The organism is Dyadobacter soli (assembly GCF_900101885.1).
GTDB classification, from domain to species: Bacteria; Bacteroidota; Bacteroidia; order Cytophagales; family Spirosomataceae; genus Dyadobacter; species Dyadobacter soli.
In genome coordinates this window covers 230,687-288,357 of sequence record NZ_FNAN01000012.1, presented here as the reverse complement: position 1 = coordinate 288,357, position 57,671 = coordinate 230,687, and the positions used below count along the sequence as shown (strand labels likewise).

General features: G+C 50.5%; 50 protein-coding genes (2 of these 50 running past the window's edge). 24 read left to right on the top strand and 26 right to left on the bottom strand.

What is annotated here, in order from left to right:
- A protein-coding gene (locus tag BLQ88_RS21330; protein ID WP_090154239.1) for a DUF6797 domain-containing protein crosses the window boundary here: on the top strand, positions 1 to 1,777 show its 3' portion. The gene continues 986 nt to the left of window position 1, outside the view; the window shows 1,777 of its 2,763 coding nt (coding positions 987-2,763); its start codon lies off the left edge, out of view; the stop codon is at positions 1,775 to 1,777.
- Between the two features lie 9 nt (positions 1,778 to 1,786).
- Here the strand turns inward: BLQ88_RS21330 and BLQ88_RS21325 are convergent, their stop codons facing one another.
- On the bottom strand, positions 1,787 to 3,955 hold the full coding sequence (locus BLQ88_RS21325; RefSeq protein WP_090154237.1) for a xanthine dehydrogenase family protein molybdopterin-binding subunit: 2,169 nt from the start codon (positions 3,953 to 3,955) through the stop codon (positions 1,787 to 1,789).
- Positions 3,956 to 3,963: 8 nt separating this feature from the next.
- Entirely contained in the window at positions 3,964 to 4,425 is a 462-nt protein-coding gene (locus BLQ88_RS21320; protein WP_090154235.1) for a (2Fe-2S)-binding protein, read from the bottom strand.
- A 333-nt stretch (positions 4,426 to 4,758) separates the two neighbouring features.
- On the opposite strand from BLQ88_RS21320, the gene BLQ88_RS21315 reads away from it, so the two are divergent.
- The 7 genes from BLQ88_RS21315 to BLQ88_RS21285 all read left to right on the top strand — a co-directional run bounded on the left by BLQ88_RS21315 (position 4,759) and on the right by BLQ88_RS21285 (position 7,485).
- Entirely contained in the window at positions 4,759 to 5,199 is a 441-nt protein-coding gene (locus BLQ88_RS21315) for a DUF6934 family protein (protein WP_090154233.1), read from the top strand.
- A 23-nt stretch (positions 5,200 to 5,222) separates the two neighbouring features.
- Positions 5,223 to 5,435, top strand: a complete 213-nt coding sequence (locus BLQ88_RS21310; protein ID WP_090154232.1) for a hypothetical protein — start codon at positions 5,223 to 5,225, stop codon at positions 5,433 to 5,435.
- An 86-nt stretch (positions 5,436 to 5,521) separates the two neighbouring features.
- A complete protein-coding gene (locus tag BLQ88_RS21305) occupies positions 5,522 to 5,974 on the top strand; it encodes a DUF6934 family protein (RefSeq protein WP_090154230.1) in 453 nt (150 codons plus the stop codon).
- Positions 5,975 to 5,997: 23 nt separating this feature from the next.
- The gene (locus tag BLQ88_RS21300) at positions 5,998 to 6,189 is read left to right on the top strand and encodes a hypothetical protein (RefSeq protein WP_090154228.1); all 192 of its coding nucleotides are present in this window, start codon (positions 5,998 to 6,000) and stop codon (positions 6,187 to 6,189) included.
- Positions 6,190 to 6,275: 86 nt separating this feature from the next.
- Positions 6,276 to 6,728, top strand: a complete 453-nt coding sequence (locus BLQ88_RS21295) for a DUF6934 family protein (protein ID WP_090154226.1) — start codon at positions 6,276 to 6,278, stop codon at positions 6,726 to 6,728.
- 18 nt (positions 6,729 to 6,746) lie between these two features.
- A complete protein-coding gene (locus BLQ88_RS21290) occupies positions 6,747 to 6,938 on the top strand; it encodes a hypothetical protein (protein ID WP_090154224.1) in 192 nt (63 codons plus the stop codon).
- An 85-nt stretch (positions 6,939 to 7,023) separates the two neighbouring features.
- Entirely contained in the window at positions 7,024 to 7,485 is a 462-nt protein-coding gene (locus tag BLQ88_RS21285) for a DUF6934 family protein (RefSeq protein WP_090154221.1), read from the top strand.
- A 217-nt stretch (positions 7,486 to 7,702) separates the two neighbouring features.
- Here BLQ88_RS21285 and BLQ88_RS21280 read toward each other — a convergent pair whose 3' ends face one another.
- On the bottom strand, positions 7,703 to 8,143 hold the full coding sequence (locus BLQ88_RS21280; protein ID WP_090154219.1) for a methyltransferase family protein: 441 nt from the start codon (positions 8,141 to 8,143) through the stop codon (positions 7,703 to 7,705).
- A gap of 263 nt (positions 8,144 to 8,406) precedes the next feature.
- On the opposite strand from BLQ88_RS21280, the gene BLQ88_RS21275 reads away from it, so the two are divergent.
- The 3 genes from BLQ88_RS21275 (at position 8,407) to BLQ88_RS21265 (ending at position 12,718) form a co-directional block, all read left to right on the top strand.
- Complete coding sequence (locus BLQ88_RS21275) at positions 8,407 to 8,916, top strand: RNA polymerase sigma-70 factor (protein ID WP_090154217.1); 510 nt, start codon at positions 8,407 to 8,409, stop codon at positions 8,914 to 8,916.
- Between the two features lie 91 nt (positions 8,917 to 9,007).
- Complete coding sequence (locus tag BLQ88_RS21270; protein ID WP_090154215.1) at positions 9,008 to 9,970, top strand: FecR family protein; 963 nt, start codon at positions 9,008 to 9,010, stop codon at positions 9,968 to 9,970.
- A 159-nt stretch (positions 9,971 to 10,129) separates the two neighbouring features.
- Entirely contained in the window at positions 10,130 to 12,718 is a 2,589-nt protein-coding gene (locus BLQ88_RS21265) for a TonB-dependent siderophore receptor (RefSeq protein ID WP_090154214.1), read from the top strand.
- An 89-nt stretch (positions 12,719 to 12,807) separates the two neighbouring features.
- On the opposite strand, the gene BLQ88_RS21260 is transcribed toward BLQ88_RS21265, so the two are convergent.
- Entirely contained in the window at positions 12,808 to 16,017 is a 3,210-nt protein-coding gene (locus tag BLQ88_RS21260) for a TonB-dependent receptor (protein WP_510185990.1), read from the bottom strand.
- A gap of 399 nt (positions 16,018 to 16,416) precedes the next feature.
- On the opposite strand from BLQ88_RS21260, the gene BLQ88_RS21255 reads away from it, so the two are divergent.
- Complete coding sequence (locus BLQ88_RS21255; RefSeq protein ID WP_090154210.1) at positions 16,417 to 16,884, top strand: carboxymuconolactone decarboxylase family protein; 468 nt, start codon at positions 16,417 to 16,419, stop codon at positions 16,882 to 16,884.
- A gap of 76 nt (positions 16,885 to 16,960) precedes the next feature.
- On the opposite strand, the gene BLQ88_RS21250 is transcribed toward BLQ88_RS21255, so the two are convergent.
- A complete protein-coding gene (locus BLQ88_RS21250) occupies positions 16,961 to 17,995 on the bottom strand; it encodes a GntR family transcriptional regulator (protein ID WP_090154208.1) in 1,035 nt (344 codons plus the stop codon).
- Between the two features lie 77 nt (positions 17,996 to 18,072).
- On the bottom strand, positions 18,073 to 18,213 hold the full coding sequence (locus tag BLQ88_RS37045) for a hypothetical protein (protein ID WP_218132939.1): 141 nt from the start codon (positions 18,211 to 18,213) through the stop codon (positions 18,073 to 18,075).
- 62 nt (positions 18,214 to 18,275) lie between these two features.
- Here BLQ88_RS37045 and BLQ88_RS21245 point away from each other — a divergent pair, with 62 nt between their 5' ends.
- Positions 18,276 to 19,358, top strand: coding sequence for a sensor histidine kinase (locus tag BLQ88_RS21245; RefSeq protein WP_090154207.1), 1,083 nt, complete (start codon positions 18,276 to 18,278; stop codon positions 19,356 to 19,358).
- Complete coding sequence (locus tag BLQ88_RS21240) at positions 19,355 to 20,080, top strand: LytR/AlgR family response regulator transcription factor (protein ID WP_090154205.1); 726 nt, start codon at positions 19,355 to 19,357, stop codon at positions 20,078 to 20,080. Before BLQ88_RS21245 ends, BLQ88_RS21240 begins: the two co-directional genes overlap by 4 nt.
- 36 nt (positions 20,081 to 20,116) lie before the next feature.
- Here BLQ88_RS21240 and BLQ88_RS21235 read toward each other — a convergent pair whose 3' ends face one another.
- A complete protein-coding gene (locus BLQ88_RS21235) occupies positions 20,117 to 20,980 on the bottom strand; it encodes an NAD(P)-dependent oxidoreductase (RefSeq protein ID WP_090154203.1) in 864 nt (287 codons plus the stop codon).
- Positions 20,981 to 21,130: 150 nt separating this feature from the next.
- Here BLQ88_RS21235 and BLQ88_RS21230 point away from each other — a divergent pair, with 150 nt between their 5' ends.
- On the top strand, positions 21,131 to 21,490 hold the full coding sequence (locus tag BLQ88_RS21230; protein ID WP_090154202.1) for a winged helix-turn-helix transcriptional regulator: 360 nt from the start codon (positions 21,131 to 21,133) through the stop codon (positions 21,488 to 21,490).
- Here BLQ88_RS21230 and BLQ88_RS21225 read toward each other — a convergent pair.
- The 3 genes from BLQ88_RS21225 to BLQ88_RS21215 form a co-directional block, all read right to left on the bottom strand.
- On the bottom strand, positions 21,472 to 22,110 hold the full coding sequence (locus BLQ88_RS21225) for a response regulator transcription factor (protein ID WP_090154200.1): 639 nt from the start codon (positions 22,108 to 22,110) through the stop codon (positions 21,472 to 21,474). The genes BLQ88_RS21230 and BLQ88_RS21225 overlap by 19 nt on opposite strands.
- Positions 22,111 to 22,449: 339 nt before the next feature.
- Positions 22,450 to 23,673, bottom strand: a complete 1,224-nt coding sequence (locus tag BLQ88_RS21220) for a sensor histidine kinase (RefSeq protein WP_090154198.1) — start codon at positions 23,671 to 23,673, stop codon at positions 22,450 to 22,452.
- 6 nt (positions 23,674 to 23,679) lie between these two features.
- The gene (locus tag BLQ88_RS21215; protein ID WP_090154196.1) at positions 23,680 to 24,474 is read right to left on the bottom strand and encodes a LytR/AlgR family response regulator transcription factor; all 795 of its coding nucleotides are present in this window, start codon (positions 24,472 to 24,474) and stop codon (positions 23,680 to 23,682) included.
- Positions 24,475 to 25,475: 1,001 nt separating this feature from the next.
- On the opposite strand from BLQ88_RS21215, the gene BLQ88_RS21210 reads away from it, so the two are divergent.
- On the top strand, positions 25,476 to 31,547 hold the full coding sequence (locus tag BLQ88_RS21210) for an Ig-like domain-containing protein (protein WP_090154194.1): 6,072 nt from the start codon (positions 25,476 to 25,478) through the stop codon (positions 31,545 to 31,547).
- A 198-nt stretch (positions 31,548 to 31,745) separates the two neighbouring features.
- A complete protein-coding gene (locus tag BLQ88_RS21205; RefSeq protein WP_218132938.1) occupies positions 31,746 to 32,936 on the top strand; it encodes a YdcF family protein in 1,191 nt (396 codons plus the stop codon).
- A gap of 2 nt (positions 32,937 to 32,938) precedes the next feature.
- Here the strand turns inward: BLQ88_RS21205 and BLQ88_RS21200 are convergent, their stop codons facing one another.
- Both BLQ88_RS21200 and BLQ88_RS21195 read right to left on the bottom strand, forming a co-directional pair.
- Positions 32,939 to 35,353, bottom strand: coding sequence for a TonB-dependent receptor (locus BLQ88_RS21200; protein ID WP_229212790.1), 2,415 nt, complete (start codon positions 35,351 to 35,353; stop codon positions 32,939 to 32,941).
- Positions 35,354 to 35,453: 100 nt separating this feature from the next.
- Complete coding sequence (locus BLQ88_RS21195; RefSeq protein ID WP_229212789.1) at positions 35,454 to 36,605, bottom strand: PepSY-associated TM helix domain-containing protein; 1,152 nt, start codon at positions 36,603 to 36,605, stop codon at positions 35,454 to 35,456.
- A 204-nt stretch (positions 36,606 to 36,809) separates the two neighbouring features.
- Here BLQ88_RS21195 and BLQ88_RS21190 point away from each other — a divergent pair, with 204 nt between their 5' ends.
- A complete protein-coding gene (locus BLQ88_RS21190; protein WP_090154327.1) occupies positions 36,810 to 37,691 on the top strand; it encodes an Rpn family recombination-promoting nuclease/putative transposase in 882 nt (293 codons plus the stop codon).
- 5 nt (positions 37,692 to 37,696) lie between these two features.
- On the opposite strand, the gene BLQ88_RS21185 is transcribed toward BLQ88_RS21190, so the two are convergent.
- The 3 genes from BLQ88_RS21185 to BLQ88_RS21175 all read right to left on the bottom strand — a co-directional run bounded on the left by BLQ88_RS21185 (position 37,697) and on the right by BLQ88_RS21175 (position 40,271).
- Positions 37,697 to 38,926 carry a DUF4374 domain-containing protein gene (locus tag BLQ88_RS21185; RefSeq protein WP_090154189.1) on the bottom strand — a complete coding sequence of 410 codons (1,230 nt, stop codon included), beginning with the start codon at positions 38,924 to 38,926 and terminating at the stop codon, positions 37,697 to 37,699.
- Positions 38,927 to 38,934: 8 nt separating this feature from the next.
- Positions 38,935 to 39,612, bottom strand: coding sequence for a hypothetical protein (locus BLQ88_RS21180; RefSeq protein ID WP_090154187.1), 678 nt, complete (start codon positions 39,610 to 39,612; stop codon positions 38,935 to 38,937).
- Between the two features lie 86 nt (positions 39,613 to 39,698).
- A complete protein-coding gene (locus tag BLQ88_RS21175; protein ID WP_229212788.1) occupies positions 39,699 to 40,271 on the bottom strand; it encodes an RNA polymerase sigma-70 factor in 573 nt (190 codons plus the stop codon).
- Between the two features lie 183 nt (positions 40,272 to 40,454).
- Between BLQ88_RS21175 and BLQ88_RS21170 the strand changes: the two genes are divergently transcribed.
- The 6 genes from BLQ88_RS21170 (at position 40,455) to BLQ88_RS21145 (ending at position 49,380) form a co-directional block, all read left to right on the top strand.
- Positions 40,455 to 42,830, top strand: coding sequence for a TonB-dependent receptor (locus BLQ88_RS21170; protein WP_090154182.1), 2,376 nt, complete (start codon positions 40,455 to 40,457; stop codon positions 42,828 to 42,830).
- 50 nt (positions 42,831 to 42,880) lie between these two features.
- Positions 42,881 to 43,909, top strand: coding sequence for a sensor histidine kinase (locus tag BLQ88_RS21165; RefSeq protein ID WP_090154180.1), 1,029 nt, complete (start codon positions 42,881 to 42,883; stop codon positions 43,907 to 43,909).
- Positions 43,910 to 43,942: 33 nt separating this feature from the next.
- The gene (locus BLQ88_RS21160) at positions 43,943 to 44,710 is read left to right on the top strand and encodes a LytR/AlgR family response regulator transcription factor (RefSeq protein WP_090154178.1); all 768 of its coding nucleotides are present in this window, start codon (positions 43,943 to 43,945) and stop codon (positions 44,708 to 44,710) included.
- A 130-nt stretch (positions 44,711 to 44,840) separates the two neighbouring features.
- Positions 44,841 to 46,967 (top strand): hybrid sensor histidine kinase/response regulator, encoded by a 2,127-nt coding sequence (locus BLQ88_RS21155; RefSeq protein WP_090154176.1) that lies wholly within the window; start codon positions 44,841 to 44,843, stop codon positions 46,965 to 46,967.
- 111 nt (positions 46,968 to 47,078) lie between these two features.
- Positions 47,079 to 47,474, top strand: a complete 396-nt coding sequence (locus BLQ88_RS21150; RefSeq protein WP_090154174.1) for an iron chaperone — start codon at positions 47,079 to 47,081, stop codon at positions 47,472 to 47,474.
- A 106-nt stretch (positions 47,475 to 47,580) separates the two neighbouring features.
- Positions 47,581 to 49,380, top strand: coding sequence for a hypothetical protein (locus tag BLQ88_RS21145; RefSeq protein ID WP_229212787.1), 1,800 nt, complete (start codon positions 47,581 to 47,583; stop codon positions 49,378 to 49,380).
- An 11-nt stretch (positions 49,381 to 49,391) separates the two neighbouring features.
- Here BLQ88_RS21145 and BLQ88_RS21140 read toward each other — a convergent pair whose 3' ends face one another.
- The 11 genes from BLQ88_RS21140 to BLQ88_RS21090 all read right to left on the bottom strand — a co-directional run.
- Positions 49,392 to 49,913: a DUF6169 family protein gene (locus BLQ88_RS21140; RefSeq protein WP_143016897.1), complete on the bottom strand. Its 522-nt coding sequence runs from the start codon at positions 49,911 to 49,913 to the stop codon at positions 49,392 to 49,394.
- Positions 49,894 to 50,115: a hypothetical protein gene (locus BLQ88_RS21135; RefSeq protein WP_090154168.1), complete on the bottom strand. Its 222-nt coding sequence runs from the start codon at positions 50,113 to 50,115 to the stop codon at positions 49,894 to 49,896. Before BLQ88_RS21135 ends, BLQ88_RS21140 begins: the two co-directional genes overlap by 20 nt.
- A gap of 21 nt (positions 50,116 to 50,136) precedes the next feature.
- Positions 50,137 to 50,658: a DUF6169 family protein gene (locus BLQ88_RS21130; RefSeq protein WP_090154166.1), complete on the bottom strand. Its 522-nt coding sequence runs from the start codon at positions 50,656 to 50,658 to the stop codon at positions 50,137 to 50,139.
- On the bottom strand, positions 50,639 to 50,824 hold the full coding sequence (locus BLQ88_RS21125) for a hypothetical protein (RefSeq protein WP_090154164.1): 186 nt from the start codon (positions 50,822 to 50,824) through the stop codon (positions 50,639 to 50,641). Before BLQ88_RS21125 ends, BLQ88_RS21130 begins: the two co-directional genes overlap by 20 nt.
- A gap of 124 nt (positions 50,825 to 50,948) precedes the next feature.
- Positions 50,949 to 52,013, bottom strand: coding sequence for a response regulator (locus BLQ88_RS21120; protein ID WP_090154162.1), 1,065 nt, complete (start codon positions 52,011 to 52,013; stop codon positions 50,949 to 50,951).
- A gap of 17 nt (positions 52,014 to 52,030) precedes the next feature.
- Positions 52,031 to 53,266: a PAS domain-containing sensor histidine kinase gene (locus BLQ88_RS21115; protein WP_229212786.1), complete on the bottom strand. Its 1,236-nt coding sequence runs from the start codon at positions 53,264 to 53,266 to the stop codon at positions 52,031 to 52,033.
- Positions 53,267 to 53,344: 78 nt separating this feature from the next.
- Positions 53,345 to 54,709 carry an oxygen-independent coproporphyrinogen III oxidase gene (gene hemN, locus BLQ88_RS21110; protein WP_090154158.1) on the bottom strand — a complete coding sequence of 455 codons (1,365 nt, stop codon included), beginning with the start codon at positions 54,707 to 54,709 and terminating at the stop codon, positions 53,345 to 53,347.
- 109 nt (positions 54,710 to 54,818) lie between these two features.
- Positions 54,819 to 55,517: a sulfite exporter TauE/SafE family protein gene (locus tag BLQ88_RS21105; protein ID WP_229212785.1), complete on the bottom strand. Its 699-nt coding sequence runs from the start codon at positions 55,515 to 55,517 to the stop codon at positions 54,819 to 54,821.
- Positions 55,518 to 55,520: 3 nt separating this feature from the next.
- The gene (locus tag BLQ88_RS21100; protein WP_090154156.1) at positions 55,521 to 55,973 is read right to left on the bottom strand and encodes a FixH family protein; all 453 of its coding nucleotides are present in this window, start codon (positions 55,971 to 55,973) and stop codon (positions 55,521 to 55,523) included.
- Positions 55,974 to 56,001: 28 nt separating this feature from the next.
- Positions 56,002 to 57,351 carry a cytochrome c oxidase accessory protein CcoG gene (gene ccoG, locus BLQ88_RS21095; protein ID WP_090154154.1) on the bottom strand — a complete coding sequence of 450 codons (1,350 nt, stop codon included), beginning with the start codon at positions 57,349 to 57,351 and terminating at the stop codon, positions 56,002 to 56,004.
- Positions 57,352 to 57,358: 7 nt separating this feature from the next.
- Positions 57,359 to 57,671 carry the 3' end of a cbb3-type cytochrome c oxidase N-terminal domain-containing protein gene (locus BLQ88_RS21090; RefSeq protein ID WP_090154152.1) on the bottom strand. It continues 710 nt past the right edge of the window, so the window shows 313 of its 1,023 coding nt (coding positions 711-1,023); its start codon lies beyond the right edge, outside the window; it ends in the stop codon at positions 57,359 to 57,361.

The following is a 57,671-nucleotide window of genomic DNA, read 5'->3' as shown; positions in this document are numbered from 1 at the left end:
AGGGAAACTGGCGCCCGACACCGCCGCATTCGTGACCGACCAGCTTACATTGCCTTTGAATAATCCCTGGAAAAGAAATGTGCGTGTGGCTGATGTGGCTTTTTTTAAGGATGGGAGAGCGGCTGTGGTTACCTTTGAAGGCGATGTGTGGACGGTTGAGGGCATTGATAAAAACCTGCAAAACCTGAAATGGCGGCGCTTTGCCTCGGGACTTCACGAGCCGATGAGCATCGAGATATTGAAGGAGAATATTTATGTTTTTGACAGAAACGGCATTGTCCATTTTCACGACCTGAACAACGACGGCGTGGCCGATTACTACGAAAATTTTTCGAATGTAATGGGGCAATCCGCCGAGTCGCGCGAGTGGGCGGCTGACCTCGTTACCGCGCCGGACGGCAGTTTTTACGTGGCGAAAGGCGGTAGTTTGAGCAATGGGCCGGGTATGACCAAGGTTACCGGTAAAGGCTTCCGTGCAGGCTCCGACCAAAATGGCGCTATCCTCAAAATTTCCCTGGACGGCCGCAATGCAGAGGTAGTGGCGACCGGTTTACGCGGGCCTTATTTAGGCATACACCCCACCAAAGGCATTCTCACCGCCTCCGATCAGCAGGGCAACTTCGTGCCTTCCACCCCGATTTTTGTCATTCAAAAAGGCGATTATTTCGGTGTGGAACCCACCTTGCACCGGAAAGATAACCCGGTCGTGACACCGCCATTGACCTGGATACCTCACAGCGTCGACCGTTCGGCCATCAGCCAGGTTTGGGCCACGAGTTCCAAAATGGGGCCATTAAATGGTAACCTGATCCACTTTTCTTTCGGTCGGCCCGGATTATTCCGCGTGCTGATCGACAGTACCACGAGCATTGTGCAAGGCGGCGTTTCGGTGATTAACGCCAACTATCCCGCACCTACTTCGAAAGGAGCGATGAACCCGGTAGACGAGCAGTTGTACGTGGCCGGTTTTAACCTCTGGGGTTCCAGTTCGAACGGCATCAGCGCATTGCTGAGGCTCCGCTACACCGGCAAGCCCAGCTATTTGCCCAACCATTTCCGCGCAGGAAAGCAGGGCATCGTGCTGCGGTTCGACTCGCCGTTGGATAAAGCCGCGGCCAGCGATCCGAAGAACTTCGATGTGAGAAGATGGAATTACAAACGTACCGAAGAATATGGCTCCGGGCATTTTAAACTCGATGGCTCTACCGGGCAGGAGATTATGCACGTAGCGGCGTCCTACTTGTCGGCAGACCGTAAAAGTGTGTTGCTGCTCGTACCCGAAATGACCGAAGTGATGCAAATGGAGGTAAGCTATCATTTGCAAGCAGCCGACGGTAAAAAGGTGAACGACCAGTTCTGGTTCACCGTGAACCAGTCGACAGACGTGGATTTGAAAGGTTTTGAGGGTGTCGATCTCGCATTATTGACTGCCAAACGCCCCGAGACAACGGCAGTAGCCGTGGTGGAAACGGCAGCTTCGGCGGAAAAAGGCCGTGAGATATTCCAGAAAATGGCCTGTGCCGGCTGCCATTCCGAGGGTACCCGTACGAAAGGCATGTACGGCCCGCCGTTCCAGAACCTGTACAAATCGGAGCGGACATTTGACGACGGCACAAAGGTAATTGCCGACGAGGCTTACCTGCGCGAATCGATCCTGACGCCTTCGAAGCATATCGTGAAGGGTTACAATGAAGAAATGCCGTCGTTTGTGGGCGTGCTTTCGGATAACGATATCGAATCGGTGATTTTGTTTATCAAAACCCTTTCAGGGAAATAGCTGCCGTTACTAAACTTCATCCAGACTGAACGGAAGCCGGCGGATACGCCGGCCCGTGAGGTCGAAAATGGCATTGGCGAGGGCCGGGGCGAACGGAGGCAGCCCCGGCTCCCCCACGCCGCCGGGTTTCTCGTCGTTTTCCATAATGTGTATCTCAATGGGCGGAATGTCGGAAATGCGCGGCATAGGGTAGGTATCAAAATTTTGCTGAACGGCCTTTCCTTCTTCAAATGTTGTGGCGTGCGTGGTAGCAGCGCCTAATGCCATCACAATGCTCCCTTCGACCTGCGCCCGGATAATGTCCGGGTTTACGTACCATCCGCAGTCGATCAGCCCGATCACTTTTTCAATCATCACTTTCCCTTTGGCATTGCGCATCAATTTTACGGCGTGCCCGCAAATGCCCGTAAAGCATTCCGTGAATGCAACGCCCCAGCCGCTATTTTGGCCGCGGGAATGCCAGCTGGTCAGTTCTGCCATCCGGTCGATCAATGCCTGATACCGTCGGTCGGGTAAATGCGCGCGCCGGAATGCGAGCGGATCTTTACCGGCCAGGTGCGCCAGCTCGTCGATGAAGCTCTCGCACGCGAACCCGTTCGTGGACGCGGACACGGAGCGCCACCACATCACGGGTATGGGCGAGTGTATCCCCGCACCCCCGAAGCTGTAATGTGGGATGCCTTGCCGGTAAGGTGGCAGTAATCCCTCGAAATCGCCGTTGTTGTAGCCGGCGGCTTCCGGTGGTCCCGGCGGGATAGGAGACCATTCCTGCCCGATCCATTGCGTTGCGTTTTTGGCCTGGAATGCGTGGATGCGCCCTTCGGCATTCAGCCCGCCTTTCAATGTGAAAAATGCGCCGGGCCGGAATGGGCCGGCGGTCATATCGTCCTCTCGCGTCCATACTACCTGCACGGGAGCTTGTATTCCTTTGGAAATCAATGCGGCTTCATAAGGGTAATCGGGAAACGCTTTCCGGCCGAAACCGCCTCCAAGAAAGGTCATATGCACCACCACACGTTCGATAGGGATGTTGAACCGCTGGCTCAGGTCGGCCTGTATCCAGTTAGCCTCCTGAATCGGTCCCCATATTTCAATGCTGTCGCCACGGAAGTCGGCAATGCAATTGAGCGGCTCCATGCAGCTGTGGGATTGGTATGGTGTCTCGTAAACCGCTTCCAGCTTTTGCGCGCAATGTTCGTATTCGTTCTCGAATTTGGGTTGATTTCCAATTATTTGAAGATGTTCCCGCATCTGCTTTTCGAGCGATGCAGTGCTCGGCGCTTCAAAATCCGGATCATTCCAAAACACTTTCAGCACCTTACGGCCTTGCATAGCCGCCCAAAGCGAATCGGCGACGACAGCCACGCCTTCGCAGTATTGGGAAAATACAAGCCTTTTTACCTTCAGAACATGCGAAACGCCCGGTACTTTTCGTGTTTCGGAATCGTCGAAGCTTTTGACCGTGTCGCGGAAACGCTTACTCCGCTCGATAACCGCATATTTCATTCCGGGCAGCTTTTTATCCAGTCCGAAAATAGCGGAGCCGTTGGTTTTCAGCGGGATATCTTTGCGCGGCGCGGCTTTACCGATGATTTTGTATTCGACGCGCTTTTTCAGGGTGATTTCGGTGGGCGGTTGAAGTTTGGCAGCCTTTTGCACCAATGCGCCATAGGTCAGTTTCTTTTGGCTAACCTTATTGATCACCGCACCATTCTCGGCATAGCATTCACTTCGCTGAACGTTCCATTCTGTGGCCGCTGCGGCGATCAGCATCTCGCGGGCGCACGCGCCTGTACGCAGGAGTCGCGGTGCCCATCCGCGTACGGAAAAGCTGCCTTCCTGCGGTTGAGGGCCATATTTTTCAGGATTAGCTGGTGCAAATGCGATATGGACGTCTTCCAGCGCCACTTCCAGCTCCTCGGCTAGCATTTGCGGAAGCGCCTGAAAAGTACCCTGGCCCATTTCGGATCGGCTGCACAGCAGCGTCACCTGGCCTGCATTGTCTATCGAAATCCATGACAAGAGCTCAGTACCCGGCGCGATTCCGTTCGTCACCGGATTTACAATCTCCGGCAGCGCCCGCCCACTCGCAGGCAGGTAAGCAGCCAACGTCAGTACCGCACCCGACAAGGTAGCCTGACGGAGAAAATGGCGACGGGAAATGTCTTGTGGCTTCATAGCGATGATTAATGCGAATAACCGACGGCTGTTTTGATGGCCTTGCGAATGCGGGGATACGTCCCGCAACGGCAGATGTTGCCGTTCATCGCGGCATTAATGGCCTCATTGTCAGGATTCGCATTCCCGGCCAGCAATGCCACCGCCGACATGATCTGTCCGCTCTGGCAATAACCGCATTGCGGCACCTGCTCGGCAATCCACGCGCGTTGCACCGGATGCGAATTATCCTCCGAAATCCCTTCGATCGTGATTACCGGTTGCTCACCCACTGCTGACACCGGAAAAGAGCAAGACCGCACCGGCGCCCCGCTCAGATGCACCGTACAAGCGCCGCACTGGGCGATTCCGCACCCGTATTTGGTACCTGTCAGGCCAATCAGGTCACGGATCACCCAAAGCAACGGCATTTGTTCGTCGGCTTCGACAGTATAGGATTTACCGTTAACGGAAAGCTGGTAAGCAGGCATAGTCGGTGAGGTTGGAAGTTTTGGAATATCTCGAAATTAACCCGCCTGTCGACCAGGCACAAATTGGATTGACGAGGTGCTGGTAATGCGGGATGAAATGCGGGTTTTGCGCTTGATAATCCGTTTCTGCCGATGGGGTATTAGATGAGGGAAGGGGAATTTGTTGTCATAAATTGGGGACACTTACTAAGCTTCCGTTAAAATTTGGGCGAATGGATTAACGGGAGAACATAAGAAAGTCGCTTGATAATTAGTATTGGCCGCATGGACATTAGATTAGGGGATCGTCTTTCGGTTATTACAAATTGAGAGGAAATCAAAGAATCTTCTCAGATGAATACACCCTGGTACGATTACCTTCCGGATAGTTCGGGCAGAATGTTCTACTTTTCCAGTTCCGGGGATAAGAAGATCGATAAAGTGCTATTTTTTAATTATTTGCATGACCCGGAAGTGTTTGAAATCGTGCTGGGGAATTTGCGGACTGACGGCAGTGTCGATGTAGACGGGACCGGAGATCAGCGTGATGCCGCCGCGGTGCTATCCACAGTGGCGAAATGCATTGCTTTCTTTCTATCGGATCATCCTGACGCCGAGATTTTTATTGAAGGAAGCACACCTGCGCGGACGCGTTTGTATCAAATGGCGATTGTCCGGGAATTGAAAGATTTGGGTCAGTACTTTGATATCTACGGGTTTACAGGTAACTGTCAAGAGATCTTTCAATCCGGCAGGAACTATCGGTCTTTCATTATCTCGTTGAAAAACAATTAATTGAAAATATCAACCGGTTGCATATGGAACTAAATATTAACACGACTACCAATTCCGGAAGAATAGAACTCACAGCTGATCAGAGAGAAAAGCTGTTTTCCGCCATGCAAAAGCTAGCTGAGGAAAAGAGGGCTCTCATTCTCGCGAATCATTCACCCGAATACTGGGAAAACTACCGGAATGCTTTTCAGCGACGTCGCCTGGGCGTGGTGTCGCCAACCGAAAATCGCTCTTGATAATCATCCGCTACCGGTTGGACATCGGATTGTGTTGTAATAATTACAAGGATACAAATTGAGAAGAAACCTAAATTCTTCTCACAATGAATGCAGCATTTTACGGAACAGATTGGTACGGCGAGCGTCTGACGTTTTGGTTTAAGAGTATGGGTAGAGCATCTATTGTGAAAGCGATAATGTTCAGGCCAACTAGTGAACCTGATATCTATGAAATAGCACTGGGAGATTTGACTTCGGATGGCTTGATTGATCTGGAAGTGAGAAGCGATAATGGTGATATGGAGGAAGTGTTGTCCACTGTTGCCAAGGCGTTGTTATTCTTCCTAAGTGATCATTTGGGGGCACAAGTGGTAATTGAGGCGAGCAGCGATTCCCGGTCACGTCTTTATCAGATGGCGATAAAAAGAGAACTGGAAAATCTTGGCGATTGCCTTGCGGTGCATGGATTTGAGGGTGAAAATCCGGAAGTTTTGCAGCGCGGCAAAAACTATAAGAGGTTTGTCGTTTCATTGAGAAAAGATGGGTTAGAATTTTAATCAACACGCTTAATTGAAATCTAATGGAAACAAAAATTAAAAACGAAAAGAGGAGTGTGTCGGACTGGTTTACCTCAGAAAAGTTGGAAGAATTTCGTCCGACTATTGAAGCAGCTGCGCAAGAGAAGGTAGATCGGTTGGTCGCTGCCTGGACGCCGGAATTCAGGGCAGCATTGCGAAAACTAAGGGAGGGAAGGATCGAAAATCGCTCTTGATAATCATCCGCTACCGCTTGGACATTGGATTGTGTTGTAATAATTACAAGGATACAAATTGAGAGGAAATTAAAATTCTTCTCGATATGAATGAAGCTTTTTACGAAAGTATCCTGAGCGGTAAACACATGATGTTTTGGTTTGAGAGCATTGGGAGAGAATCCATCATCAAAGCAATATTGTTCAGACCAACCAGTGAACCTGATACCTATAAGATGTTGCTAGGCGACCTTGATCCGGACGGGTCGATCAATGTAGAAAGTAGAAGTAACAATGGTGATACTGAAAAGGTGTTATCTATTGCAGCCAGGTCAATAGTCTTTTTTCTTAGCGACCATCCAGAGGCAAAGGTTGTGATTGAAGCGAGCACAGAATCGCGGGCGCGCCTCTATCAGATTGCCATCGGAAGGGAAATGGAGGATTTGGGCAATTATCTAAACATTCTTGGATTTCATGGAGAAAAGCCGGAAGCTTTTCAAAGTGGCAAAAACTACAAGAAGATAATTGTCTCATTAAAAACTGATCAACTGAATTTTTAATCTAACCTATTAAATCAAATGAAAGCAAGAGTTGCAGACCAACACGATACTGCGGCAAGTTGGTTGACCGCAGAGAAGTTAGAAGAGCTTCGTCCAATAATTGAAGCGAATGCTCAGGCAATCGTTGATAAAGAAGTCGCTGCCTGGACGCCGGAATTCAGGGCAGCATTGCGAAAACTAAGGGAGGGAGGGATCGAAAATCGCTCTTGATAATTAGCCGCTGCCGTTCGGACATTGGATTGAAGGCTGTCTATCGGTTTTTACAAATTGGGAATAAATGACGTAACTATTCCCAATGGATTCATCCTTGTATGAGTATTTGTTTGACAATTCAGGTCAGATATTTAGCTTTTCCAGCAATCGGAATAAATTGATGGATAAGGTTGTGCTTTTTTTGCCGACGGCTATCCCAAACTCCTATGCGGTTGTACTTGGTGATTTGCAAAACGATGGGAGCATCGACGTGGATTGTACGAGTAATAGCGGCAATACAAAGTTTATTTTAACTACCATAGCGAAAGCAATAGCGTTTTTTCTTAGCGACCGTCCACTGGCAGAAGTGATGATTGAAGGCACTACGCAAGCCCGGACCCGTTTGTATCAGATAGCAATTGTGCGAGAACTGAAAGACATCGGGAATTATTTTGATATCTACGGGTTGACAGCCGATGGTTATGAAATTTTTCAGCTAGGAAGATCCTACCGGAGCTTTACCGTATCGATTAAGAATGGATTACCTAACCAAAACAAAAAGTGATGACAGAACTAAACGTGGATGGCAAAACAAATGCCGCAGAGAACTGGATAACAGAGGATGAATTGAAGCAACGTTATCCGAAACTATGGATGGCTGCAAAAGAAAAGATAAACCGTCTCGAATCTATCCACACTCCCGAATTACGGGAACAACTTCGTAGGCTTAGAGGTCGATAAGGGAGCGGCAAACCGCTCCCCGTGATGAAGTATAACTAATGTCACGCCACCATCGTGAACAGCCGGTTCAGATCCAATCGCTTTTGGAAGTCCGGGCCGGTGACGGCTTGTTTCAGGTTGTTGGCCAGCGATGATTTTTCGTCATTCACAATTTCCAGCACGTTACCCAGGTAGTCGGGTTTGCGGCGGTTGAGGAAGGTGTCGGCTTCGGGGGAGTTGCAGTAAATGGCGGTGAAACCCTTGCCGTGGCGCTCGATGATGCCCCAGGTTACGAGGGTATCGAGGAAGTCCAGGGAGCTGTGGCTCTGGAGTCCGAGTTTTTGGCGGATTTCCGAAACAAAAAGCGGGCCGTCGGCCAGTTCGGTGAAAAGGCCAAGCCTGATGGCCGCCAGCAACGGTTTTGCAGACCAGAACCCTGTTCCGATCCGGATGATGTTCATGGGAGTAATTTCCTGCTCTTGTTCAATTTCAATTGTACTCATGGCTAAATGAAGTTAATGTTCCGGAAGACGCGCTTCCACTGATTGAAACATGCTCTAAAATTAGTGTTGAAGAACCAACATACAGAACGCCAATGTGATGAACTGCCCAAACGAGGGGTTAAACCGTATCAAAACTGGTGTAGTCTGTTCCCTCGTTAACGTCCATTTCGCAGAAATCTGTCAATTAGTTGCAGGAAATTTGATTTTAAACGGTTTAAGAATCATTTTTGCATTTAGAATAGGTCTAAATAAGATTACTATCGATGCGTCTGAATGATGAAAGCGTTTTTGAACGGATTTTCCTGGGTTACTGGGAGAGGATGTACAATATATGCTTCCGTTTTGTAGGCGACAGCGCTGTGGCAGAGGAACTTGTGCAGGATATTTTTCGCTCGTTATGGGAGCGGCGCGACTCCCTGCTGATCGATACAGGGATTGAAAATTACCTCGTAAGGGCTGCGCGGCTCAAATCGTTCGAATATTTGCGGAATACCGCCGTCGAAACCCGAAATCTCCGGGAAATGGCTTTCACCACATCCTCATATGAAAATCACACGGAGAATCTGGTCCACTACAACGCGCTTTCGGAACAGGTCGGCCGGATCGTGAACGCATTACCCGAGCAATGCCAGCGGGTTTTCCGGATGAGCAGAGAAAACGGCATGAACAACAAGCAGATCGCCCATTCACTGGCGATTTCTGAAAAGACGGTCGAAAACCAGATTACCAAGGCGCTGCGTACTTTAAGATTGCACCTAGGAGTCGATCGTTAAATATTTTCCAAAATTTTTATGATAGCCGTAGGGGATTTCCCGGCACTCGGCAACTGGTAACAGGGAGCATTCCTCTCCCTGAACGAATCCTATGCAGGTTACCCCTGAACTAATCCGGAAATACCACCTCGGGCAATGTACACCCGAAGAAGAATATGCCGTGCAGCAATGGCTCGCCGGCGAAGGCGACGACGATGCACCATCCTATTTGCAGGGCAGCGAGCGGCAAGCCAAGCAGTCGCGGATATGGAATGGGCTGAGGGGCTCGTACGAGCATCAGAGAGGTTCCGGACATGCGGGACGGAGCTTGTCGTTCTGGAAATGGTCGCGTATAGCGGCAAGTGTTACGATTCTCCTGGGCATGTCGTGGCTGGGTTATCGTTGGTTTGGAGGAAGAAACGATGCATTGCATATCACATCTGTTCATTTTCAGGAAGTAAGGACCGCATTCGGGGAAAAGAAGAAGTTCTATTTACCCGACAGCTCGCTGGTATACCTTAATGCAGGCAGCCATTTGCGTTTCCCCGATCATTTTACCGACACTTGCAGAAGCATTTACCTCACCGGAGAGGCGTTTTTTGAAATCAGTAAAGATCCTTCGCGGCCATTTACCATTCATACAAAAAACACTGAAACCCGGGTGCTGGGGACGGTTTTTAACCTGAAAGCTTATCCCGGCGAAGCAACGGAACTGGTTGTGACGGAGGGCAAGGTACGGTTTGGACAAGAAGAGAAGCAGGTCGTGCTGACGGCTAATCAACTGGCCTCGTTCGATTCGGCTTCGGGGGCGTTGTCCCATCACAATGTGTACGCAGGGGCGTATGCGGGATGGAAGCAGAACAGGCTGACTTTCCGCGATACTCGCTTATCGGAAATCGCCGTGATGCTCGAACGGTGGTATGGCATTAAGGTAGAAATCCGCAAGCAGGCATTGAAAACGGTGATTTTTACAGGTACCTATGAAAATCCCTCATTGCAAACGATCGTGAACGACATGGCGTCGGCTATGAAATTTACCTATACCCAGCAAGGCAAGCAGCTTATTATTCAATAAATCAACCATTGCTCGACCCGCTTATGAAAATTAATCCTCCCTGATCACTCCGAGGGCAGCCTGTAAAAAGGCCCGGGTGTTCCGTCTCGCAAACTTGCACCCGGGCTGGTGTCCAACAACTCTCATTGAAAGAATTAATCAAACATTGAAACAAAATTAATGAAAACCCTATTCAAACTGGCTGTGCTGATGCTGGCCATACCGCTTATGCTGCATGCACAGGTAAAATCTGTGCTCGACAAGCGGATCACGATTTCACTCGATCAAATCGCGCTGAGCGATGCCCTGGCTGCCGTGGGAGAACAGGCGCAATGCACGTTTTCTTACAGCGGGACTTACCTGGATGTACACCGGAAAGTTTCGCTGAATGTGAAAGATGTTACTGTAAAAGAAGCGCTTACGCAGCTGATCGGTGAGGCTGCCGACCGCGTGAAAGTGCAGGGAAACAAGATTCTGATCCTTGCCAAAACCGAAGGAAGAGGAAATGTAAAAGGTGCGGTCCGGACGTCGGACGGGCAGGCGGCGGAGTTTGTGAATATTTTGGTAAAAAGAACCGGAAAAGGGGCACAAACGGATGCCCGCGGGGAATATGTGGTGAAAAATGTTCCCGCCGGAAAGCAGATCGTGGTGATCCAGCTGCTGGGTTATGAGGCCATCGAGCAGGAGGTAGAAGTGCTGGCGGATCAGACTGTGACAATGCAGGACGTGTCACTGAATGAAGATAGCAAAACGCTGCAAGAGCTCGTAGTGACGGGCAGCGCCAATAAATTCGGTAACAAGGAAAGCGATTATGTAGCAAGAATGCCGCTGAAAAACCTCGAAAACCCGCAGGTTTACAGCGTGGTAGGCAAGGCGTTGATGAATGAGCAGATGATCACGCGGCTGGAAGAATCGTTCCGGAATGTGCCGGGAGCAACTTCCACACGTACGGGCGCGGGTATGCCTGCATTCATATCGCGCGGGTTTCAGTCGGGCGATAACCTGCGGAACGGGATGGCTACCTTCCTGAAAACCGGTATCGATCCGGCGATCGTGGAGCGTGTGGAGGTGATTCGCGGGCCTTCGAGCACATTGTTCGGGTCGGCGATGGTGTCATTCAATGGATTGGTCAATTATGTTACCAAAAAGCCGTTCGAAAAGCTGGGCGGCGAAGTTTCTTATTCTACGGGCAGCAACGACCTGAGCCGGTTTACGGTGGATGTGAATACGCCGGTTAACCGTGACAAGACCTTGCTTTTCCGTTTCAATGCGGCTGCGCAGAAGGAAAACTCGTTCCAGGACCAGGGCTTTTCGCATACAACCGCCATTGCGCCCAGTTTTACCTACAAAGCATCCGACCGCCTGACACTGAACCTCAATGCCGATATCCAGACCGCCAAAGCTACCTCGGCCACGCTGCTAACCATTGGTGCCGGCGTAAAAGCCAAAGCATTCGACGAACTGAAATTGGGCTACAAGCGCTCGCTGATCGACAATTCGGCGAGTTCGATACAGGCTTCCAATAACGTGTATTTTCAGGCTGAATATAAACTGTCGCCCAACTGGACGTCGCAGACCAATTACGCCTGGTCGCTCGGGACTTACGATCATTTCAACCAGTTCAATTATACATGGATGACCGATTCGACCATTCGCCGGCAGGTAAGCGTATGGTTTCCTGACAAATGGGGCCGGAAACAGATTCAGCAGAATTTCATCGGCGATTTCCAGGTGGGCCCGATTCGCAACCGGCTTTTGCTCGGGGTAGATTACCTGACGCAATACCGCCACATGCATTATGGCGTCGTGACGCTCGACACGGTAAATATCAACAAGGCAAGCCGCTCGCTGGATAACGATCAGATTCAGACTTTGTTTACCAAACTCAATGCGCCGGAATCGATCAACAAACAATATTCTTACAGCGCCTATGCCTCGGATATGATCAATTTTACCCGGCAACTGATGGTATTGCTCAGTCTGCGCGTCGACCGTTTTGTAAACGATGGCACATTGAACAACCTGACCGGCATTACCACGGGTGATTTCAAGCAAACGGCGCTTTCGCCCAAACTCGGCATTGTGTATCAGCCATTACCGGATCGCATTTCGCTTTTTGCAAACTATATGAACGGCTTCAAAAACATTCCCGCAGCAAGCCAGCCCGACGGGACGGTTTCTAATTTCAAGCCGCAGCAGGCCAACCAGTGGGAGATTGGCGCGAAGGTCAATCTTTTGGCTAATAAACTGAGCGCGACGATCAGCTACTATGACATTGCCGTCAAAAACTCGACCTATTTGAAAACGATCAATAATCAGAACTTCATGGTTCAGGATGGTACGCAGGAGAGTAAAGGGATCGAAGCGGAGTTGATCGCAAGCCCGGTACGCGGACTGAACATTGTCATGGGCTATGGTTATAACGACAACGAATTTAGCCGTGCCGCAGAGGCCGTGCTTGGAAAACGCGCTGTCTCCACACCTAAAAACACCGCCAACCTTTGGGTGAGTTACCAGGTCAATGCCGGTAGTTTGCGCGGTTTTGGCCTGGGCGCGGGTGGCTACTATGTTTCCGAATCGTATTTCAATGCGGCCAATACATTCACTTTGCCGTCGTACACGCTGGTGAATGCGACATTGTTTTACGACCAGCCGCGCTTTCGTATTAGCCTTAAAGGAGATAACCTCCTGAACGAAAAATACTGGCTCAGCGACGGAAGCCCGCAGAAGCCGGCGAATGTAATGGCCGGAGTCGCATTGAAGTTTTGACAGAAATCATTCTTGAATAACAATTCAGGCATAAAAAATCCCTTCTTCTGTTTCCGGAAGAAGGGATTTTTGTATTAAAAACAACAACCTTAGAAGCTGTAACGCAAACCGATCTGCACCTGGTAAGGGTTACCCGAAGGCGTCACTACACCGGCAGTGTTTACGCGGTATACATATTGGTTTTTGGCTCTGTCGAATGCAGCAACGGCAGGTTTGCCATTGGCAGCCGGGATCCCCAATGCATAAAGCGCCTGAGTACCCAGCGACTTGTTGCGTCCCCAATCCTTGTTCAGGAAGTTGGCGAAGTTGAAGATGTCGGCAGAAACTTCAATGGCATGTGTGCCAGTGATTTTGATCTTTTTCGATGCCCGAACGTCGAATACGCCGTAGAAACCGTTGATACCACCGTTTCTTTCAGCGATTTTGCCGGAGTTTTTAACGATGTAATCCTTAATGCTCTGGCTGGCGTCTTTGTTGTCAAGAATGGCTTGCAGGCCTGTACGCACGTTTTCAGGCACGCTTGGGTCGTTTCTGTCGAAAACATATGCAAGGTCGTTGGTACCTACGAAGTCGCCGTTGGTATTACCACCCGAGAGCAGGGTGTAGCGGGTACCGCCAATTCCCGAGTAACGCACACCCACACTTACGCCCCAGAAGCTCGGCGCCGTTCCGTAGAACACGATTTTGTTGCGGAACTGGTTGTCGGAATACGACATCAGGCTCAGGTTACGCGGATCGTCGCGTACCGGCAATGAAAGCGTCGCGCTGTTCGCCACGTTACCGTTGAACGACGTATTGTCTTTCACATCATTATAGGTGTAGCTCAATGTAATCTCGCCGTCGCGGAAATACTGGTATTTCACATCAGCTACCACTGAGAATGCATTCACTTTTCCTTCGCTGTTCAGTTCCAGTACGCGGCCGAATTGGGTTGCTTTACGTCCTTTCAGCCAGTCGCCGGCGCCGTTGGTAGGCATTTCTTCGCCACCCGGTACGAACACACCGCGGTTACCCTCGTTAGCCAGGCGGAAGAACGGTTCGTCCACCATGTTGCGGTCCACATACATATAGTTATTACGGCCAAGACTCATGTATCCCGCGATACCAACTTTCAGTTTGTCGGTCAGGTATTTGGCGTAAGAAATGTTAGCCTTGTAGATAATAGGCACGCGTGCGTCTTTGGCATTGGTATTGATAGTTGGAAGCTGGAATTGTGCCAGCGTGGGAATGCTGTTGTAATTGGCGCGGTAAGCTGCGAAATCCGGGGTAGGGATGTTCGGGCTGCGCACATCGACGGTCGCGAGGTGCTTTCCGTCAAATGTAAGGTTGTTGATCACCACGTAGTTGTTGATATCCGAAGCGAACACACCGGCTCCGAAGCGGAAAATGTCGGTATGCTTGTCGTTCACATCCCACGTGAACTGCACGCGCGGCTGCACTACGAAAGATTTGATTTTGTTGTCGGTGCGGATTTTCAACGCGTCATACAAAGTCTGGTTCAAAGGCGAGCTGGGGTAATGCGCGTAGTCGAGGCGCAAACCTGCCACCACGTCCAGGCCCGTTGCGAGGCTTGTTTTCAATTGACCATAAATACCTGCATTCCAGATCGTTCCTTTTACCGACCAGTCGTCCATCAACGGCACTTCGCGGTAGTAACGGTAAGGTTTCAGGTCGTTGAACTGGTCGAGGGCAGTTTTACCCGCCGCAGCATCCACGTTGTAGTGGAAACGGCCGTTCACCTCCGAGCCGTAGGTAGAATTCGAGTGCGTCATCATGATGTCCGCACCAAAAGTATATTCCACTTTATCGGTGTTATAGTACAGGTTATCAACCAGTTGAACGACATGGTTGGTAAAGCGCTCCTGCGCAAAACGGTGACCACCCATCTGGATGTTCGTCGCACGTGAGTTGCCGTCGCTCAAAACCGAGTTGACGTTCTCTACGATCGCTCTTGGGATGTTGGCGTCCGGAAGCTGGTCGCCGGGGGCACTTTTTTGCTTCACAAACAAATGCTGCACTTTCAGCTCGTTGGTCACTTTGGAGTTCAGTGTCGAGCGAAGCGATGCGAGCAAGCTGTTGTCCTGGTTGAAGTCGTTTCCGTAAGATTCGTATGCATTGATCGTCGTGTTGTCCGCGAGGCCGAGCTTGTTACGGTCGTTGGTGTAGTTGTTGCGGATCGTCAAGAGGTTCCGGTTGTTCAACTGCCAGTCCAGACGCAGGAATGCCGCGTCGGAGCCGCGTTTTTTGTCGAATGTACCAAACTGGGGCGTATTGGACATGCCGTATTTGGTGCGGGCAATGTTCACGAACTGGTCGAGGGTAGCGCGGGTCACATTGAAACGGTTTTCGTCAACCGGGCTGAGAATGTCCGCGATGATCAATGGACGGCTGTCCTGCTGGTGGTCCCAGGCTACGAAGAAATGCAGCTTGTCTTTCAGGATCGGTCCGCCCAGTGAGAAGCCAAACTGGTTGGTAGAGAACTTGTTATTGATTTTGTTGCCGCGAATATCGTAAGGGCTCGACAACCAGTCGGCGCGCGTGTAATTGAATGCGCTACCGCTCAATTGGTTGGTACCCGATTTCGTCACCGCGCTGATAGTACCGCCGCCGCTGCGTCCGTAAGTAACGTCATATTGGTTGGTAACGACCTGAAATTCACGCACCGCTTCAATCGAGATAGAGTAGGGGGCACCGCTTCGGCTGGTGGTCGCACCGGCGGAGGTAGGGTTTTTGGAACTCATACCATCGATGGTGAAACCCGTAGACGAACCCAGCTGGCCTGAAATGTTACCGCCGCGGCTCAATGGCGAAAGATCCATCAGCGTCGTAAAGTTCCGGCCGTTCACAGGCAGGCGGGTAATGTCGCGCGCCGAAATAGCCGTGGAAGCGCCCAGGTTTTCGATTTTATTTTTGATACCCGAAGCTACAACGCTCACTACTTCAAGCGTTTGACCTGCCTCTTTCATATTCATTCTGACCTTCACCGCATCGCCCTGGTGGAGCAGGTAACCGGTCAGTTTTTGTTCGCCAAATCCGATGTAAGTAGCTGTAACCGTGTAAGGACCGCCCAATGGAAGCTCCTTAAAAGCATATTCGCCTTTTGCATTGGTAACGGTTCCTGTCGTAAAGCCTGTTGATTCGTTTTTTACCTGGACGGTCGCGCCGGCCAGCGATACATTCTGGTCGTCGGTAACCGTACCGGAGATCGACGCCTGCGTAGTTTGAGCCCTCAGTACCACGATGTTGCCGAGGCAGCAAAGCAATGTGAGGATAGTAGGAAGTAAAAATCTCTTATGCATGAGCATGTTGTTGGTTAAACAAAATTTGCCGCAAAAGAAGAGGATCTACTTATCTAAGCTGTTACTGAAATGTTATGTAATTGTAAAGCCGCGGTAACATCGGATTCTACCTTCTCCGCGGCGCGCTAAAAAATCCGTTTTTTTTTCTCCACGCCTGTCCAGTCTCGCAGAGGCCGTTCGTCATTGGTGTGAATGGGTCAATGAGTGAATGAGTCAATGAGTGAATGAGTGAATTGTTCTTTCACAATTTGTTCGCTGATTACATCACCCAACATTCACTCTTTCAAAATTTAATCATTCACTCATTCACTCATTCGCTCATTCAAAATTCAATCATTCAATCATTCAATCATTCAATCATTCAATCATTCAATCATTCAAAATTTAATCAACATTCTCATGCAAGCAAGAATCAATCTTCAGGAAACAGGACACAGCGCGTTGAAAACAATGTATGGCGTAGGCGCATACCTGGCGAAGGCACGGGTAGAGCAGAACCTGTTGAACCTCATTTACCTCCGCGTATCGCAAATCAACGGCTGCGCATTTTGTATCGACATGCATTCCAAAGACCTGCGGGCCGAAGGGGAGGCCGAGCAGCGGCTATATCTGCTGAACGCCTGGCGGGAAGCACCTTTTTACTCCGACCGCGAGCGCGCCGCACTGGCCTACGCCGAAGCAGTGACCGTTTTGAAGGATCGTGAAGTGACCGACGAAATATTCGATGCTGTGAATGCGCATTTTAATGATGAAGAGATCGTCGACCTCACATTGGCTATCACGACCATCAACTCCTACAACCGTTTCAACATCGCATTCCGTACGGTAGCGGGTGGCTACCAGCCGGGACAATTTGCGGTGCATTAATTGAACACTTCATCGACACAGCTCGCGGCGTGCATCGGTCCTTCATTTTAGAGGGCCGATCCGCCGCGACATTTCTTTATAACGAACGGCGCAAAACCACCGAAAACGGGTTTGCAATGTGCCTGCTCACGCCGGTCAAAATCATGTCCGCTGCCGATTTTCCCATTGTCTTTAAGTCAGAAGAAATAGTGGTAATACCGTTCAGCATGGCTTTTTTAGCATCATTATCCTGGTAGGAAACAATGCCTACATGCCGTCCGGCCACGAGGTCGGTGCTGTTGATGATTTCGCGGACGAGGAACATCAGGTGCTCGTCGGAAAGTACGATGAATGCCTCTCCGTCGCGGATCATGGCTTTGGTGAGGTCGGGGGAGACGCGGCAGACGAGGTTGCGCGTCACGCAGGCACGCGCAAATGCGTCGGCGAGCGTGTCCGGGTAATGTGTGTGTGCGGGAAAAATGAGGTTAATGCACTGGTATTTGCGCAGACTCGGAGCGAGTTCCCGGATAGCCTGGTCGATGTCCTGGCCGAAATGCTCGGACACCGTACCGAAGCAGTCGGACAGTCCCGGAACCTCCTTATCGAGGATGATCAGCTTATCCTTCGGAAGGCGTTCCATGGCCTGGTAACCGCTTTCCGGGTCGTCGAGGAAATGCGGGATGACGATGATATGCGAGTAGGACGACTGCTTCCGCTTCACGAGCGCTTTGAAATGCGCGGCGCTGTTGTAATACACATGGAAATCGATTTCAGCTTTTTGCCCGATGCGCTCGGTCAATGCGTCGAAGATCGTCTTGGTATATTCGTTGAGCTGGTTGAAAAGAACGAGTATTTTGAGGCCAGGTAATGGGTCTAGGCGATTGATGTAAAAACTCTTCCCATGCTGTGAGGCAAGGATACCCATATCGCGCAGGTCGCTGTAACTTTTCTCGATCGTGCTCCGCGAAACACTGTACTGGCGGCTCAGCTCATTAATGGAAGGTAAACGGTCGCCACGGTCCATGAGGCCGGTTTTAGTCGCGTAAAGTACAGCCTCCACAAGTTGCTGGTACACCGGCTCGGACGAATCACGGTCTACGGTAAAGTGGTTTTCGAAGTTGATCTTTCTCATGAATGTCGGGTGTGGGCAACGGCAATGCATTATCCGTAAGGTTAATTTAATCAGAATGGGGACGCGGGAAAGCGAGTCTAGACAGACAGGCAGAAGTTGTCCGCGAATGCCGCCATTTCGCCCCTCAAATGATTCGCCGTGCAGCCACTGCGACGGCACATTCCAGACGTATTGGAAGGCAAATAGGCCGGGTTGAGCTGCCAAAAAAGGCTTTCCATCGATTTTGCTTGCGGTTTCTGCCAATTGGACTGATCTTGTAATACACAAAGCACCAGTACCCATGGCATCCAGAAGCAGCCTTACCATCCTCACGCACGTGACCGTTTGGTCGCTGTTTGGGTTCGTCCTTCTTTTTTACCCGCCATTAACCTGGAATATCACCGTGCCGCCCAATTTCTGGGTCAAGCAGGCGCTCAACCTGGTGATCATGATCGGGGTGTTTTATGCCAATGCGTTTTTCGTAGCCCCGAAACTGCTTTTCGAACGGAATGGAAAGGTGCTGTTTGTAATGTGGTTGGTGGGCGTGGTAGCCTGTTTTCTCATCGTCGCACGCACGATCGAGCTGAAACTGCATGTGCTGGATCAAATGTCGAGGATTATGAACAAAGCGCCCAAAGATCCTTTCCGGCTTGATTTTCATTTGTTTATGATCATGCTCCTGGTGATGGTAACCAGCACGAGCCTCGCCATGGCGCAACGCTGGCAAGCCGACGCCCAGACGCGGGAACGGGTCGAAAAACAGCATATTGCCTCCGAGCTTTCTTTTCTGAAAGCGCAAATCAACCCGCATTTCTTTTTTAATACACTTAACAACATTTACTCGCTCACGTACTCGGACATTCCCGTCTCCCGCGAGGCGATCCTGAAACTTTCGCGCATGATGCGCTACGTGCTTTACGACACGCTCAGCGACTCCGTGCCCCTGCGGCAGGAGCTTTCGTTTTTAAAAGATTACATTTCGCTGATGGCGCTTCGCCTGCACGAATGCACGACGCTGGAATTTGAAGAGCCGGCGCCCGATAAGGACTACTGGATTGCGCCGATGCTCCTGCTGCCGTTTGTCGAGAATGCATTCAAGCATGGGTCGAGCACGATGCAACATTCGCGGATAGAAGTAAGCTTGAAAGTAAATGAGGGTGCGCTTTCATTGCGCGTATTTAACCATATTGCGCATGAAAAAGACGGCTATCAGCTCGATCAGGGCGGGATTGGCCTCACCAACACGCGCAAGCGGCTGGATCTTTTGTATGAAAACAAATACCAGTTGATAACCCGCGAGAATGCGGAAGATAAAACCTATGAAGTCGTCCTGACCTTGCAGCTCGACCGCGAGAAGGCGGGGCAGATCGCAGAAGCCGTATGAAATTGAATTGCATTACCGTCGACGACGAGCCTTTGGCGCTGAACCTTATCAGTGCATTCGTGGAGCAAACGCCGTTTCTGGATTTGAAAGGCCGGTTTGGGAATGCCGTTCAGGCATTGCAGGCGCTGCATGAACAAACCATCCACCTGATTTTCCTCGACATTCAAATGCCCGATCTCAATGGGATGGAGCTCGCTCGGGTGATCAGCCAATCAGGCGCTTCGCTGCAAACGCGCATTGTGTTTACAACGGCCTATAATCAGTTTGCCGTGGAAGGGTATAAGGTCGACGCACTGGATTACCTGTTGAAACCATTCGGCTATGACGAATTCCTGCGGGCGGCTTCGAAGGCAAAGAAGTATTTCGAAGTTTTGCAGGAAAACGGGGTGGGGGAAGTGGCGGAAAACTATATGTTCGTGAAAGCGGATTACAAGCACATCAGGGTGGATTTCGACGCAATCACGCATGTGGAGTCGGTGAAAGATTATGTCAAAATCCATCTAATGCCGCCGTTCAGCCCGGTGGTAACACTCAGCAGCCTGAAATCCATTGAAGAAAAACTTCCACAGACCCGCTTCCTGCGCATTCACCGTTCGTTCATCGTTGCGGTGAGCAAGGTGGATTCGGTCAGCAAGAATTCCGTGCAGCTGGGCCCCGTCGAAATTCCGGTGGGGGAGCTTTATAAGGATGCGTTCAAAACATTGCTTGCCCGCTGGATCTGAATCATGCGCCAGCGGACAAGCATTGGGAGATAAACGCTATTCGACCACCGTCACAAGCGCCGCCACCTCCTGGTCGGTCAGCCCTTTGGCTTCCGCTTTTTGCAGCAGATCACTAATGGATTTGATAAAAGCCGGCTGCGTGCCCACCTTCCGGAATGCGTCGTAAATGCGTTGCGTTGCGGCGATACTGATAGCCATCGGGCTCTGGCTGACCGTAAAATCGCCTTGCTCCACCACACCAACCTGATGTTTGAAAAACGCTGTGAAGCCGGGCGTGATTTCTCCCAATATTTCGCTGAACGCGCTGAGCGACAGGCCGGTTTTTTGTGAAAGTACGATCCCGTGGATCAGGCCTGCGTAAGAACCGTACAGCCAGGTGAGTGTCGCGAGGTCCATCGCCGACGCCAGTGCGGCGCGTTCGCCGAGATATTTGATATTCCCTCCAAAAACGGTCAATGCGTCGCGGCTGCGTTCGAAATGCGCTTGATTCCCTGAGACGATAATGGTCGTCTCGGGCAGGCCCATCTGGTCGGGTGCGACCTGGATGGCGCCATTGATATAACCGGCATTGGAAACGGCCAGCGTAGTTTCGAGCGTCTCGGCCTCCTGCGGATCGGCGGTTGTAAAATTGATAACCGTTTTATCTTCAAGGATCGACTTGTCGCCGATATTGTTGAAGATACCGTTTACTGCTTTGTAGTCCAGCACGCATATGACAACCACCGGACTTTGCCGGATGGCTTCTTCCAGATTGTCAGCTACTTGTACGCCTGCGATACTGTCGGCCCTGGCACGCGTGCGGTTCCAGACAGTGACGGTGTAACCTTTTGCAACCAGCAGCTCGGCCAGCCGTGTGCCCATTTGTCCTAAACCTATGACGGTGATTCGTTTTGTGTTCATTTTCTGTTCGTTTTGATTGGATGAACACAAAATTCGGCAGCGGGCAGGCGGCTATCAATTACCGAAAAAAGATTCGGTGACCGAAAATTTATTCGGTATTGACTAAATTGTATTCTTAAAACGACATCCTAAGAACTATTCACCATCGATATGTACCAACGGAAAACACCGGAAGATCTCGAATGCGGCATTACCATTGCCATGAAAGTTTTCGGGGCGAAATGGAAGCCGTGCCTGCTCGACGCCATCCACCGCGGTTTTCGCAGGCCGAGCGAAATGCACCGGGAAATCAAAGGCGCCACTCCGCGCGTGCTCGACATGCAGCTCCGCGAGCTGGAAGCAAGCGGGGTCGTGGAAAAATGCCAGTCCGCCGGTTTCCCGCTCTACACCGAATACAACCTCACCGACTCCGGACGGAGCATTATGCCCATTATCGACCGGATGAATGCATGGGGCTTGCAGCATAAGGAGCTCGTGGCCGATGAAAACCTTCAATCCATATCCTTGTAAAACGTCACTTTCTGAAACATTTCAATGAGCGTGCCCACCTGAAGTTTTTCAAAAAGCCGCGCTTTGTAGGTGCTGACGGAGCTTTCGGTGAGATCCAGTTTCGAGGCTATTTCCTTGATCCAGAAGCCCTCGATCAGCATATCCATGATGGTGATCTCGCGCGCTGACAGGTCCAGCAGCGGGTTGTCGGCGCGATAATTATGCTTATCGAGCTGGTTGAGCAGTTCCACTTTGATCCTCGGGCTGACGTACCTGCCCGTATCCACGACGGATATAATCGCTGCCCGCAGTTCATCGGTGCCCGTATTTTTGGATACAAAGCCGTTCGCGCCCGCACGCAGGTAATGGATGCCGTAAATCCGCTCTTCAACGGCGGAGAATACCAGGATACTGACATTCTTCTGCACCGCACGCAAGCTCCCGATCATTTCAAACCCCTGTCCCTCAGGAATCTGAACATCCAGAATGACCAGGTCCTGGGGCTGCATGGAAAGCTCGGATAATGCTGTATTAAAAGACGTTGCTTCGTGAATTACAGCGGCCTTATACAAATCCTGAACGAGTATTTTTGTGGCAAGTCTGATAATCTGATAATCTTCGACAATTAAAATGTTTTTCATCCGGACATTTTCAAATTCAAAAAATTTAATTTGTTGTGGAAGGTCCAGAGAATGAAATGAATATGTTTGAACATATAGATGTCCATTTCAAAAAATCTTTGGATAGCTGAGGGTAGTTTTATGCCTTTTTTAACAGGCGTTTCAATATCAACAGGAAATTCTAAAAATAAAAGTAAAATAACTTCTAATAAAATATTTTGACAAAAGTTGTAGTTTCTCTTCTCGATTTATGAGTGAGCTGATAACTGTGTCAGGTAATTGAGATGAAAGGTTAATTCCTTAATCTAAGCGATTTATAAGTCTGACGCTGGCGGATATACGGCGCGGTTAATGGTCGGTTCAGGAGTTGAAATAGTGGACCACATTCGCGGGGTCAAGCTCAATTTCGAGATCGACGCTGAACTCCGATTCGGTTTGCTGGACGGATAATTTGTGCCTGTCCGGATACAGCAATTGAAGCCGCTTAGAAGTGTTGCTCAAACCGAAACCACCCACTCGCTCATCGTTCGCCCGTGGCCGGCTTTGCCGTGTGTGCGATGGGATATTGTTCTTTATTTTGAAGTATAATGTGTTATTATCCAGTACGATAGATAGTTTTACGTAAGATGTGTATTTACTTTTGGCGGTGCCGTGTTTGAATGCATTTTCGACGAATGAGACCAACAGCAGCGGGGCGATCAGGTACTCCCCGGCGTTGCCCTTCAATTGGTATTCGATCGTCACCTTATCAGAGAAGCGCGCGCGTTCCAGGTCCAGGTAATTTTCGATGTAACTGATCTCGCGGGAGAGTACTACATTTTCCTTGCTTGATTCGTAAAGACTGTACCGCATCAGGTCGGATAATTTAAGAACAAGGTCCGCGGCCTGCTCATCGACATCCACCGTTTTGGTATAAATAGCATTAAGGGTATTGAACAAAAAATGCGGATTGATCTGTGATTTTAGAAAACTGAGTTCGAGATTGAGGTTATTTTTTTGTAATTGCAAGCTTTGGGTTTGCAAGTTCAGATTTGCTTTTTCGAGTTGGAGCCGTTCCATTTCCAGTTGCATATTTTTGGTTCTGGAATTAATAATGTCACGCATCACTTTGATTGCCAGCAGCGGAGTGATATAGTATAAGCTCCATGCGTAGTCGGTATATGCAATGTCGAAATCCGTGAAGCAACTCGTCCACGCGCTGCGTGCCTGAAAGAAATTCCAGAGCTTGGTAATATACATCGGATATTGCTCCGAACCATTTGTAATGGAAGCCAGGTGCCTGAACACGTGGTAGTTGGTGATATGCACCAGCAGGAATATGATAACCAGGCTTATAATCAGCGGGAATATCTTTCGGGTATACAAAAACCGCGGGAACACTACATACCCCAGCAGGTAAAACACGGAAATGGATTGCAGAAATACCGCTGTTGCACCGAGCAATATGACATGATGGTTATCCTTCGTAAGGGCCGGAATGCTATAATAACGTGCTACGCACCAGAGCGCTATCCATGCCAGCAAATGATAAACAATCCTCGTTATTTTTGCCCTTTTTTCAGATGAAATAGGATTGAAACCCATAGCCCGTCAGATTCTGTTCTTCTGTAATGCCGCAAGTACGTTGGCACGGTAAGTTACGCCAATCGGTATTTTACGACCGCTATTAGTGGTGATTTCATTTCCTTCAATTTCCCGAATCACTTTTTTGTTGACGATATAGGAGCGGTTTACTCTCAAAAACTGCTCCGAAGGCAACGCTTCTTCTATTTTAGACATTGTCATATGGATAACCGCAACGCCTTCCGACCAATATAATTTCAGGTAATCCCGCATACCTTCAATGAAATGTATTTCGCCCGGCGCTACTTTAATGAGTTTCTTATTCTCTTTCAATAAAAGAAAGTCATTTCTTGCACCGGAAAACGTTGCATCCGTCACCTGATCCTCCGCTTCTTTCGTCGATGAAACCAATTCCCTGGCCGTGTCGGAATTGCCGGGCTGGTGCTTCTGGAAACGCACGCCATCCACTTTGTTGACGGCCTTCAGAAATCTTTCGAAAGATACGGGTTTGAGTAGGTAGTCGGTCAGTTCGTGCTCGTAACCTTCCAGTGCATAGGAAGGGTCGGCGGTAATCATGATCATGGCCGGACGGGTAGAGGGCAGGAGCTTTAATAGCTCAAATCCGGTCATTTCGGGCATTTCAATGTCCAGGAAGACAATGTCGGGCTTCAAATCCCTGATCAGGAACAGGGCGTCCGTCGCGGTCTCGGCAACACCGGCCAATTCGAGAAATGGAACTTTCTGCACATATTTTTCTATCAATCGGCGTGCATCAGCCTCATCGTCCACTATTATACACCGCAGTCTTCCGGGAGACAACATACTCTGACCTTAACTACTGTACTAAATTTCATTCGTCTGCAATAATATAGGTATTGGTCGAAATAAATGCATAATTCGGCGAAATTATTTTAGTTCAACAGCTATTTAAGATTACTTTAAACTCGCTAAGGAAAGAATGCTTTGTGCAAGGATAAAAGAAGCTATTGGCCATGATAAAAAAACATACCGGAATTGGATTTGAAGCAGGGTTAAATGAGGAACCGGCTCCACTACATATAAATCAGGATTATACTTCATTTGCAAATATAGCCGGCCATCCGGCCCCGCACGGTTTGATTTTAACAAAATTAAACAGGTGATTTCTTGCTCCCAGGTACTCCCGACCGTTGATTGTGTTGTTTGATTTGGATTTAAGCTGGAAAAACGCAATTTTTATCTAGGAAAACAACAATCCGGGCTTGTACTGGAAAACGATAACTTTTATAAGTAAAATGGGTGCTTAAAAATTGAAAAGCTCCTGGCATTTTGCCAGGGGCTTTTTTGTTTGCAATTGTCCCAATTATCGTTGCGTAATTTATTTCTATTAGATGAATGAGTAGCTTCTTTTGTAGCTGAATATTGACAAACTAATTCATCGGCATCGTAACTATTCTGCATTCTGTAAGCCAGGTCAAATGCAGAAAACTCCATTACTGGCAGGGCTGATTACCAAATCCGCCGCACGATAACGATGCCTATTTACAAAAATCCGGAAGTTTGACTCTCTCTCGCGTATATACACGTGCGTGCAAGAGCGCGTTGCGCATATACGTAGAAATCAACGGTTTTCAATACAATTAATTTGTCGAGATATTTCTAGGTTAGCCATCCGCGACCTCTATAAGTCCTTCTTTCGAGTAGTTCTAACTTTCAGCCGAAATACATTATAAACGCTATCGACGTAGTTTTTGAACCTGTCCGGCTATTTCCCCGCACCACTACAAGCGCCATTTCTGCGGGCATAATCCTCCTGTACTTTGTTTCACTTAAACCTATATTCAATGCTTAAACCAGTACAATTTGCTCAATCGTTGGCCAGGTCGGTGCGTGCCCGCATCGCGGCCGATGATGGCTCCCCGCGAGTGTCGTGGGGACGGCACATTTGCAAGATCCTGGCCATGGGGCTCCTCCTGCTCAATGCAGTGAGCGTCCAGGCGCAGGACGTCGGCCTTCAATGGGCGAAGGGAATTATTGAAACCACCGCGGCAGGCCATGCGCGGGTGTACGCCATCGAATCCGATGCGAACAAGAACGTTTTCGTGACCGGACTTTTTGAAGGCACGATTGATTTGAATCCCGGTACTGCCACAGCCAACGTCACATCGGCTGGTCTTTATGATTCTTTTGTCGTCAAGCTCGATCAGTACGGTAATTTTATTTGGGGTAAACGCTACGGCAGCACAGGAGGTGACACTGGCTTTGGACTTCACATAGACCCATCGAATAACCTCTTTATTACCGGATACATTTCAGGGACGGTGGATATGAACCCCAATGCCGGTGTGAATAACCTCGTGACGAGCGGCGGAAGCGCAGATGGGTACATTCTGAAACTGGATAATAACGGAAATTACGTATGGGCGCAGCGAATGGGTAATACGGGTTCCGGCGAGTATTCTTTCAATGTGAAAACGGACCCAACAGGTAATGTGTTCGTGACCGGATATATCAGTAACCTCAGTGCGTCGACTTTCGGGCCGTATTCCGTTACGTCGGCCGGGTTACAAGATGGATTTATCGCTAAGTTGAATGCGTCAGGGGTATACCAGTGGGTAAAACGGATCGGCGGCCCTGGTACGGACGCCGTATTCGGAATTGACATTGATGCTGCCGGAAACATCTATATAGGTGGGCCTTCCGATGGCGGTACTACGGGTATGGCCGCATTAGGTAAGGGCGGTTATGTGATCAAACTAAGCCCCGCAGGTGCTACGCTGTGGTCACACCTTGACGTCGACTCGGATTACTACCGAAGCGTTTCGTTGGACAGCCAGGGGAATATTTATGTGGGCAGTGGTTCCAGCGCAACCGCCATTGTCACATTGGTTAAACTGGACAACTCCGGTAACAGGCTCTGGGGCAAGGCTTTCGGTCGTACCTGGAACTACATCGATGTTGGTCCGGATGACCACATCTATGTGGGAGGAGCTTTTACAAATCCTACCACCGTGGGCAGCTTTTCCTTTACAGCCAATGGAGGCAGCGATATACTTCTTGCGGAAATCGATCCAAACGGGGATCCGATATGGGCTAAGAGCCTGGGTGGGACCGGGAGTGAAACCGTGGGCTGGATATCGGCCAAAAACCCGGGAGAACTGCTTGTGGGTGGTTTTTTTCAAACCACGGTTGACTTCGACCCAAGCAACTGTATTGCTAACCTCACTTCAAAACAGACTGCGGGTAATGCTTCGGAAAATTTTAGCGCTTACGCAATCAAACTGACCAAAAACCCGCTGCCGGCGGAATTCGCGGTAAACAGTTCTTCGATCGCTCCGTTGACCCAAACCGCTTGCAGCCTCGGTATCCCCGACATTATTACAGGTAATGCGGTAGGCATCACAGCTCCTGCCAATTTCACAACCACCATCGGTTACCAATGGCAAAAAGCCACCAGCCCGACTGGCCCGTGGACGGACATTGAAGGCGAGGTTTTCAAAGACCTGCAACCGCTTTCGTCGAACGAGACATTGTATTATAAACGCCTCATCCGCGCGCGCACTACTTTCTGCGAGTTCCAGACGGTCGGCGAGTCGGATGTCGCTACGGTGACTGTCGGGCCCAATGCAGCACCGTCGGCGAATGCGGACGGCCCGCAATGGTACGTCTGTGGAGCGGGTGCGAACACGGTGAGCCTCAACGGATCGGCAACTGGCGGTACACCCGGATTTACCTATCAATGGTACTCAGGTAGCTCTAATGGCGGAACACTCGTTGGCAGCTTGGCAAACTATACCACGGCGGCGGTAACGGTTTCGACAACTTACACTTTGAAAGTAACCGACGCCAATGGCTGTATCGATACCGACCAGGTAACTGTGGTACCGGCGGTGGCCAATGCCGGTGCGAATGCATCGTTCTGCGCCGGAAGCGGCGGCGTGCAGATAGGCTCGGCTCCGATTGCGAGCACATCCGTGCAATATGCGTGGACGCGGGTTTCGGGTAGCGCCATTACCACATTGAGCTGCACCGACTGTGCGCAGCCTATCGCCAACCCGGCGGTAGCGACCGTGTACCGTCTTACAGTGACCGTAACCCGCAAAGACGGTTCAACTTGTTTGACTACCGACGACGTTACCATTACGCCGGTTGCAGCACCGGGCGGCCTTGCCAACTACGCAGGAGCCGATCGTACGATTTGTATCAATTCCAATGTACAGCTGGGTAATATCACCGATGCCACTTATTCCTATACCTGGACTTCCGGCCAGTTCCTGAACGACCCCGAAGTAGCGCGGCCTACATTTACCGCGGGTTCGTCAGGTATCGATCCTTGTTCGATCACTTACACGGTAACCGCCATTAAATCGGGTTGCAGCTTTGTCGACGAGGTGAAGGTTTCTGTTTTGAACTCCCAAACGTCCGACACAGGCGATATCGAATGCGGCCCGCGCTGGGTGACGCACGAAGGCTTCCCAAACTGCCCGCAAGCGGTGTACACATGGAGCATCGTAAGCGGTAACGGGGTGATTTTGAATACCCGCAACGGGGGAGAGGATGCTTACCTGAAAAGTAATGTGGGTACGACAAAATTCCGCCGTACCGTTACTTTGAATAACGTTTCCTGCTCTTCGGATGTGGATATCATCGTCTGCGGTGGTAACTGCGATGTGGAAATCGAAACGATCTCTTCCCAGGGATGCCCCAAAAACTTCGGTGGCGGCGAACGCTTGCGCCTGGCTCCGAAAAACATCAATACCACCGACTGGAACTACCGTTGGAGCCCTGCTAACCTTGTCGACAACCCGACAGCGCGCGAAGTGGCCGTGTTGACCGACAAGCCTGCAACCATCACTTTGACGATCACCAACAAATACGATGCAAGCAGGACCTGCTCGGAGTCGATCGACATCAACCCGGCAGGATGGTCGAAACCGAATATCGATATTCCCAACAAAACCATTTGCTACGATAGCCCGACGGCCGTCGGTACGCCGCTGGGCGCTGGTTTTGCCTATACCTGGACGCCTTCGGCTGGCTTGAGCAGTGCTTCGGTAAACAATCCGCAGGCTACATTGATGGCAGATCAGGAATATGTAGTTGAAATCCTGGAAACTGCTTCGGGTTGTAAAACCATCGATACCGTGAAAGTAGCTGTTGCGCAAGTGGTAGCCGCCGCGGGTGTCGACCGGACAGTTTGTAACGGATCGACCGTCACGCTGGGAAGCCCCAAACCGGCCGGTGTGAACTGGATTTACGCATGGGAGCCCGCAGGCGCGGCGTGGACGAATGGTACCAATGCCTCGTCGCCTCAGCCACAGGTGGAATATGCTTCAACCAGCAGCCAGACATTCTCTTTGACGGTTACAGATCCGGCATCGGGCTGTTCGGCCACCGATCAGGTGGTTTTGAGCAATACATTGACACCGGGCGAATATACCGGCAGTGCCGTGACCATTTGCGAAGGCGAAGAAGCACAACTCGGCCGCGAACCGGAGGCAAATGCAACTTATCTCTGGTCGCCTGCGACCGCTTTGAGCTGTACCAACTGTGCGAACCTGGTTGCTACGCCTACCTCAACCACAAGCTACACTTTGCAAATCACCTATCCGGGCTGTTCGTCTCCGCTGATCGACCAGGTAACCGTTACCGTGAACGAGATTCCCAAGCCGCCATTGGCTGACGTAGTTCAGTGTACTGCCGGTGCCGTTGCCATTGGTTTCGGTGCGCCTAACAACCCTGCCGCGCCTGCCGGAGCCACTTACCTCTGGTCGCCTGCGACCGGTTTGAGCAATGCAACAGCAGCCAACCCGACCGCCAACGTGAGCGTCCGCACGACTTATGCTGTAACCGTTACCCTCGCCAGCGGTTGTATTTACACCGATGAACTCGATGTAATCCCGACAGCCGGTGCAGGCAGCGATGCGGCCATCTGTTCAGGTGAATCTACCCAAATAGGTACCCCTGCATTGGACGGCGCTACTTATTCCTGGTCGGGCATAGGCATTGTCGGTTCTTCGACCGTGGCGCAGCCGATCGTGAAGCCTACCGTAACCACCACTTACACCGTGGCGGTAACCCTTGGCGGTTGTACCCGTAACGATCAGGTAGTGGTGACCGTCAACTCGCCAAGTGCATTCAACATCGCAGGTAACACCACCATTTGCGAAGGCGGAAGCACCGTTTTGAGCCTCGTAGGCGCACCTGCTGCCAATACAACCTGGCAATGGAGCCCGTCGGCAGGCGTTGAAAACCCTACCGAAACTTCTACGACTGTGGTAGCGGCCGGCAATACGACCTATCGTTTGACCCAAACCAACCTGACAACCGGTTGCAGCAATTTCAAAGAAGTGGTTGTGGTGGTTAAACCTAATACGATCGCAGCCACTGCAACGCCGCTCGAAATCTGCGACGGTACCACTACCGCATTGCCTTTGAATGTGACTTCTGGCGGAACCTATCAATATGTATGGAGTCCGTCGACCGGTCTTTCGAATGCGTTTGTGGCAAATCCTACCGTCACTACCGGTATCAGCCGCACTTACAGCGTGACCATTACCGACAATGTCTCGCATTGCCAGCTTACCAGGTCGGTTCCGGTAACCGTGAAATCGGCTGAGCTGTGCTTGCCGCCGGTGAATTTGAGCGGTAATGTGCTGCACGATGGTAATTCAATGACCGATATTACGGTGAACAGCACTTCCGCAGTGCCTGTACCGACAGGCCTGTATGTGTCGCTCATCGATTCACTGGGTAACATCGTGAAAACCGTTCCTGTGGCGGCGAATGGTACCTACGATTTCGGACCGACCAATCCAGGCGAATACAGCATCGTGCTGCACCAGAACCCGGCCGGCTCCGAAACGCCAAGCCTGCCCGCAGGCTGGATCAGTACCGGTGAAAACCTCGGCTCAGGCCCGGGCAGCGACGACGACGTGAATGGAGTCCTGAATGGTGTTTTTGTAGGAAACAGCGATGTGAGCAATGCCAACTTCGGGGTGCAGCAACCGCCATCGAGCGATCCGAAGGATTTCAAAATTGATCAGCCGGGCCCGGGTGCGGAAATTGCGCTGAATGGCAGCCATACCAGCACCGGCACGGGTACCAGCTCGCCCAACCAGCTTACGGGTAACGATCCCGAGGATGGCCCGCTCAACGGAGGCGATAAGGACAAGACGGTGATCATTACCACATTGCCGGATCATGGAGAGCTTTGGTATAATGGTGTTTTGGTTAAAACCGGCCAGATTATCGATAACTACGACCCTGCATTGCTGGTGATCAAGCTTACCGGAACCGGTTATACCAGCGTACAGTTCGAGTATGCATTCCAGGATGAATCGGGTGAGGTTTCGCTGCCTTCTACCTACAAAATCAACTGGGGTGATCCGCTTCCTGTGACGCTCATCAGTTTCAATGTAAAACAAGAGGGTAAGACTGCATTGCTTTACTGGCAAACCGCCGCGGAAACCAATAGCGACCGCTTCGAGATCGAGCGCAGCGCCAATGGCAGGAAATGGGACCGCATCGGTACCGTTCAGTCGCATGGTGAAAGCGCGGTACTGGAAAACTATTCGTTCAAGGATAACCAGCCGATGGACGGCGATAATTTCTATCGCCTCAAAATGATCGATAAAGACTTGTCCTTCACGTACAGCGGCATCCGCTCGGCAAGCTTCGAAGGCGGCCTGCTCCTGACCCTTTATCCAAACCCTGTGAAGGATGTACTCACAGTCGATACGGATCAAAGCAATGTGAAATCGATCACGGTAACAAGCAAAGCCGGCGTGGTAGTTTACAAAGGTGTTGCTGGAAGGACGATCGACGTGAAGCAGTTCGCACCGGGCATGTACGTGGTATCGGTTACCTACCTCGACGGGTCGGTGAAGTACCAGAAATTTGCGCTTGCGAAATAGTATTAGATCGAAAACACACACTAGCACGGGTCCGGACATTGCGTCCGGGCCTTTTTCGTTTCTTAACTTTCAGGTAATGCTCCCGTCAAACGGATTCATTTAGTTTGCAGCCTTTTCTTACTCCTTTTATAACTATGACTAAACCTTTGACCTTTTTCTTTTTAATGCTGCTTGCCCTGACCGGCTTTGCTCAGAACAGTGCGCCGAAGCAGGATTACCAACTCATTACCGGAAATTCATTTATCCAAAAACTGGTATTTGCTCACCCTGTTCGAAACGCTTCCGGAAGTAAAATCTTTGCTGGAAAAAGATAGCGAGCTAACCGCCGTGGCGGGTTTGAAATACAAAAACCTGGAAACGTCGGTGAAAGAATGTAAGGGTGATTTCCTCTGCTACACGGGTAAGATGAAGTTTTCGCCCGAAGAAATCAATGCGATAGGGGCGAGGCTGGAAGCGCTTTATACCGGGAACAATGCATTGGGTAAATTGGTGAAACAGCATCTGATCCCTTCCGGTACTTATATTTTGATCAAAGAAGCCAGCGAAAAAGCATTGCTGCGAAAAGCCTGGGAACAAGATGCGAACGGCATTAACCATACCATTGAAGTATACGCGGAAGGAAAAAAGCCTAACTACCCGGCCATCGATTCCATTGGATTTAAAACTACTGCCAAAAGCTACCCGGTGCTGGCATACGACGTGACGGAGGTGGTGCGTCAGGAGAAGAAAAACGCGAACCTGTTTTTCGGCCCGTCCATGCATTACGCGCTTCAATTCCTGGAAGTAAATGAACGGAGCGAGGCTGCCGATTACGAGCCGATGATCTCGACCGTCAACAAAGCTGCTTTTGATCGCGTGAAGAAAATCGATTGGAACAAATTCAAATATACGTTGATCCTCGTTCCCGGCGCAGGCCCGGATTCTCCCGAGCGTGCATTGAGCGAGGGCGGGATACTGCGCTGCCGCGTGGCTGCATTGCGGTATTTCGAAGGGTTGGCTCCCTATATCCTGGTATCGGGCGGCCGCGTTCACCCATTCAAAACGAAGTACAGCGAGGCCTATGAAATGAAGAAGTTTTTAATGGAAACCCTGAAAGTGCCTGAAAACGCGATCATCATGGATCCTCACGCGCGGCACACGACTACCAATATGCGCAATGGCGTGCGGTTGCTTTACCGCTACGGAATGCCGATGGAGAAGCCCTGCCTCGTTTCGACCATGCGTTCGCAAAGCTATTCGATTTCCAGCGAAGCATTCGTGAACCGCTGCATGCGGGAAATCAACCACGTTCCTTACAAGTTGGGCAAGCGGCTCAGCGAAACGGACGTGGAATTCTATCCCGTGCTGGATGCATTGCACATCGATGCCGATGAGCCGCTTGATCCCTAGTATCAACCGCCTTGTTTTACGTTTTTAAGGTCGTCGTTGTTGATCTTGCGGCCAGATCCCTGTTTGAACAGCCCGCCGAACTCCCAGTTGAGCGAAAGTTTCACGGAGCGCATCAGGTACTGGTTACGCATGATCGAATAGAATTCGGGTGAACTTACCACCTCTTTTTGAGGCCGGTAGGCGCCAAAGGGGCTTACCGTCGTGAGTGTGATCGTCAGCTTACGTGCGGGAAGCTCCTTTTTGGCCGAAAAACTGTAATATAACCACGCTCCTTCGAAGCCTTGCAGTTCGATGCTGCGGGCGTCGTAGTCGCCGTAAGCCTGTACGCTGAAATTTTTGGGCAATTTCAGGCTGGTATTGATATTGAGTCCCCACGCCATTCCTTTATTGTCGATCCCGAGCGCGCCGCTTTTGAAACGTGCCTGACGAATGTTGGCATTGCTGTTGATCTTCCAGTCGGGCAGGAGCGAGAACGATGTCGAGAAATTGACGCCGTATTGCGCATTCGAGGCGAGGTTTTGCTTGGTGGTCGTCGCCACGCCTTCCGCGTCCATGGTTACAATGCTTTCGATGGAATTATTGGTCTTTCTGCCGAATGCCGAGATGTTCAGGAACAGGTCGGAGTTCGTCTGTAATGCGTAAGTAAATTCCATCTGATTCACTTCCTCCGGTTTCAGCGACGGGTTACCCACCACGATATTCTTCGGGTCCTGGCTGTCGCGGTTCGGATTCAGGTCCCAGATCGACGGGCGGGAAATGCGTTTGGTGTAGCTCAATGTAAGGTTGTTGTTCGCATCGAGCTTTTTGAAGATCGTCGCGCTGGGTACAAAATTCCAGAAATTGCTGGTAAAATGCACGCCGGCATCGCGCTGGTCGCCTTCGAGGAAAGTCCCTTCCATACGCGCTCCCGCATGCAGCGCCCAGCCGCCGCTCCATTTGAATTTGAGCTGGCTGTACGCGGCCAGCACGTCCTGGCGGTAGTCGAACCGATCGGTACGGGCGGACACGATGCTAAGCTTGTCGGGCGTGCCGTTTTCGCTGGCCTGCACCTGGTAATCGCTTCCCACATTGCGCAATATCGCTTTTACACCGCTTTCCAACGCATGCTTGCCCGACGGCGTCAGCGGCAGGATATAGTCGCCCTGGAACGTCCATTCGCGGTTGTGGGTGGTGTTATCATTGATTTCGCGGTATACGAGAAACTGCTCGTCGTCACGCTGGGTTGCATTGTAGTTGAAATCGTCGATCGAGCGGTTGTGCTGCGCCATCAGGTACAGTTCCTCGCCCGGTTTTTTGAATTTTTTGGTATAACCTAAATTTAAATCGATCCCCTTATTCGGCGCTTTGGTTTTGACGGATTGATAAAACTGGTCGATAATCTGTCCGTCAGGCGTAAGCCGGCTATTTTGCTGCTCGCTGTTCTGCGGCCAGTTGCCGAGCCAGCCATTCACCGAGAAGTTGAAAACATTGGCGCTATCGGCCTGGTATTCGATCTGCACATCGCCCGAGCTGTGTGGTTTGGCATTGTCGCGCACGATTTCCTGCCGGACCTTACCCGTCTCCACGCCGTTTTCGAAAGTAGTACGGTCCAGGCTCGACAACTCCTTGTTGCGGAACCGGTGCAAATGCAGCGTAGAGCTGATGTTCCACTTATCGCGGTTCACAGCAATGCGCGGATTGATAGCTTGTTCAAGGTTACCGCCGACAACTTCGATGGTGCCGCTGGTGCTCTGGTTGCCTTTTTTAGTAATGATATTGATAACCCCTGCCGCACCTTCCGCATCGTAGCGCGCAGAAGGGCTGGTGATCACCTCCACGGATTTGATCGAGCCCGCGGGCATCATATTCAATGCGTCGGCTGCATTACGGGCCATCTGGCCGGAGTATTTGCCGTTGATGAGGATACGCAGGTTGGAATTGCCACGCATAGTCACATTACCGGCAGCGTCGACATTGAGGATCGGTGCTTTCCGAAGTACGTCGGCCGCCGTTCCTCCGGTATTGCTAATGTCTTTTTCGGCATTGTAAATAAGCATTCCGGGTTGTTGTTCTACCAGTTGCTTCACACCAGTGACGGTCACCGCGTCGAGCTGTTTTACGTCTGAAATCAGTTTGATAGTCCCAAAATCGTAAGGTGCGGTGGAAGTGATTTTGAATGCAAGCCGCTTCTGGCGATACCCGACGAAGGAGAGGCTTAGGGAATAAGAACCCGTTTTAATGTCTGTGGATTTGAAAAAACCATTTTCATCGGAATAGGTAAGCGCAACGACCTGCTCCTGGTCATCGAGAATGCTGATCGTGGCAAATTCAATGACTTTGGATGACGCCGAATCGATGAGCGTTCCTTTGATCAAATAACCTGGTAATGTTTGTGAAAAGGTGGTTTGAATGATCAGCAGGCTAATCAGAAAAGGCAAGAGTAGACGGTAACTGTATTGAAATTTCATAGGTAAGAAAGAGCAGCCCGGCGGGTTACCGAGGAAATTAGGGGTTGATGAAATGTAATAACTGTAAATATCAGGCTTTACCGGCAGAAACCGAAAATCGGGGAGCGGTGGACGATGTTTTGCTTCGCTTTTTGGTTTTGGCTTTTTTACCCCACCAAATGTAAAAACCGGTAATAGGCAGGCTTGTACAGATCAGGCTGGCGATGAAAAAGAGGATTTTCGTTGTCAGCCCCCCGACCGCACCGACGTGCATGGCGTAGTTTGTCCGGCGGAGCCATTGCGCCATACCCAGCTCCGAAATCTGCGGCTGGCTCGCGGGCAACTCTTCCAATGTGTTCTGGTCGAGGTACACGTAGCGCCACGAGCCGTTATGCATATCCGTGCAAAGATCGATCGGTTCGGAAGCCTTGTCGGGAAATGAGACGATAATTGCCTCTTTATTCAGCACCCCGATTTCGGTAACGCCCTTCCGCCAGGCGGCATCCACGTTCGCGAGGCCTGCAAGCGGCAGGTTTTGCGTGGTATCCGAAAAGGCGCGCTCGTATCGTGGAGCAGCCCCCCCGCCGGAAACCATCCAGTAGAAGCTCTTATTAAACCATTGGAAACCCATGATGAGCCCGGTGATGGTCAGTATCAATGCAATGGTGAGCGAATAGAAGCCTAGTACATTATGCAGATCGTAGTTCACCCGCTTGAACTTAGCCCGCCATTTGACGGTCAGCGCCTTTTCCCGTTCCGATTTCGTCCACTTTTTGGGCCACCAGAGTATGACGCCGGTGATCAGGAGTATGAAAAATATCAGGGTAGCGTAGCTCACGATTCCCGTCCCGAGCTTGCCCTCGATCCACAGGCTGGTGTGGCCGTCGAGGATAAAATGGAAGAAATCTTCATGATCGACCATCGCCACGATTTCGGCGGTGTAGGGGTTCACGTACACCAGCGAATCGGAGTCAAGGCTGAAATGGGCGGTCTGGTCTTTGCCGTGGTACCAAACGCTGTGAATTTTTTTTTCGGGCAGCGCCTGTTTCACCGACTTCCAGAGGGTCGACGGCGGGAGCATTGCCTTATTGTCGGGGTTGGGCGCATGGAGGTGTTTCATCGTAAGCGCTTCCAGTTCGCTTTCGAATACAAGAATGCAGCCCGTGAAACCAACTATTATAACCACAATCCCGGAAGCCAGCCCCAGCCACAGGTGCAGCCAGGCATTAATTTTTTTAAGCATATTCATGGAATACCAACTCTTATTTCGCCAATTTTTTGAAGTTTCAAAAGGAGGGTTATGTCCTTTTGAAATGAGTAGCCCAATCGCGCATTTCCCGAAGGCCGTTGCATAAAAAATGAATTATCAGACGGTCGCGAGGGGCCGGGATCTGAAGCTTTGTTTTAACTTGGAAAGCTGTTAGCTCTGTCAGTACACACTATGGAAATGCATCAAATACCCTGCGGGCGATTTATCGACCCTTTCACTGATTTTGGTTTCAAACGGATTTTTGGCACAGACGCCAACAAGGACATTTTGATCGATTTCCTGAACGTGCTTTTTGAAGGCGAGCGGCAAGTGAGGGATCTGACATTCAACCAGAACGAGAACAATGCGCAGCTTTCCCGGTTTCGCAAGGCGATCTTCGACCTCTGCTGCACGGGCGCCGACGGGGAGCAATTCATTGTGGAGGTGCAGCGCGTCCGGCAGGAATATTTCAGGGATCGTTGCCTCTACTATGCGGCATCACTCATCCGCGACCAGGTAGGGGCGGGTGCCGCCCATTGGAAATACGACTTGAAACCCGTGTATCTGGTAGGATTGATGGATTTCTGTTTTGAGGATTCAGATAACGATCATTATCTGCACGAAATCCGCCTTATAAAGAAAAGTGACGGCCGGGTGTTCTACAATAATTTCGGACTGACATTTATTGAAATGCCGGGTTTCAATAAAACGGAAGCCGAACTCGTCACCGAGCTGGACAGATGGCTGTATTTGTTTAAAAATTTAAGTAAATTGAATGATATTCCGATAGGTCTTACGAAGCCTGTATTTGAGAAAGTTTTCAGGGTAGCAGAAGTTTGTAATCTAACCAAAGAAGAAAAAATGGCGTGGGATGCATATTTAAAGGCTAAATGGGATAACGAGAATTCCGACGCTTATGCGCGCGAGCAGGCGATTAAGGAGGGTATGAAAGAAGGTAAAGTGGAGGGCATTAAAGAAGGGAAGTTGTCCATAGCCCGTAACATGAAGGCAAAAGGTTTTGACATCGAAACAATTTCCGAAGTGACCGGTTTGACACCAGCGGAAATCCTTACCGCCTGATTGATTTATCGGTCATTCAATCGCTCCAATCGCAAAATATACTCGGTGTCATCACTGAGTTTCAGGCCTTTCTTCAAAGCTCCCGTTGCAGGATCGAGTAGCCAGACATAACACCCTTCATTTTCCGAATTAACGGTGATATAAACCGTCCCATTCTCCACGAGCACGCATTGGCGGGAACTTCCTTTGTCGAGTGGGAGCGGTAGCCGGTGGGTGGTTTGCTTTTCAAGGTCGAGCAGGTAAAAATCGAAGTGGGGGACTTTATAATGGTCCTTCATACCTGTGTAGAGCCCTTTTCGCTCGGTTCGTACGATGGCTTTGCCATTCCCTACATACCAGAAACCGTAGCCGTGGTTTTTAATAGCGGATGCCGAGATGTTGAAAAAATAAGCAGGATCTATTTCTTCCTGAGATTTTTTAATCCGGAAAATGCCGGTCGGTTTTTCGGGATAATTTCCCAATGCGATTCCCGGGCAGGAGATAAAGTAGAAATCACCATTCTCGGTAACAAATGAATGGCCCTGTCGGGTATTAACGCCACCCGGATATACGGAGCGGGTATCTTTCAGTGTTTTCAGCGACTGCAATTGCGGATAATCGAGCACGGCGGTGTACATGGTGTCGCCTGTGGTGTAGTTGTCCAGCGTGTAGGTATGGTAGCAGTAGCCGATGTACAATTTGCCTTCGAGAAACTGTGAAAAGCCGATGGAAAGCCAGTTATAGTTACCAAACGGTGCGGGAATCGGCACTGTACCCTGCGTAATGCTGAGGTCGGGGACATGAATTTTTACATAACGTACTTTCCGCGCGTCGTCGTCGTAGCCCAGGATCATCAGAGAGTCCCGCGACAGCCAGTTGTAGTTTTCGATGGACGAAAAGCCGGTCATAGCAATGGCCATATCCCTCACAAACTCCCCATTTGCAATCTTGTACCGCACAAAAGAACCTGCCCGTCGATCTATGCTGTAATATTGGCCGTCGCGCACGATGAGCTCGTAGTAAAGCGGTGCCGGTACGACTTTCGCACCCGATTTTTCGGGGTTTATTTCGCCCGACGCAAGTGAATCGGTTTGGAAGATATACTCTTTGCCATTCCTCATCATGGCATAAATACTGTACCTCCTTCCCGCAACGTCTTCTTTTTCATTGGATTGCTCCCGGCAACCCGGCAACAGTATTGTAGAAAACAATGCGAAAATGACGAAGTGGATAACACCCCGGTAATGATGTGTCATGAGTTAGGTCAGATATTGAACTGATGCATGAGTTGCTTCAAAACGAGCGGCGGGAGGCTTACCATTGCACCTTCCTCGACGACGATCACTTCGCCGCTCTGCGCATTGCCGCCGTAATTGAGCGCAATGTAGTTTTGGCCTTTTTTTAATGAAACTTTCTCCCGGTTTTGGGTAGGGTTGGCACAAGTACCCTGAAAAGTGAGTTCAATATCTTCTTTCGGATTGATCAGCACAGCCCCGCAAAAATCCATGATGCCGGTTTTACTGTTGATAGCCACATTGCTTTTAGGGGCAATTGAGAGCGTAAATTCTTTTTCGTGCAGCGCCTTGTTTTCGGTGCCGGAGCTATTATTGAGGGCAATCACTTCCTGCGAAGCCGATTCGTGCTTCAAACTGTAGAGAACCGATCCCAGCACGGCCAGCAGGCAAGCCGCCACAGCCGGTTTCCACCACGAACGGGTGATGGTTGGTCGCAGTTTCGGGGCGGGGATTTCTTCCGAAGAGGGGAGCATCGCCGCGATTTCATTCCACATTTCCGTTCGCACCGCGTTTTTTTCGTCCGGCGAGCTCCAATCCATGGTTTCATCGGCATCGTCGCTGAGGAGCCAGTTTTCTACCGCAGCCTTTTCCTCGTCGGTGCAGTGGCCATGGTGGTATTTTTCAATAAGTTCTTTACTGATCTTCATTCAAGTACTCCACAGTTCGGTTGGTGATGCTTCCTGATAGTAAAAGTAGCATAAATTGAGCTTAGCCGTAAGCCGCACCGGCGATTCTAGTGCATATATTCGGCAAGGTTGGCGCGGAGGGTGGTGAGCGCACGGGTGATGTGGTATTCGACGGCCCTTTCGGAGATGAGCAGCGCAGAAGCGATCTCCTTGTTGCTAAGGCCTTCTTCGCGGCTCATTTTGTAAACGCGCCGGCATTGGCAGGGCAGGGTGTCTACCAGGTCGTCGACTTTGCTTTTGAGGTTGTTATAGAGAATATCGTTCTCCGTGCAATGCGTACGATCGCAGTAATCCGCAAATGCAATTTCGTTATGCTCCTTGCGGGATTTGGTATTCCGCAAATATTCGAAAACCTTGAATTTGGCCGAACGGAGCAGGTAACGCTCTACGGAAGTAGTGATTTCCAGCTCGTCCTTCCGCTCCCAGAGCGATTTGAAGATTTCCTGCACCATTCCTTTGGCAGGTTCAGGATCGCGGACGGTGTTGTAGCAAACCGCGTAAACCTTCTCCCAATGAGCCAGATAGATCTGCTTGAAAGACTTCTCGTCTATCCGGAAAGGAGCGTTATCGGTAATATTGGCGGTCATGCAATCGTGGGCGCAAGCGGAATCGATAGGCAAATATAGGTCTTTGTTTATAATAAGTCCAAATAAGTTTGATTGCATTCGCTGCAACTTCGCCCCGACGATTCCCGGAACCTTCCCACCGTTTCAACCGTCTTTCCATACGTTTGGCCTCCCGGCGGATTTCAAACCCAAGGTGTTATGTAGATTTTTGATGCATCAATTCATAAAAATTAGCCAATGAAAGCATTATTATTAGCCATGACATTTCTTTTCGCTGCCAACCTTTACGCACAGGAAGGCACGCAGATGATCCGCGGGACAGTCCGCGACGAAGTTTCCAAATCTCCGGTGATAGGAGCATCGATTTTGCTCATTCAGGAGTCCGGCGCCAGTCCCGTCGGCGCGGTAACCGATATCCGGGGCGATTTCAGCATTGCGGGCGTGCCGATGGGCCGTCAGTCGTTTCAGGTTACGATGGTTGGGTACGAGCCGCAGCGACTTTCCAGCATTGTGGTTACAGCAGGTAAGGAAGTTGTTTTAAATGTAACCATGACCGAGGCGGTACAAAATCTGGACGAGGTGGTGGTTACTGCCGATCGTAAAAATGATAAGACCAAAACCAACAACGAACTGTCGCTCGTAAGCGGGCGGTCGTTCAATGTGGACGATACCAAGCGGTATGCCGGTGCATTGGGGGACCCGTCGCGAATGGCGGCCAACTTCGCCGGTGTCGTGTCGGGCGATGATTCACGGAACGACATTGTCGTTCGCGGCAACTCTCCATCGGGCACATTATGGCAGCTGGAAGGCCTGAATATCCCCAATCCCAACCATTTCGGCTCGTTTGCAGCCACGGGCGGGCCGGTAAGCATGCTCAACAACAACGTCCTGGGCAAATCTGACTTTCTTACCGGCGCCTTTCCGGCCCAGTACGGAAATGCCCTCGCGGCGGTATTCGACCTGCAACTCCGCGAAGGCAATAATCAGAAACATGAACTGATGGGCCAGGTGGGTTTCAATGGTTTTGAATTGGGCGCGGAAGGCCCGTTTTCGAAGAACTCCAAAGCATCTTTCCTTTTGAACTACCGGTATTCGACGCTCGGCCTTTTCAAAGCACTCGGGTTGCAGTTCGGAACCGGTACGGCCATTCCCGATTACCAGGATCTGAATTTTAAAGTGGCCGTGCCGACCGGTACCAAGGGGAAACTGACGCTTTTTGGCATAACAGGAAGCAGCGACGTGAATTTCCTGGGAAATGAAGTGGATACGACGCTTAACAATATGTACGGTACCGAAAATACCAACACCCGCGTGAAATACGGTACCAACATTTTCGGATTGGCTTACGAACACAATCTCACACCCAAAACTTTCGCCAAGCTCACCCTCGGTATGAGCACTACCCGCGAGCGGTTCAGCGGCGATTCCATCAGCAACCCGGCGCGCGAATCTTTCCTGAGCGGCGAGGCGAAATACAACACTTCGAAATACTCCGCGGTGTTGAATGTCAGACATAAGATGAACGCAAAAAGCAGCTTGTACGGCGGCGTTACCGTGGACCTGCTGGACTTTGACCTGTACAGTCGCTCACTGCATCAGGGCGGAACGATCGACACCGTCCGGGCGAACGTGAGCGGAGAAAAAACAGTGCTCACGCAGGCCTATGCGCAGTGGAAGTACCGGATTTCACAAGGGCTGATTTTTACTGCGGGACTTCATTTTCAGCATTATAACCTGAACAACAATGTGGCCGTAGAACCGCGTGCCGGATTGCAGTACGCATTCGGAAGGGGCCAATCGGTAAGTGTAGGATATGGTTTGAATAACCAGGCACAGAACATTTACACCTATTTTGTACAAACACCAGGCGAGTCGGGGCCGGTGCGGACTAATAAGGATCTGGGTTTCACCAAAAGCCACCATTTTGTGCTGAGTTATCAGAACCGCTTGACAGAGAATTTGTTACTGAAAATCGAGCCGTATTATCAGCAGCTATTCGATGTGCCGGTTGAGCAGCGGTCTTCTACCTATTCTGCATTGAATATGGGTGCTGCTTTCGGTCCTTCGGATCGTGATAGCCTGGTGAATGAAGGCACGGGCCGCAACATGGGCATCGAACTCACTTTGGAAAGGTATTTCAATAAAGGTTACTATTTCCTGTTCACGACTTCGGTGTTCGACTCGAAATACAAGGGTAGCGACAAGGTGGAGCGGAATACCGCTTTTAATACCAAATATGTGCTTAATGTGCTCGGCGGCAAGGAATTCCGTTTTGGTGCCAATAATATCGTAAGTGCTAACATCAAAACTTCGCTCGTGGGCGGGAAATACATTACACCGCTCAACCTGGCAGCCTCCCGTGCCCGGGGCGCGGCGGTGTATGATGAAAACCGTGCCTATTCGCTCCGGCAAAGCGCCTATTTCAGGACTGATATCCGTTTCTCGTACCGCCGCGAAATGCGTAGAAGTACCATGGAGTTTTCGATGGATTTGCAGAATGTGACCGCCCGCAAAAACATTTTTCAGCAAACTTACAACCCGAGGACCAACGAACTGGTGAACCAGTATCAGCAGCCGTTTTTCCCGGTGCCGTATTTCAGATATACATTTTAATTGAAATTTGGCGGGCAAACGAGTAGTTTGCCCGCCAAATTTTACTCAGGATGCAAGAAAAGGATTACAAGCTTAACGACGGGATATGGCGGGTCATCGGTATCCCGCTCATGGGGTTGGTCATAGCGTTGATGATCAATTTCGATGAGTTCCTGAAACTAAGCCGGCATTTCTTTCTCAGCGTGCTTTTTTCCACCCTGCTTACACTCACTTTCTGGGAGGGCAACCGGTACATTATCATATGGATGCGCCGGATTTTCCCCGAGTATGGTCAAACCGGTCGGCGGGTAGCTGCGCAGGCGGTGCTGGCGGTGACGTATGTCTTCCTGGTGTCGCTGCTGCTCGATGAGCTCTATTACAAACCGGTTTACAACGTAAGCGCCCTCGCCATGGCGTTCCGGATCAGCATCGTGCCGACGGTGATCGTTTACCTGGTTTATGAAGCGGTTTATTTTTTTGATGCCTGGAAAATGAATGTGAGAAAAACCGAAGCGCTCATGCGTGAAAATGTGCAATCGCAGCTGGAAGTGCTTAAAAATCAGCTTGATCCGCATTTTCTGTTCAATAGCATGAATACCCTGGCCGCATTGATCGACGATGAGAACACCGCCGCGCAGGATTACCTCGAAAGATTGTCGGACGTGTACCGGTACGTGCTCGTGAGCCGCAATAAGAACACCGTGTTACTGAGCGAGGAGACTGCATTCGTGGATGCTTATGTGTATTTGAATAAAATCCGTTTCCGGGAAAATTTGCAGGTGGAGAAACAGCTTTCTACGTCCGCATTGGCACAGCATATTACGCCGCTAAGCCTGCAAATGCTGATCGAGAATGCGATCAAACATAATGTGGCCTCGCGCGAAAACCCTTTGCAGATTGTGATACGTGAAGAAAACAATGGTTATCTCGTGGTCGAAAATAATATTTCGGAGAAGACCATTCTGGAAAAATCAACGCGCGTGGGGTTGCAGAACATTATCAACCGGTACGGCCTGCTGACTGACCGGAAAGTGGAGATAATTCGTAGCGAAGAACGGTTTACTGTGAAAATACCGCTACTGAGCCCGCTGGCTGAATAAACGATGACACCAGGGCATTACCGCCCGATTACTATGAAAATACTGATCATTGAAGACGAATATCCGGCCGCGGAAAGGCTGGAAAAGCTGATCAAAAAACTCGATCCGCGCATGGAAGTGGTTGCGGTGCTGGAAAGTGTCGAAGCTGGCCGGAAATGGTTTGCAAATGCAGAGCATGTCGACCTTATTTTTTCCGACATTCAGCTTGCCGACGGCCTGAGCTTCCAGATATTCGAGGAATTTCCGGCGCATAGCCCGATCATTTTCACAACTTCTTACGACGAATACGCGATCAAGGCATTTCGTGTCAAAAGCATTGATTATCTTCTGAAACCCATCAAAGCGCCCGAACTGGCGGAGGCGATCCGCAAATACGAGAATATCCGCGAAGATTTTTCGCCGAAAGCTTATGCCAGGAAGGTGGAAACATTGCTCGATAGCCTCGAAATGACGAAAAGGCCGTTCAAAACGCGCTTTTTGGTAAAAAACGGAGAGCAACTGATCCCGATCAACCAGGAGCAGGTCGCCTATTTTTACACCGCCAATGAAATGGCATGTCTCGTCGCGACGGACGGCCGGCAATACCTGGTGGATTACAAGCTGGAAGAGCTGGAATCGCTGGTGGACCCGATGAATTTTTTTCGCCTCAACCGCCAGTTTATTGCCCGCATCGACGCCATTCAGAAGATACACACCTATTTCAATGGTAAACTCAAAATAGAACTTCGACCGACGACATCGCAGGAGGTTGTCGTGAGCCGCGACAAGGCTCCGGCATTTAAAGCGTGGCTCGAAACATAAGCGGAAGGATGAAAGTGTAACTGATTCCAGGGGTTAGGTAGATTAAATATAAGGCGGCAGGCATGGCAGTGTTTTGTATCCGCTTATTTACCTTTGTTATAAACCAACCCTCAAAATCTCGGTTTTCCGGATGAAATTTCCTTTCCGTACTCTATCCAGGGCATTTTTTGTCTGGACTATCCTGCTGGTCGTCATTCTCGGATCATTCGTTTTCATGCTCTTGCTTACGCGCGGCAAATCGCAGACGATCCGCGAGAATATTCAGGAGCTCAGCAGGGATATGAATGGCTACCAGAAGGTCGATACCTGTATTTCGCTCCTGTACGTGGCGGAGAACAACAGCCGCCTTTTCATCATAACGCAGGATTCGGCGTACCTCACGGCATTCACCGGCCAGCTTCAAACCGTTTCCAGGATCCTTACCGAGTTTGAAACCGAGCGTGCTAACCGGCCTTCGGCGTTGTCGGGGCTCATGGAAAGCAAACGCGAAAGGAACGAAGAGTTTATCCGGATGAAGATCCTGGTAGACAGTCTTTTTGCCCTTTCAGTCCAGCGTAGCGAGCAAATCCAGCAGGAGCAATCCAAGCCCAAGCCATCGCCCATTCGCGTTAAAAAAACTTCAAAAGTCGATTCGATTGTCGAGGACGACACCAAAAAGAAGAAGCGCGGGCTTTTCAAAAGGCTTGCCGATGCGATCAAGAACAAACAGGACGATGAAGGTACCAGGCAAAAAACGAAGGTGATCATCCAGCGCGATTCGCTGGTAATGCCCTACCTGCTTGCGCGCGAGCTCGATCTGAGCCGCTATGACGAATACAACCGGGTAAAGAGACAGCTGAACGAAGCCGAGCAAAGGCTGCTGTTCCTGAACGGAGAGCTGTTTGCTAATTTGCAGCTAACCCTTAAATCATTGAAAGCGGCCGAAGAAGAAAAGGCCAGGGAGTTCAGGCGCGTACTGCTGACCGAGACGTCCGATAAGTTTGAGGAGGTTAACCATCTTTTCTGGGCCGGCGCCATGGTGGTATTGCTGATGACCATCATTATTATCCGTAACCTCGTCAAACTGTACCGCAACGACGTGACGATCGTCAAATATGCCTCGTTGGCCACCGAGGCCGCGAGGAAGAAAGGGGAGTTTCTGGCTCAGGTTACCCATGAGATCAGGACGCCGCTCAATGCGATCATCGGGTTTTCGCAACTCATGGACTCGGATCGCCTCGATGGCCAGATGAAGGAGAGCGTCGACGCTATCCAGAGCTCATCACGGATTTTGCAGACGCTCGTGAATGACCTGCTCGATTTTTCCAAGCTCGAAAGGGGCAAACTGACGCTGCAATACCAGACATTCAACCCGGTTGCGCTGGTGAACGAGGTAGTTGCATTGATGAGCGTTCTGGCGGGGGAAAAGAATATTGAAATTGTGTCCAAAATCGACATCGGCCCGCAGGTATGCCTGGAAGGCGATGAATTCCGGATCAAGCAGGTGTTGATCAATCTGTTGAGTAATGCGGTCAAATTTACGCCGGCACTGGGTAAGGTGTTGGTTGAAACGGCCCTGGAAAGTGCCGAAGGACAGAAAAAATGCTTGAAAATCAGGGTCAAGGACTCCGGTATAGGCATTGCGCAAGAGCATTTGAAGGAAATATTTGAAGATTTTAGCCAGATCGAAGGCGGGTCGGTAGGGAAGCAGGGTACCGGCCTCGGACTGGCGATATGCAAGCGGATCGTGGAGCTGCACGGAGGCAAGATTTCGGTCGAAAGTGTGCTGGGAAAGGGGTCGGAGTTCAGGATAGCCATTCCGATGCAGGTGGCCGAAAAGCAAAAAACCGTCCCAATGCAGGTCCGGGAAGTCGCGCAAGTCGATTTACGGGGCAAAAAAGTGCTCGTAGCCGACGATACCAAGCTGAACCTCGTACTGATGAGCAGGTTACTCGAAAAGCACGGCCTCACATTTAACCTCGTTCGCTCAGGTGACGATGCCCTCGAACTGTTCGAAAAGCAAGCTTACGACCTCGTTATCACCGACATTAACATGCCGGGAATGGACGGCTCCGAGCTGACCCGCCAAATACGCAGCAATGCTGACCACCAAAAAGCATCCACGCCGGTAATCGGTTTCACCGGCGACCTTTCCGACCGCGACAAGGATTTCTATGCCGGTCTCGGCATTAACGGCGTCTTGGGTAAGCCCTTTTCCGAGAAGGAGTTTTTGTCGGTGTTAGCGTCGGTATTTAGCCGCGGAGCGCGGAGTAACTAGCATTAGCCTTATGTTCTTATAGCCAAATGGTTAAATTAGCAGGGCGAGCCGGTTAAATGCGGCTCCGGCAGTACTTTGACTAACAAATCCACTTTTAAAACCCGAAAAGACATGGCAAAAACAGATTTCAAGTCCGTCGACGAATACCATGATACGTTTCAGGGCGAGAAGAAGGAGCGGCTGGCGGCCATCCTTAAAACGATCCGTGAGGCGGCACCTGATGCCGAGGAGGTGATCAGCTACCAGATTCCGGCTTACAAGCATTTCGGGTTTTTGATTTACTATTCGGCGGCGACAAACCACATTTCCCTTTCATATCCATACAGCCAGGCATTGCTGGACGAGTTCAAAGAGGAGCTTTCCAAATATAAAATGAGCAAATCGGCGCTCCAACTGCCGGACAAGGACCCGCTGCCGCTCGACCTTATCAGGCGGATTGTTCAATACCGAATGAAGGAAAATGAGCTTGCGGAGGCATCGAAGCCACAGAAAGCCAAAAAGAAATGATGCATTCGCGGGGGCATGACGTTTCTCAGTATCGTAGCTAAGCGACGTCAGTTTTCCGGCGGTGGCGGCCGCGTACTTTTGGATGACTTATCAAGACCTCATCCACATGATGCCGCATACATTTCATATTCCGGTCCTAGGGCTGGGATATTCCATCGATACCCCCATTAAAGTCGCCAAATACGGCATATCGTCCGTCGCTTCCATTGTCGACGACGAGCTGATCGAGCGTATGCGCTTGCATTACGCACGTAAGCATGGCGAGAATGATACTGCCATTAAAAAATCCGAGCCGGATTACCGCGCCCGCAGGATTACCGCCTATCTCGATCTGATGCACCGCATCGTAACAGAAGAATTTGACAAACTGAAAAGCCAGTCTTTCGGGTCAGGGAATGATATCGATCGGTATTTCAGCCTGTTACCGGCTGGTTCGGAGCTGAAAATACGGTATGAAGCTTTGCTTGCGATGCCCGACGGAGCTGAGAAGGGTAGTGCAGCGGATGCGCTGCGGGAGCAAATGGTGGCGGGTGCTATCGACGTGAATATCATGTCGAAAGTCGATAAAATGAATACCGATGCCGAAGGGAACCTGCTCGATGATATTTATACCGACGCGCTGGCCGCGTTGCGCGGGTTTGCATTAAGCCAATTGTCGTCGTCGATCATTCTGTCCGCCGGCATGAACCCGCATTTGTACAGCTATCTCGAAGCTTTTGCCGACTTTTTTCCAGACCGGGAAGGAAATTTTCGTAAAAAAGTGGTCCTCAAAGTGAGCGACTACCGTTCGGCGCTGATCCAGGCCAAGTTTCTGGCGAAGAAAGGCATCTGGGTTTCCGAATTCCGCATTGAATCGGGGCTGAACTGCGGTGGCCATGCGTTTGCAACGGAAGGCAACCTGCTGGGACCTGTTTTGGAAGAATTCAAAAATCGTCGCGGCGAAATGCTTACCGAATTGCTGGCGCTATACGAATCCGCGCTTGGAAATAAGGGTATCGCGCTCGTACGTGCGCCCCGCACACGCATATCCGTGCAAGGTGGCATTGGTACCGCGGCCGAGAATGCCTTTTTGCTGGAACATTACGGCATTGAAGCCACGGGTTGGGGGAGCCCGTTCCTGCTCGTTCCGGAAGTGACCAATGTCGACAAGGATACGCTCAACGAGCTGGCCAATGCGGGTAGCGATGCTTATTATGTGAGCGATTCATCCCCGTTGGGCGTGCTTTTTAATAATTTCAAAAATAGTAGTGCCGAAAAACAGCGCCTGGAACGCATTGCCAAGGGCCGCCCCGGCAGTCCGTGCAACAAGCGCTACCTTGTCTCGAATACCGAATTCACCAAGGAGCCGATCTGCACGGCCTCGCGGGAATATCAGAATCTGAAAATCAAACAATTACTCGCGCAGGACCCACAGCCCGCCGACCTGCAAACGCAGATCGACGCAGTCACCGAAAAACTCTGCCTGTGCGAGGGATTAAGCACCTCCGCACTCATCAAAAGCAATCTGATAAAACCACGTGAAAACAAAGCAGTAGCGATTTGCCCAGGGCCAAATCTGGCATTCTTTTCAGGAATTTATTCGCTGGAAGAAATGGTAGGGCACATTTACGGTAAAATCGATTTGCTAGCCAAACACCTGCGGCCCAATATGTTCATCAACGAGCTCAACCTGTATGTGGATTACCTCAAAGAGGACATCGACCGACATGCGGTCGCATTGAGTGATAAGAAGGAAAAGTACTTTTCGAAATTCCGCGCAAACCTGCTGGAAGGAATCAATTACTACAAAAAAATGATTCCGGAAATAACCAATCAGACTGTGGCCTACCGGCAGGAGATGATGGCGCAGCTGGAAGTGATTGAAGCAAGATTATCACAACTTCCCACTCTTGTCCGTGTAGCATGAGCCGGATACGTTTATAACTTACCTGTCTTGTCAATATCTCCGGAGTGAAACAGCCTGGTCGCTACCTCGTAATCCTTGTGCGTTTTGCGCAGCAGTATAGATGTATAGACCGGCAATTCATATCGAATCAGATTTTCATTTTCGTCAACCTTCAAATCTACTACAATGACTTGCCTGTCTTGTTTCTCGATGGACGGATCATTCATCAGGCTGAACCACCGATTGAATTTTGCATATCGCAAATACCCCTTTCCGTCACGTGGGTCGCAATAGTAAATGATGATAGGGTCCTTTTCTTTCAAAAAATTGGACAGGATATCCAGCACAGTATTTCTGAGCCGGATATCAAGACCCATGGAAGGCTTGTCCGTTTCGATAAAGAAATTGCAGGCTGGGGCAATTTCCGGGTTGTCAGGGAAATACCTCGTATCCCGGGATAGATCGACGGTAACGACGATATTCTGGTCGGTCAAAAACTTATAGCGCTCCCCCAATCTGGTGTAGGCGTAAGCGTCAGAAAAGTTTGATTCCAAGTGCTTCAAGTTCGGCTTTTGTCATTTCACCCCTGTTATATGCATCTATGTCCCTTCTCGTTTGCATCATCCGTGCTGCAATATTATCAAGCACAAGCCCCGGACGTTGTTCGGGAGTGGTTGTTTTGGCAGCTTCCGGTGAATCTGTAATTGGCAATGCTTGCTTGGTTTCTCCTGCTTCGGTTGGTATTACTTGTTCCATAGCTTGAATTATTTTAGGTGATCATAACTTACCTGTCTTGTCAATATTTCCGGAGTGAAACAGCTTGGTCGCTACCTCGTAATCCTTGTGCGTTTTGCGTAGCAGTATAGATGTATAGACCGGGAGTTCATATCTGATCAGATTTTCATTTTCGTCAACCTTTAAATCTATTACAATGACTTGTCTGTCTTGTTTCTCGATGGACGGATTATTCATCAGACTGAACCAGCGATTGAATTTTGCATATCGCAAATACCCCTTTCCGTCGCGTGGGTCGCAATAGTAAATGATGATAGGGTCCTTTTCTTTCAAAAAATTGGACAGGATATCCAGCACAGTATTTCTGAGCCGGATATCAAGACCCATGGAAGGCTTGTCGGTTTCGATAAAGAAGTTGACAGCTTCCTCTATTTCAGGGTTGTCAGGGAAAAATCTGGGATCTTGGGATAAATTTACCTTCACAACGATGTCTTGCACCGTCGTGAAGGTAAAGTAGCTACCATTCTGTTGGTAGGGATAAAAGTCAGTAGAATTTGATTCCAAGTGCGTCAAATTCAGCTTGTGACATTTCTCCACGGCGGTATGCCTCTATATCTCTCTGCGATTGCATCATCCGTGCTGCAATATTATCAAGCACAAGCCCCGGACGTTGTTCGGGAGCTTTCACATCCGCAGTATCTTGTGTTTTCGTAGTCGTTGTTTGTTCCATAGTTTGAAAGATTTTAATGAAGTAATTCTTAAAACTAGGAAAAGCAAATAAACTATTTCTGCGTCAAAACCGGGGAATGAGTGGCCGGAAACTTTGGATTAATTATCGGTAAAATAGGTAGCATTTAATTCCGCATCCGCGCCAGTTTTTCGTATTCCAGCACGGTGATCTGGCTGCCTTTCATATCTACCAGGCGCTCGTCTTTGAAGTCGGAAAGCGTACGGATCACGGTTTCGGTAGCGGTGCCTACCATGGAAGCAATGTCCTCGCGGGTGACGGCCATGGAGAATGGCTTCGAGCGGTCTTCCTGGTAACGCTGTACAAGCATTACCAATGCCTGCGCCACGCGCTTGCGCACAGAGTTATATGCGAGTTGCAAAAGCCGCTCTTCCCGCTCTTTGATCTCATTGGACAGCATTCGGATAAACTTGGAAGCCACTTCGCGGTTGCCTTGCAGCAGGTTGAAGAAATCGTCCTTCGGGATCATCGCCACTTCCGACCTCTCCAATGCAATGGCCGTTTCTTCGTAAGGCGCGCCTTGCAGCAGATCGAGGTAGCCGAAGAACTCGCCTTCTTTCAGCAGGTCGGTAATGTATTCTTTGCCGTTTTCGTTTGATTTATAGGCCTTAACCTTTCCTTTTTGGAGAAAAAATACATGCGAAGGAAAGCTGCCTTCCGTGTAGATCGTCTCTTTTTTCTTCAAAACCTTCACCTTCTTATCCTCCGCGAGTTTCACGATCGGGTCAAATGCCTGTGCTTCTTTGATAAACTGGTCGAAACCGTCGGCGGAGCGCTCGAACTGCTTTTTCAGCCTGTCGCTCTTTTTGAGGCGCATTTCAACGGCATTGAGCAGCTCCACGTCGTCGTACGGTTTGGTCAGATAATCGTCGGCGCCCATGGTCATGCCTTTGCGGTAATCCTCCTTCTCGGCTTTGGCGGTAAGGAAGATGAACGGAATGGAAGCAGTTCGCTCGTCTTTACCAAGCATGTGCAACACACCATAGCCGTCGAGCTCGGGCATCATAATGTCGCAGATGATCAGGTCGGGGTGGTGCTGGGCGGCCTGTTGCACGCCTTCCTTGCCATTTCGGGCGGTGAGCACCTCGTAGTTGGCGAGTTCGAGTATCTCGGCGGTATTTTCCCGCATTTCGGGACTATCTTCTATCAAAAGTATCTTTCTCGCTTCCAAGTTGCGTACTGTTTGTGTCAGGATTCGATTTTTACGGTAGCCGGCTCGCGGTTAGGCAGTTCCACGAAAAACGTAGTGCCCGCACCCACTTCACTTTGGAAGCGCACGGTGCCGCCCATCAGTTCGATGTAGTTTTGTACAATATTGAGGCCCAGCCCGGTACCCTGCGCATTACCGGCATTATTGGCGCGGAAAAACCGGTCGAAAATGTGGCCCTGGTCTTGCTCGGGAATGCCGATACCCTGGTCCTGCACTTCGATGCGGATCAGCCCGCTCCAATTTTTGACCCTCAGAAAGATCGATTTGCCGGATTCCGAATACTTGATCGCATTCGAAAGCAGGTTAAAAAGTACATTCCGCAACAGCTGTTTGTCGAGCCAGGCAGTGACTTCGCCATCGTAGGAAAAATGCATTTGCTGCGCTTCCTTACAAAGCCCGCGGATTTCTTCTATGAGATTCTTGCAAAATGCATCCAGGTCGGTAAGCACAGGAATCGCGTGAATGCGGCCCTCTTCCAGCTTGCCGATCGAAAGAAAGTCGTTCAAGATCTCGGTAAGGTTGGTAACCGTCGATTTGATGCGCTGGACGTGCTTTTGCCGCTTGTCCTCGTCCTCCGTGCGGGAATAGCGGCCTATGAGGGACGCCGACGACAGGATCGTCGCCAGGGGCGTCCTGAACTCGTGCGAGGCGATGGTCACGAACTGGCTCTTCATGTTGTTCAGTTCGCGCTCCTTCGTCAATGCCCGTACCACTTCCTCCTGCGACTGCTCTATGCGCTTGATCGCCGCGGCCAGCTCTTCGGTACGCTGCTGCACGCGTTCTTCGAGTTCCGCATTCAGTTTTTGTATTTCAAGATTAGCTTCGATAATGCGGCTTTCCTGCTTTTTGCGCTCGGTAATATCGATTACAAAACTCACCACAAACTCGCCGTCGCTGGTTTTGAAAGGGCTGAGACTCACCTCTACCGGAAACTCGCTGCCGTCCTTGCGCCGGGCGAAAAGGTCCATCATATGTCCCATACCACGTGCGCGGGGCGCTTCCAGGTACTCGTCGCGGTAGCCCACGTGGTTCCGGTTGAACCGTTGCGGGATCAGCGTCTCGACTTTCCTGCCGATCAGCTCGCTGTCGGCATAGCCAAAAAGCTCCTTTGCTTTGGGGTTGAGCATTACAATATTCGCCTGCCTGTCCACCACCACGATCCCCTCGGTCGCGTGCTTGAACAGGGCATCCAGCATCTCGATGTGCCGTGTCATCACCTGCGTATGAATTAAAATATCCGTATCAAACATACCAAAGTACAGGACACAGGTGAACACCGCAAGAATTCATTGTTAAACTGTTTGGCTGAAAAGGGTCGTTTGAGGTAAATCGGCCCACAGGCGCGCATCAAATGCCATGCATACGTTTCGTACGAATGCTTTGCCTTTTTCAGTGATCCTCAGCCGGAAAGGCTCCACTTCCACCAGCTCGTCGGACTCCATTTCCGCGAGCCTTTCAAGGGCCTGGTAAAGCTCCATACAAACTTCCGACGTGCTGGCCCAGGATGTTTCGAAACCCGTCATCAGCCGCAGAATATGCTTTCTCATGATCAGGTCCTCGCGGCTCAGCGCATGTCCGCGGAACAGCGGCAGCTCGTTTGCCGCGAGTTTTTTGTAATAATCCTCCACTTTCTTCTCGTTCTGCGCATAGCCCCACCACGAGTCGGAAATGGACGATGCACCGAGGCCGATCAGCAGTTGCGTACGCGTGTCGGTGTAGCCCATGAAATTCCGGTGCAGGCGTTCCTGTTTGGCAGCTTTGTAAAGCTCGTCGGATTTGAGCGCAAAATGATCCATGCCGATGTCCTCATAACCGGCCAGTTCCAATGCATTGCGGCCGGTTTCATAGATCGCCATTTTGTGATCGGCATCGGGCAGGTCTTTTTCGGTATAACGGCGCTGGCCGGGTTTGATCCACGGCACGTGGGCGTAGCTGTAAAATGCAATGCGGTCGGGGCGGAGGCGGATCACATGCAGCATGGTCTCCATCATCGAGCAATTCTTCTGCTGCGGAAGTCCGTAAACAATGTCGTAATTGACGGATGTGTACCCGATTTCACGGGCTCTTAGCGTGAGGTGTTTTACCTGCTCAAATGTCTGGTGCCGGTTGATAATGGCCAGGACTACCGGATTGAAATCCTGCACGCCAATGCTTATCCTGCGGAAGCCCGCAGAGTATAATGCTTCCAGATGCTCGTCGGTGGTGTTACCCGGATGCGCTTCGAAACCGAAACGGGCGTCAGCGTGTACCAATGCATTTGCCAACAAGCCATTCACGAGTTCAACCAGGTGTGCCGCACTGAAAAATGTAGGCGTGCCGCCGCCGAGGTGCAGCTCGCGGATCACCGGTTTTTCATCCCCAAACAATGCGCAATACATTTGCCATTCCTTCAAAACGGCCTGGATGTATTTGTGCTCTACCGCATGGTTAACTGTAATGCGCGTGTTGCAGCCGCAATAGGTACAAAGGCTTTCGCAAAATGGCAGGTGTATGTAAAGACTGATTCCTTCCTTTTGATTCGACACCGTGAAAGCATCCTGGACGAGCTCTTTCCATTTGCTCACCGGGGGAGGCGTTTTCTGCCAGTAGGGGACCGTCGGATAGCTGGTGTAGCGTGGTCCGGGAATGTTGTATTTGAAAAGCAGGTCCTTGTCCATTGGTCAAAGTTTTGATGTAGATCATTGATCAAAACTACCCAGGACAGGAAGCGGAAAACATGATCTTGATCATGCCAGAAACAGACTTCTACCCGGGATCAACAGGTGCTCATCGGCAGATTGTAATGCCTGCCGAAGCACCGGAATGTTCGGGATAGGACATCATAACGCCGCGTGCCACCAGCCAGATGCCCGCGATAGCTACGAGTACCGGCGTCAGTTTACGGATGCGCGTCCTCAATGCAGGTGTGAATTGCTGCTTTGCAATGCCCAACGCAAGCATCGCGGGCATGGTACCAAGTCCGAAAAGCGCCATGAATGCGCCGCCAGCCCAAGCACCACCGGTGGCAACGGAGCTTATGAGTGCCATATACACCATGCCGCAGGGAATTGCCCCGTTGAGCATTCCAAGAAATAACATACCGGTCAAATCCGCCTTTTTGAGATAGAAACCCATGCTATGCTTCAACCGGTTTATCGCTTTTTGCCAAAACAATGGCATATGCAGCCGCTGCTCCAACCCGGCCGGCCAAAACACGTAAACCAGCATGGCCACCCCGACTGCAATGGACGCGTAACGCAGCACTCCCAGCCAGGCCAGCGAAGCCCCCAAGGTTCCGATTATCATTCCAAACATCGCATATGTAAGCGCGCGCCCCACATTATACGCGAGCACGCCCGCGATCCGGCGCGTGCGTGTGCCCTTATACACGGGTAATGCGAGCGCGATGGGCCCGCACATCCCCACGCAATGGAAGCTGCTGATCAGCCCCATCGAAATGGCAAGGTAAGGCAGGACGGTAATCATGGTTTAAAGGTTTTTGTGGTCAATCACCACCACGCCCTCGTTCCAGTAAGTTTCGTTTCCGCGTTTCCAGTCGAACTGGATTTTGTAGCGACCTGCCGGGATTTCTGATAATGCGATGGTCTGGATGCCGGCATTCGGTTCAATCGCGAACTGCCGGTCGTTGCGGTTATCGGACGGGCAGTAGAGGCGGATTTCCCCGGAGATATTCGATTCCGCTAAGCTCGGGGGGTAATTTACTTGCAACGCGTTTTCAGTAACCTGCCACGACAGCGGCTCGGGCAATGCCGCGGCGCGTTGGGCTTTGTCGATCTTACCCTGAAATTTCAGTTCCTCCTCGTAGTAATGGTCCGTTACAAGATCGATTTTCTGCCCCGCGCTCATACTTACGAGCAACAGGATCATCGAAATAAAGCTGATGTAAACAGAGGCAATGAGGGCTTTCCAATTGATTTTCATGGTGTTTCAAAAAGTAGGTTAATGGACATTATTCTTCCGGTGCCATGAATGTGGTCTCAAAACTTTCAAGCAACTGATCATCCTGCGAAACCGAGAGTTTCAGCACTGTTTTCCGGCTTCTCAATTCGGATTTCGGGATAATCACAAACACGGTTCCCTCGGACATCCCCGCCGCTTCCAGCGTCAGATCGGGTGATCCGGCGAAAAGAAGTTTACCGTGCGGGGAGTCGAGGTGCATGGAGGGTTTGATGGTGCGGTTCGTCTTGTTGAATATCTTGAATGTGTAGAGGTTGCTGATGGTGCCGTCGCCGTTCTCGATGTAGCGGCTGCCGGGTGCGCGGAAAAGGGTGGTTTGCGTATCGGTGCGGGTCGCTACCACGAACCCCAATGCCGACCAGAGCAACAGCAGTACCGCCGCATATCCCCAGGTCCGCGGGGTGATCACTTTTGCAGTCTTTTTTGCAATCGCGTTTTCGGAAGTATAGCGGATCAGGCCACGGTCAAACCCGACTTTGTCCATAATCGCGTCGCAGGCATCGATGCATGCCGTGCAATTCACACATTCCATTTGGGTACCATTTCGGATATCGATGCCGGTGGGGCATACGGCCACGCATTGGAAGCAATTGATGCAATCGCCTTCGGTGCGGTCGGTACCTTTGTGCAGCTTGCCCCTTGGCTCGCCGCGTTCGTGGTCGTAGGCGACGTTGATGGAGTTGCGGTCGAGCAGCACGCTTTGCAGGCGGCCATACGGGCACACCACCGTGCAGGCCTGCTCGCGCAGCCACGCGAAGTTCCAGTAGAATACGGCTGTGAACAGGACAATGCCGGAAAATAGCCCGATATGATCCTCAACCGGTTCCAAAATGATTTTGGATAATTCATCCGTACCCAGCACATAGGCCAGCAGCAGGTTGGCAATGGCAAAGGAAACGATCAGGAAAATGGTGTATTTCAAACCCTTTTTCAGGATTTTGTCCGCTGTCCATGGTGCTTTGTCCAGCAGTTTTTGTTTCCCGGCGTCGCCTTCGATGGCGTATTCGATTTTGCGGAAAACCATTTCCATAAAAACCGTCTGAGGGCAAGCCCAGCCGCACCACAACCGCCCGAAAACGGTAGTGAAAAGCACAATGAACACGAAAAACGAAAGCATTGTCAGCCCGAAAAGCCAGTAATCCTGCGGCCCGATGAAGATGCCGAAGAGCATGATCTTCCTTTCAATTACATTCAATAACACCAGCGGCTGCCCGCCGACCCGTACGAACGGAACGACGAACAGCAATGCGATGATGGCGATGCTGAATGCCACACGGCGGTTATGCCATTTGCCTTCGGGGCGCTGGGGATACAGGGGCCGTGTTTCGGTACTGGTTTTCATGATTCAATTAGTTCTCTGCCACGGTCTCTTCACTGAAAAGCTCGCCTTGCGGCTCCTTCGCATTGGCCGGCTTGGTACCCTTAATTGAAAGCACGAAGCTCGCCACCTTCTGGATGTCGGTAGGGGAAAGCTGTTTCTCCCAGGAGATCATTCCTTTTTCGGGTACACCATATTTAATCACCTTAAACACATTGTGAATGCCGCCGCCGTGCAGCCAGTAGTCGTCGGTGAGGTTGGGGCCTACCGAGCCGCCGCCCTCGGTACCGTGGCAAGCCGTGCATTTTTCCTGGAAAATTTTCATCCCCGCTTCCACGCCTGCT

What these genes read in the sequence shown, in the direction of transcription:
- BLQ88_RS21325 (WP_090154237.1), bottom strand. Translation starts at nt 3,955, where the DNA reads ATGAAGCCACAAGACATTTCCCGTCGCCATTTTCTCCGTCAGGCTACC.
- BLQ88_RS21320 (WP_090154235.1), bottom strand. Translation starts at nt 4,425, where the DNA reads ATGCCTGCTTACCAGCTTTCCGTTAACGGTAAATCCTATACTGTCGAA.
- BLQ88_RS21315 (WP_090154233.1), top strand. Translation starts at nt 4,759, where the DNA reads ATGAATACACCCTGGTACGATTACCTTCCGGATAGTTCGGGCAGAATG.
- BLQ88_RS21310 (WP_090154232.1), top strand. Translation starts at nt 5,223, where the DNA reads ATGGAACTAAATATTAACACGACTACCAATTCCGGAAGAATAGAACTC.
- BLQ88_RS21305 (WP_090154230.1), top strand. Translation starts at nt 5,522, where the DNA reads ATGAATGCAGCATTTTACGGAACAGATTGGTACGGCGAGCGTCTGACG.
- BLQ88_RS21300 (WP_090154228.1), top strand. Translation starts at nt 5,998, where the DNA reads ATGGAAACAAAAATTAAAAACGAAAAGAGGAGTGTGTCGGACTGGTTT.
- BLQ88_RS21295 (WP_090154226.1), top strand. Translation starts at nt 6,276, where the DNA reads ATGAATGAAGCTTTTTACGAAAGTATCCTGAGCGGTAAACACATGATG.
- BLQ88_RS21290 (WP_090154224.1), top strand. Translation starts at nt 6,747, where the DNA reads ATGAAAGCAAGAGTTGCAGACCAACACGATACTGCGGCAAGTTGGTTG.
- BLQ88_RS21285 (WP_090154221.1), top strand. Translation starts at nt 7,024, where the DNA reads ATGGATTCATCCTTGTATGAGTATTTGTTTGACAATTCAGGTCAGATA.
- BLQ88_RS21280 (WP_090154219.1), bottom strand. Translation starts at nt 8,143, where the DNA reads ATGAGTACAATTGAAATTGAACAAGAGCAGGAAATTACTCCCATGAAC.
- BLQ88_RS21275 (WP_090154217.1), top strand. Translation starts at nt 8,407, where the DNA reads ATGCGTCTGAATGATGAAAGCGTTTTTGAACGGATTTTCCTGGGTTAC.
- BLQ88_RS21270 (WP_090154215.1), top strand. Translation starts at nt 9,008, where the DNA reads ATGCAGGTTACCCCTGAACTAATCCGGAAATACCACCTCGGGCAATGT.
- BLQ88_RS21265 (WP_090154214.1), top strand. Translation starts at nt 10,130, where the DNA reads ATGAAAACCCTATTCAAACTGGCTGTGCTGATGCTGGCCATACCGCTT.
- BLQ88_RS21260 (WP_510185990.1), bottom strand. Translation starts at nt 16,017, where the DNA reads ATGCATAAGAGATTTTTACTTCCTACTATCCTCACATTGCTTTGCTGC.
- BLQ88_RS21255 (WP_090154210.1), top strand. Translation starts at nt 16,417, where the DNA reads ATGCAAGCAAGAATCAATCTTCAGGAAACAGGACACAGCGCGTTGAAA.
- BLQ88_RS21250 (WP_090154208.1), bottom strand. Translation starts at nt 17,995, where the DNA reads ATGAGAAAGATCAACTTCGAAAACCACTTTACCGTAGACCGTGATTCG.
- BLQ88_RS37045 (WP_218132939.1), bottom strand. Translation starts at nt 18,213, where the DNA reads ATGGAAAGCCTTTTTTGGCAGCTCAACCCGGCCTATTTGCCTTCCAAT.
- BLQ88_RS21245 (WP_090154207.1), top strand. Translation starts at nt 18,276, where the DNA reads ATGGCATCCAGAAGCAGCCTTACCATCCTCACGCACGTGACCGTTTGG.
- BLQ88_RS21240 (WP_090154205.1), top strand. Translation starts at nt 19,355, where the DNA reads ATGAAATTGAATTGCATTACCGTCGACGACGAGCCTTTGGCGCTGAAC.
- BLQ88_RS21235 (WP_090154203.1), bottom strand. Translation starts at nt 20,980, where the DNA reads ATGAACACAAAACGAATCACCGTCATAGGTTTAGGACAAATGGGCACA.
- BLQ88_RS21230 (WP_090154202.1), top strand. Translation starts at nt 21,131, where the DNA reads ATGTACCAACGGAAAACACCGGAAGATCTCGAATGCGGCATTACCATT.
- BLQ88_RS21225 (WP_090154200.1), bottom strand. Translation starts at nt 22,110, where the DNA reads ATGAAAAACATTTTAATTGTCGAAGATTATCAGATTATCAGACTTGCC.
- BLQ88_RS21220 (WP_090154198.1), bottom strand. Translation starts at nt 23,673, where the DNA reads ATGGGTTTCAATCCTATTTCATCTGAAAAAAGGGCAAAAATAACGAGG.
- BLQ88_RS21215 (WP_090154196.1), bottom strand. Translation starts at nt 24,474, where the DNA reads ATGTTGTCTCCCGGAAGACTGCGGTGTATAATAGTGGACGATGAGGCT.
- BLQ88_RS21210 (WP_090154194.1), top strand. Translation starts at nt 25,476, where the DNA reads ATGCTTAAACCAGTACAATTTGCTCAATCGTTGGCCAGGTCGGTGCGT.
- BLQ88_RS21195 (WP_229212789.1), bottom strand. Translation starts at nt 36,605, where the DNA reads ATGCTTAAAAAAATTAATGCCTGGCTGCACCTGTGGCTGGGGCTGGCT.
- BLQ88_RS21190 (WP_090154327.1), top strand. Translation starts at nt 36,810, where the DNA reads ATGCATCAAATACCCTGCGGGCGATTTATCGACCCTTTCACTGATTTT.
- BLQ88_RS21185 (WP_090154189.1), bottom strand. Translation starts at nt 38,926, where the DNA reads ATGACACATCATTACCGGGGTGTTATCCACTTCGTCATTTTCGCATTG.
- BLQ88_RS21180 (WP_090154187.1), bottom strand. Translation starts at nt 39,612, where the DNA reads ATGAAGATCAGTAAAGAACTTATTGAAAAATACCACCATGGCCACTGC.
- BLQ88_RS21170 (WP_090154182.1), top strand. Translation starts at nt 40,455, where the DNA reads ATGAAAGCATTATTATTAGCCATGACATTTCTTTTCGCTGCCAACCTT.
- BLQ88_RS21165 (WP_090154180.1), top strand. Translation starts at nt 42,881, where the DNA reads ATGCAAGAAAAGGATTACAAGCTTAACGACGGGATATGGCGGGTCATC.
- BLQ88_RS21160 (WP_090154178.1), top strand. Translation starts at nt 43,943, where the DNA reads ATGAAAATACTGATCATTGAAGACGAATATCCGGCCGCGGAAAGGCTG.
- BLQ88_RS21155 (WP_090154176.1), top strand. Translation starts at nt 44,841, where the DNA reads ATGAAATTTCCTTTCCGTACTCTATCCAGGGCATTTTTTGTCTGGACT.
- BLQ88_RS21150 (WP_090154174.1), top strand. Translation starts at nt 47,079, where the DNA reads ATGGCAAAAACAGATTTCAAGTCCGTCGACGAATACCATGATACGTTT.
- BLQ88_RS21145 (WP_229212787.1), top strand. Translation starts at nt 47,581, where the DNA reads ATGATGCCGCATACATTTCATATTCCGGTCCTAGGGCTGGGATATTCC.
- BLQ88_RS21135 (WP_090154168.1), bottom strand. Translation starts at nt 50,115, where the DNA reads ATGGAACAAGTAATACCAACCGAAGCAGGAGAAACCAAGCAAGCATTG.
- BLQ88_RS21125 (WP_090154164.1), bottom strand. Translation starts at nt 50,824, where the DNA reads ATGGAACAAACAACGACTACGAAAACACAAGATACTGCGGATGTGAAA.
- BLQ88_RS21115 (WP_229212786.1), bottom strand. Translation starts at nt 53,266, where the DNA reads ATGACACGGCACATCGAGATGCTGGATGCCCTGTTCAAGCACGCGACC.
- hemN (WP_090154158.1), bottom strand. Translation starts at nt 54,709, where the DNA reads ATGGACAAGGACCTGCTTTTCAAATACAACATTCCCGGACCACGCTAC.
- BLQ88_RS21105 (WP_229212785.1), bottom strand. Translation starts at nt 55,517, where the DNA reads ATGATTACCGTCCTGCCTTACCTTGCCATTTCGATGGGGCTGATCAGC.
- BLQ88_RS21100 (WP_090154156.1), bottom strand. Translation starts at nt 55,973, where the DNA reads ATGAAAATCAATTGGAAAGCCCTCATTGCCTCTGTTTACATCAGCTTT.
- ccoG (WP_090154154.1), bottom strand. Translation starts at nt 57,351, where the DNA reads ATGAAAACCAGTACCGAAACACGGCCCCTGTATCCCCAGCGCCCCGAA.